This is a genomic window from Streptomyces sp. NPDC046727, from assembly GCF_040645635.1.
Taxonomy (GTDB): Bacteria; Actinomycetota; Actinomycetes; order Streptomycetales; family Streptomycetaceae; genus Streptomyces.
The window spans coordinates 56557-112153 of the sequence record NZ_JBEYYR010000008.1 but is presented as its reverse complement, the minus strand read 5'-3'; the positions used below and the strand labels follow the sequence as shown (position 1 = coordinate 112153).

The 55597-nt window shown below is 72.7% G+C and carries 53 protein-coding genes and 1 pseudogene (2 of these 54 running past the window's edge); 34 read left to right on the top strand and 20 right to left on the bottom strand.

Annotated features, from left to right (window positions below; all coding sequences use genetic code 11):
• Positions 1 to 79, bottom strand: the start of a protein-coding gene (locus ABZ937_RS12520) for an acyl-CoA synthetase (protein WP_361689747.1). It extends 1538 nt beyond the left edge of the window; only the first 79 of its 1617 coding nucleotides appear in the window; it begins with the start codon at positions 77 to 79; the stop codon falls past the left edge of the window.
• 176 nt (positions 80 to 255) lie between these two features.
• Between ABZ937_RS12520 and ABZ937_RS12515 the strand changes: the two genes are divergently transcribed.
• The 9 genes from ABZ937_RS12515 (at position 256) to ABZ937_RS12475 (ending at position 9332) form a co-directional block, all read left to right on the top strand.
• Positions 256 to 1056, top strand: coding sequence for a crotonase/enoyl-CoA hydratase family protein (locus ABZ937_RS12515; protein WP_361689744.1), 801 nt, complete (start codon positions 256 to 258; stop codon positions 1054 to 1056).
• A gap of 140 nt (positions 1057 to 1196) precedes the next feature.
• Positions 1197 to 2138, top strand: coding sequence for an OB-fold domain-containing protein (locus tag ABZ937_RS12510; RefSeq protein ID WP_361689741.1), 942 nt, complete (start codon positions 1197 to 1199; stop codon positions 2136 to 2138).
• A complete protein-coding gene (locus ABZ937_RS12505; RefSeq protein WP_361689738.1) occupies positions 2135 to 3205 on the top strand; it encodes a thiolase domain-containing protein in 1071 nt (356 codons plus the stop codon). The genes ABZ937_RS12510 and ABZ937_RS12505 overlap by 4 nt, the downstream gene beginning before the upstream one ends.
• Positions 3202 to 4368 carry a thiolase domain-containing protein gene (locus ABZ937_RS12500; RefSeq protein ID WP_361689735.1) on the top strand — a complete coding sequence of 389 codons (1167 nt, stop codon included), beginning with the start codon at positions 3202 to 3204 and terminating at the stop codon, positions 4366 to 4368. The genes ABZ937_RS12505 and ABZ937_RS12500 overlap by 4 nt, the downstream gene beginning before the upstream one ends.
• 117 nt (positions 4369 to 4485) lie before the next feature.
• The gene (locus tag ABZ937_RS12495) at positions 4486 to 4728 is read left to right on the top strand and encodes a DUF397 domain-containing protein (RefSeq protein ID WP_361689732.1); all 243 of its coding nucleotides are present in this window, start codon (positions 4486 to 4488) and stop codon (positions 4726 to 4728) included.
• A gap of 117 nt (positions 4729 to 4845) precedes the next feature.
• A complete protein-coding gene (locus ABZ937_RS12490) occupies positions 4846 to 5748 on the top strand; it encodes a universal stress protein (RefSeq protein WP_361689729.1) in 903 nt (300 codons plus the stop codon).
• 203 nt (positions 5749 to 5951) lie between these two features.
• Positions 5952 to 7202: a PHB depolymerase family esterase gene (locus tag ABZ937_RS12485; RefSeq protein ID WP_361689726.1), complete on the top strand. Its 1251-nt coding sequence runs from the start codon at positions 5952 to 5954 to the stop codon at positions 7200 to 7202.
• A 143-nt stretch (positions 7203 to 7345) separates the two neighbouring features.
• The gene (locus ABZ937_RS12480) at positions 7346 to 8776 is read left to right on the top strand and encodes a tannase/feruloyl esterase family alpha/beta hydrolase (RefSeq protein WP_361689723.1); all 1431 of its coding nucleotides are present in this window, start codon (positions 7346 to 7348) and stop codon (positions 8774 to 8776) included.
• Positions 8777 to 8834: 58 nt separating this feature from the next.
• Entirely contained in the window at positions 8835 to 9332 is a 498-nt protein-coding gene (locus ABZ937_RS12475) for a hypothetical protein (protein ID WP_070026621.1), read from the top strand.
• A gap of 17 nt (positions 9333 to 9349) precedes the next feature.
• Here ABZ937_RS12475 and ABZ937_RS12470 read toward each other — a convergent pair whose 3' ends face one another.
• The gene (locus ABZ937_RS12470) at positions 9350 to 11320 is read right to left on the bottom strand and encodes a peptidoglycan recognition family protein (RefSeq protein WP_361689720.1); all 1971 of its coding nucleotides are present in this window, start codon (positions 11318 to 11320) and stop codon (positions 9350 to 9352) included.
• A gap of 289 nt (positions 11321 to 11609) precedes the next feature.
• Positions 11610 to 12755: an aminoglycoside phosphotransferase family protein gene (locus ABZ937_RS12465; RefSeq protein WP_361689717.1), complete on the bottom strand. Its 1146-nt coding sequence runs from the start codon at positions 12753 to 12755 to the stop codon at positions 11610 to 11612.
• A gap of 332 nt (positions 12756 to 13087) precedes the next feature.
• On the opposite strand from ABZ937_RS12465, the gene ABZ937_RS12460 reads away from it, so the two are divergent.
• Positions 13088 to 14584, top strand: a complete 1497-nt coding sequence (locus tag ABZ937_RS12460; RefSeq protein ID WP_361689714.1) for a hypothetical protein — start codon at positions 13088 to 13090, stop codon at positions 14582 to 14584.
• Between the two features lie 53 nt (positions 14585 to 14637).
• Here ABZ937_RS12460 and ABZ937_RS12455 read toward each other — a convergent pair whose 3' ends face one another.
• The gene (locus ABZ937_RS12455) at positions 14638 to 16068 is read right to left on the bottom strand and encodes a SpoIIE family protein phosphatase (RefSeq protein ID WP_361689711.1); all 1431 of its coding nucleotides are present in this window, start codon (positions 16066 to 16068) and stop codon (positions 14638 to 14640) included.
• 349 nt (positions 16069 to 16417) lie between these two features.
• On the opposite strand from ABZ937_RS12455, the gene ABZ937_RS12450 reads away from it, so the two are divergent.
• On the top strand, positions 16418 to 16831 hold the full coding sequence (locus tag ABZ937_RS12450) for an SsgA family sporulation/cell division regulator (protein ID WP_361689708.1): 414 nt from the start codon (positions 16418 to 16420) through the stop codon (positions 16829 to 16831).
• A 186-nt stretch (positions 16832 to 17017) separates the two neighbouring features.
• Here the strand turns inward: ABZ937_RS12450 and ABZ937_RS12445 are convergent, their stop codons facing one another.
• Together ABZ937_RS12445 and ABZ937_RS12440 are read right to left on the bottom strand one after the other, a co-directional pair.
• Positions 17018 to 18043, bottom strand: coding sequence for a Gfo/Idh/MocA family oxidoreductase (locus ABZ937_RS12445; RefSeq protein ID WP_361689705.1), 1026 nt, complete (start codon positions 18041 to 18043; stop codon positions 17018 to 17020).
• Between the two features lie 71 nt (positions 18044 to 18114).
• Complete coding sequence (locus ABZ937_RS12440; RefSeq protein WP_361689702.1) at positions 18115 to 19209, bottom strand: chemotaxis protein; 1095 nt, start codon at positions 19207 to 19209, stop codon at positions 18115 to 18117.
• Positions 19210 to 19378: 169 nt separating this feature from the next.
• On the opposite strand from ABZ937_RS12440, the gene ABZ937_RS12435 reads away from it, so the two are divergent.
• Together ABZ937_RS12435 and asnB are read left to right on the top strand one after the other, a co-directional pair.
• A complete protein-coding gene (locus ABZ937_RS12435) occupies positions 19379 to 20158 on the top strand; it encodes an alpha/beta fold hydrolase (RefSeq protein WP_361689699.1) in 780 nt (259 codons plus the stop codon).
• A gap of 276 nt (positions 20159 to 20434) precedes the next feature.
• Positions 20435 to 22276: an asparagine synthase (glutamine-hydrolyzing) gene (asnB, locus tag ABZ937_RS12430; RefSeq protein WP_361689697.1), complete on the top strand. Its 1842-nt coding sequence runs from the start codon at positions 20435 to 20437 to the stop codon at positions 22274 to 22276.
• Between the two features lie 39 nt (positions 22277 to 22315).
• Here asnB and ABZ937_RS12425 read toward each other — a convergent pair whose 3' ends face one another.
• Both ABZ937_RS12425 and ABZ937_RS12420 read right to left on the bottom strand, forming a co-directional pair.
• Positions 22316 to 22840, bottom strand: coding sequence for a DUF4232 domain-containing protein (locus ABZ937_RS12425; RefSeq protein ID WP_361689694.1), 525 nt, complete (start codon positions 22838 to 22840; stop codon positions 22316 to 22318).
• Positions 22841 to 22991: 151 nt separating this feature from the next.
• Positions 22992 to 24593 carry an alpha/beta hydrolase gene (locus tag ABZ937_RS12420; RefSeq protein ID WP_361689691.1) on the bottom strand — a complete coding sequence of 534 codons (1602 nt, stop codon included), beginning with the start codon at positions 24591 to 24593 and terminating at the stop codon, positions 22992 to 22994.
• 306 nt (positions 24594 to 24899) lie between these two features.
• Here ABZ937_RS12420 and ABZ937_RS12415 point away from each other — a divergent pair, with 306 nt between their 5' ends.
• Both ABZ937_RS12415 and ABZ937_RS12410 read left to right on the top strand, forming a co-directional pair.
• Complete coding sequence (locus tag ABZ937_RS12415) at positions 24900 to 25544, top strand: chaplin (RefSeq protein ID WP_361689688.1); 645 nt, start codon at positions 24900 to 24902, stop codon at positions 25542 to 25544.
• A 253-nt stretch (positions 25545 to 25797) separates the two neighbouring features.
• Positions 25798 to 26652: a GNAT family N-acetyltransferase gene (locus ABZ937_RS12410; protein WP_361689685.1), complete on the top strand. Its 855-nt coding sequence runs from the start codon at positions 25798 to 25800 to the stop codon at positions 26650 to 26652.
• 3 nt (positions 26653 to 26655) lie between these two features.
• Here ABZ937_RS12410 and ABZ937_RS12405 read toward each other — a convergent pair whose 3' ends face one another.
• Both ABZ937_RS12405 and ABZ937_RS12400 read right to left on the bottom strand, forming a co-directional pair.
• A complete protein-coding gene (locus ABZ937_RS12405) occupies positions 26656 to 27147 on the bottom strand; it encodes a nucleoside deaminase (protein WP_361689682.1) in 492 nt (163 codons plus the stop codon).
• Positions 27131 to 28417: an MFS transporter gene (locus ABZ937_RS12400; RefSeq protein WP_361689679.1), complete on the bottom strand. Its 1287-nt coding sequence runs from the start codon at positions 28415 to 28417 to the stop codon at positions 27131 to 27133. The genes ABZ937_RS12405 and ABZ937_RS12400 overlap by 17 nt, the downstream gene beginning before the upstream one ends.
• Positions 28418 to 28476: 59 nt before the next feature.
• On the opposite strand from ABZ937_RS12400, the gene ABZ937_RS12395 reads away from it, so the two are divergent.
• Entirely contained in the window at positions 28477 to 28848 is a 372-nt protein-coding gene (locus tag ABZ937_RS12395; protein WP_361689676.1) for a MerR family transcriptional regulator, read from the top strand.
• A gap of 41 nt (positions 28849 to 28889) precedes the next feature.
• Positions 28890 to 29666, top strand: a complete 777-nt coding sequence (locus ABZ937_RS12390) for a GNAT family N-acetyltransferase (protein WP_361689673.1) — start codon at positions 28890 to 28892, stop codon at positions 29664 to 29666.
• A gap of 1 nt (position 29667) precedes the next feature.
• On the opposite strand, the gene ABZ937_RS12385 is transcribed toward ABZ937_RS12390, so the two are convergent.
• Positions 29668 to 29931 carry a GlsB/YeaQ/YmgE family stress response membrane protein gene (locus tag ABZ937_RS12385; protein WP_361689670.1) on the bottom strand — a complete coding sequence of 88 codons (264 nt, stop codon included), beginning with the start codon at positions 29929 to 29931 and terminating at the stop codon, positions 29668 to 29670.
• A gap of 227 nt (positions 29932 to 30158) precedes the next feature.
• On the opposite strand from ABZ937_RS12385, the gene ABZ937_RS12380 reads away from it, so the two are divergent.
• The gene (locus ABZ937_RS12380; protein WP_361689667.1) at positions 30159 to 31601 is read left to right on the top strand and encodes a hydrolase; all 1443 of its coding nucleotides are present in this window, start codon (positions 30159 to 30161) and stop codon (positions 31599 to 31601) included.
• Between the two features lie 49 nt (positions 31602 to 31650).
• Here the strand turns inward: ABZ937_RS12380 and ABZ937_RS12375 are convergent, their stop codons facing one another.
• Complete coding sequence (locus ABZ937_RS12375; protein WP_361689664.1) at positions 31651 to 34365, bottom strand: sugar-binding domain-containing protein; 2715 nt, start codon at positions 34363 to 34365, stop codon at positions 31651 to 31653.
• Positions 34366 to 34471: 106 nt separating this feature from the next.
• On the bottom strand, positions 34472 to 35656 hold the full coding sequence (locus ABZ937_RS12370) for an ROK family protein (protein ID WP_361689661.1): 1185 nt from the start codon (positions 35654 to 35656) through the stop codon (positions 34472 to 34474).
• 119 nt (positions 35657 to 35775) lie between these two features.
• Between ABZ937_RS12370 and ABZ937_RS12365 the strand changes: the two genes are divergently transcribed.
• The 3 genes from ABZ937_RS12365 to ABZ937_RS12355 all read left to right on the top strand — a co-directional run bounded on the left by ABZ937_RS12365 (position 35776) and on the right by ABZ937_RS12355 (position 38648).
• Entirely contained in the window at positions 35776 to 37221 is a 1446-nt protein-coding gene (locus ABZ937_RS12365; RefSeq protein ID WP_361689658.1) for an APC family permease, read from the top strand.
• Between the two features lie 63 nt (positions 37222 to 37284).
• Entirely contained in the window at positions 37285 to 37797 is a 513-nt protein-coding gene (locus tag ABZ937_RS12360; RefSeq protein WP_361689655.1) for a GNAT family N-acetyltransferase, read from the top strand.
• Between the two features lie 83 nt (positions 37798 to 37880).
• Entirely contained in the window at positions 37881 to 38648 is a 768-nt protein-coding gene (locus ABZ937_RS12355) for a metalloregulator ArsR/SmtB family transcription factor (protein ID WP_361690176.1), read from the top strand.
• An 81-nt stretch (positions 38649 to 38729) separates the two neighbouring features.
• Here the strand turns inward: ABZ937_RS12355 and ABZ937_RS12350 are convergent, their stop codons facing one another.
• Positions 38730 to 39164 (bottom strand): SPW repeat protein, encoded by a 435-nt coding sequence (locus ABZ937_RS12350; RefSeq protein WP_361689652.1) that lies wholly within the window; start codon positions 39162 to 39164, stop codon positions 38730 to 38732.
• 194 nt (positions 39165 to 39358) lie between these two features.
• Between ABZ937_RS12350 and ABZ937_RS12345 the strand changes: the two genes are divergently transcribed.
• The 3 genes from ABZ937_RS12345 (at position 39359) to ABZ937_RS12335 (ending at position 41351) form a co-directional block, all read left to right on the top strand.
• A complete protein-coding gene (locus ABZ937_RS12345) occupies positions 39359 to 39442 on the top strand; it encodes a putative leader peptide (RefSeq protein ID WP_361690173.1) in 84 nt (27 codons plus the stop codon).
• A gap of 201 nt (positions 39443 to 39643) precedes the next feature.
• Positions 39644 to 40786, top strand: coding sequence for an LLM class flavin-dependent oxidoreductase (locus tag ABZ937_RS12340; protein ID WP_361689649.1), 1143 nt, complete (start codon positions 39644 to 39646; stop codon positions 40784 to 40786).
• 28 nt (positions 40787 to 40814) lie between these two features.
• The gene (locus ABZ937_RS12335) at positions 40815 to 41351 is read left to right on the top strand and encodes an HXXEE domain-containing protein (RefSeq protein WP_361689646.1); all 537 of its coding nucleotides are present in this window, start codon (positions 40815 to 40817) and stop codon (positions 41349 to 41351) included.
• Positions 41352 to 41382: 31 nt separating this feature from the next.
• Here the strand turns inward: ABZ937_RS12335 and ABZ937_RS12330 are convergent, their stop codons facing one another.
• A complete protein-coding gene (locus ABZ937_RS12330; protein WP_361689643.1) occupies positions 41383 to 42444 on the bottom strand; it encodes an acyl-CoA dehydrogenase family protein in 1062 nt (353 codons plus the stop codon).
• A gap of 131 nt (positions 42445 to 42575) precedes the next feature.
• Between ABZ937_RS12330 and ABZ937_RS12325 the strand changes: the two genes are divergently transcribed.
• The 5 genes and pseudogenes from ABZ937_RS12325 (at position 42576) to ABZ937_RS12305 (ending at position 46863) form a co-directional block, all read left to right on the top strand.
• Positions 42576 to 42797 carry a hypothetical protein gene (locus ABZ937_RS12325; RefSeq protein WP_361689640.1) on the top strand — a complete coding sequence of 74 codons (222 nt, stop codon included), beginning with the start codon at positions 42576 to 42578 and terminating at the stop codon, positions 42795 to 42797.
• A 20-nt stretch (positions 42798 to 42817) separates the two neighbouring features.
• Positions 42818 to 43560 (top strand): annotated as a pseudogene (locus tag ABZ937_RS12320) (DUF6596 domain-containing protein); the annotation flags it as partial.
• A gap of 123 nt (positions 43561 to 43683) precedes the next feature.
• Positions 43684 to 45006, top strand: a complete 1323-nt coding sequence (locus ABZ937_RS12315) for an aldehyde dehydrogenase family protein (protein ID WP_361689637.1) — start codon at positions 43684 to 43686, stop codon at positions 45004 to 45006.
• A 248-nt stretch (positions 45007 to 45254) separates the two neighbouring features.
• Entirely contained in the window at positions 45255 to 45923 is a 669-nt protein-coding gene (locus tag ABZ937_RS12310) for a chitinase (protein WP_361690170.1), read from the top strand.
• A 34-nt stretch (positions 45924 to 45957) separates the two neighbouring features.
• Positions 45958 to 46863 (top strand): aldo/keto reductase, encoded by a 906-nt coding sequence (locus ABZ937_RS12305; RefSeq protein WP_361689634.1) that lies wholly within the window; start codon positions 45958 to 45960, stop codon positions 46861 to 46863.
• A 3-nt stretch (positions 46864 to 46866) separates the two neighbouring features.
• On the opposite strand, the gene ABZ937_RS12300 is transcribed toward ABZ937_RS12305, so the two are convergent.
• Positions 46867 to 47325, bottom strand: a complete 459-nt coding sequence (locus ABZ937_RS12300; protein WP_361689631.1) for a pyridoxamine 5'-phosphate oxidase family protein — start codon at positions 47323 to 47325, stop codon at positions 46867 to 46869.
• 178 nt (positions 47326 to 47503) lie between these two features.
• Between ABZ937_RS12300 and ABZ937_RS12295 the strand changes: the two genes are divergently transcribed.
• From ABZ937_RS12295 to ABZ937_RS12280, 4 genes are all read left to right on the top strand, one after another.
• Positions 47504 to 47884 carry a BlaI/MecI/CopY family transcriptional regulator gene (locus ABZ937_RS12295; protein ID WP_361689628.1) on the top strand — a complete coding sequence of 127 codons (381 nt, stop codon included), beginning with the start codon at positions 47504 to 47506 and terminating at the stop codon, positions 47882 to 47884.
• Entirely contained in the window at positions 47881 to 48810 is a 930-nt protein-coding gene (locus ABZ937_RS12290) for a M48 family metalloprotease (RefSeq protein WP_361689625.1), read from the top strand. Before ABZ937_RS12295 ends, ABZ937_RS12290 begins: the two co-directional genes overlap by 4 nt.
• A 164-nt stretch (positions 48811 to 48974) precedes the next feature.
• Positions 48975 to 49367, top strand: a complete 393-nt coding sequence (locus ABZ937_RS12285) for a VOC family protein (protein ID WP_361689623.1) — start codon at positions 48975 to 48977, stop codon at positions 49365 to 49367.
• A gap of 95 nt (positions 49368 to 49462) precedes the next feature.
• Entirely contained in the window at positions 49463 to 50533 is a 1071-nt protein-coding gene (locus tag ABZ937_RS12280) for an adenosine deaminase (protein ID WP_361689620.1), read from the top strand.
• Here the strand turns inward: ABZ937_RS12280 and ABZ937_RS12275 are convergent.
• From ABZ937_RS12275 to ABZ937_RS12265, 3 genes are all read right to left on the bottom strand, one after another.
• Entirely contained in the window at positions 50515 to 51030 is a 516-nt protein-coding gene (locus ABZ937_RS12275; RefSeq protein WP_361689617.1) for a DUF664 domain-containing protein, read from the bottom strand. The two genes, ABZ937_RS12280 and ABZ937_RS12275, sit on opposite strands and share 19 nt — an antisense overlap.
• Before the next feature lie 81 nt (positions 51031 to 51111).
• Entirely contained in the window at positions 51112 to 52764 is a 1653-nt protein-coding gene (locus ABZ937_RS12270; RefSeq protein WP_361689614.1) for an alpha/beta hydrolase, read from the bottom strand.
• A 254-nt stretch (positions 52765 to 53018) separates the two neighbouring features.
• Complete coding sequence (locus ABZ937_RS12265) at positions 53019 to 53933, bottom strand: LysR substrate-binding domain-containing protein (RefSeq protein WP_361689612.1); 915 nt, start codon at positions 53931 to 53933, stop codon at positions 53019 to 53021.
• 111 nt (positions 53934 to 54044) lie between these two features.
• Here ABZ937_RS12265 and mgrA point away from each other — a divergent pair, with 111 nt between their 5' ends.
• Positions 54045 to 55049, top strand: a complete 1005-nt coding sequence (gene mgrA, locus ABZ937_RS12260) for an L-glyceraldehyde 3-phosphate reductase (protein ID WP_361689609.1) — start codon at positions 54045 to 54047, stop codon at positions 55047 to 55049.
• Positions 55050 to 55266: 217 nt separating this feature from the next.
• Here mgrA and ABZ937_RS12255 read toward each other — a convergent pair whose 3' ends face one another.
• Positions 55267 to 55597, bottom strand: the 3' portion of a protein-coding gene (locus tag ABZ937_RS12255) for a nuclear transport factor 2 family protein (protein ID WP_361689607.1). 53 nt of this gene lie beyond the right edge of the window; only the last 331 of its 384 coding nucleotides appear in the window; its start codon lies off the right edge, out of view — the gene reads right to left on this strand; it ends in the stop codon at positions 55267 to 55269.

Sequence of the window (55597 nt, the reverse complement as noted above, 5' to 3'; positions counted from 1 at the left end):
GGTCGACGTACACGAGCGCCTCGCGGTCCGGAACCACGTCGACGACCGACTCGAACAGGTCGGCAAGGTTGTACTCCACCGCTCCTCCTGACCTCTCACGGCCTGGCGATCCACCGGTTCGCCGGTCATCAGAGCAAAGGGCGCATCAACTGGGAAGGGTCCGCGCAAGGAAATCTGACTGACTGTCAGAAAACCCTTGAAGTGCCTCACCGCCTCCTGCAACCTGTTCTCGTTCTTACCGAGGGGAGATGGGCGATGGGCGGGACGGAACACCTCACCGTGCAGCGTGAAGGCGCCACTTTGGTGCTCACGCTCAACAGGCCCCAAGCGAAGAACGCGCTCTCGCTTCCGATGCTCGTCGGCCTGTACGACGGCTGGACCGAGGCCGACGAGGACGACGCGATCCGCTCGATCGTGCTCACCGGGGCCGGGGGTGCCTTCTGCGCGGGCATGGACCTCAAGGCGCTGGCCGGTGACGGCATGGCGGGGCAGCACTACCGCGACCGGCTCAAGGCCGACCCCGATCTGCACTGGAAGGCCATGCTGCGCCACCACCGCCCCCGCAAACCGGTGATCGCCGCCGTCGAGGGGTACTGCGTGGCCGGCGGAACCGAGATCCTCCAGGGCACCGACATCCGGGTCGCGGGCGCGTCCGCGACCTTCGGCCTGTTCGAGGTCAGGCGCGGCCTGTTCCCGATCGGCGGCTCCACCGTCCGCCTCCAGCGCCAGATCCCGCGCACCCACGCCCTGGAGATGCTGCTCACCGGACGGCCGTACAGTGCCGAGGAGGCCGGCGCCATCGGGCTGATCGGACACGTCGTCCCCGACGGCGCCGCGCTCGCCAAGGCGCTGGAGATCGCCGAGCAGATCAACGCCTGCGGGCCGCTCGCCGTGGAGGCCGTCAAGGCGTCGGTCTACGAGACCGCCGAGATGACCGAGACCGACGGGCTCGCCGCCGAACTCGCCCGCGGCTGGCCCGTCTTCGACACCGCCGACGCGAAGGAGGGCGCCCGCGCCTTCGCGGAGAAGCGGCGCCCCGTCTACAGACGCGCGTAGCGCAGCGCCGGCTCAGGCCGGTGCGGACACCGCGGGCCGTGTGTGGCTGGTCGCACCCCGCGGCGGAGCCGCACATCGGCACAGCCCCGCGCCCCTTCGGGGCGCGACCTCGCCGACCTTCCCCAAGGAGGCAAGCCCCGATGCCCGAAGTCCTCAAAGCCCCTCTCGTGGTCGAGTTCCCCTTCACCCGGTCCCTCGGCCCCGTCCAGAGCGCCTTCCTCACCGGACTGCGCGAACGTGTCGTGCTCGGAGTGAAGACCACCGACGGGCGCACCCTCGTCCCGCCCGTGGAGTACGACCCCGTCACCTCCGAGGAGATCCGCGACCTCGTCGAGGTCGCCCCGACGGGCACGGTCACCACGTGGGCCTGGAATCACGAGCCCCGCCGCGGCCAGCCCCTCGCCACAGCCTTCGCCTGGGTCCTCGTCCGGCTCGACGGCGCCGACACCGCCCTGCTGCACGCCCTCGACGCACCCGGCCCCGACGCCGTGCACACCGGCATGCGGGTACGGATCCGCTGGGCCGGGGAACGCACCGGCGCCATCACCGACATCGCGTGCTTCGAGCCGTACGACGGAGAACCCGAACAACCGGGCGGCCACAACGGCGAGTTCGAGGACCCACTCACCGGAATCGTCGCCCCCGCCCGGCTCGACTACAGCTACTCGCCCGGCCGTGCCCAGTCCGACTACATCAACGCCCTCTCCGAACAGCGAACCGTCGGCGAGCGCTGCCCCTCCTGCCGCAAGGTGTACATCCCGCCGAGGGGTGCGTGTCCCACATGTGGCGTGGCCACAGCCGAACAGGTCGAGGTGGGTCCCCGGGGCACAGTGACCACCTTCTGCATCGTCAACATCAAGGCGAAGAACCTCGACATCGACGTCCCCTACGTCTACGCGCACATCGCCCTCGACGGTGCCGACCTCGCCCTGCACGCCCGGATCGGCGGCATCCCCTACGACCAGGTGCGCATGGGCCTGCGCGTCGAGCCGGTGTGGACCGAGGGCGCCCGCTACCCCGACCACTACCGGCCCACCGGCGAACCCGACGCGGACTACGAGACGTACAAGGAGCTGCTGTGACCAGCGAGGAAGCCCCCGGCCCCCGGGACATCGCCGTCGTCGCCTTCGCACAGACCGACCACCGGCGCTCCACCGAGGAGTCCTCCGAGGTCGAGATGCTCATGCCGGTCCTGCACGACGTCCTGGCGCAGACCGGCCTGAAAGCCGCCGACATCGGCTTCACCTGCTCCGGCTCCAGCGACTACCTCGCCGGCCGCGCCTTCTCCTTCACCCTCGCCCTCGACGGCGTCGGCGCCTGGCCGCCGATCTCCGAGTCGCACGTCGAGATGGACGGCGCCTGGGCACTGTACGAGGCGTGGACCAAGCTGCTGACCGGAGACGCCGACACCGCGCTGGTCTACTCCTACGGCAAGTGCTCACCGGGCTCGGTACGGGACGTGCTCACCCGCCAGCTCGACCCCTACTACGTCGCCCCGCTGTGGCCCGACGCGGTCGCCCTCGCCGCCCTCCAGGCGCAGGCCCTCATCGACGCCGGGCACACCGACGAACCGGCCCTCGCCGCCGTCGGCGCCCGCAGCCGCGCCGACGCCGGCGCCAACCCCCACGCCCAGCTCAAGGGCCGGGTACCGCAGGGCGACTACGTCGTACGGCCGCTGCGCACCGGCGACTGCCCGCCCGTCGGCGACGGCGCCGCCGCCGTCGTCCTCGCGGCGGGGGAGCGGGCCCGGCAGCTGTGTGAGCGGCCCGCCTGGATCCGCGGCATCGACCACCGCGTCGAGGCCCACTCCCTGGGCGTGCGCGACCTCACCGACTCGCCCTCCACCCGGCTCGCCGCCGAGCGGGCGGGCGCCTTCGAACGACCCGTCGACACCGCCGAGCTGCACGCGCCGTTCAGCGCACAGGAGGTGCTCCTGCGCCGGGCCCTCCGCCTGGACGACAGCGTCCGCGTCAACCCCTCCGGCGGCGCCCTCGCCGCCAACCCGGTCATGGCCGCCGGGCTCATCCGCATCGGTGAGGCCGCCGCCCGCATCCACCGCGGCGAGTCCCACCGCGCCCTCGCCCACGCCACCTCAGGACCCTGCCTCCAGCAGAACCTGGTCGCCGTACTCGAAGGGGATCCCCGATGAGCAAGGAGCCCGTGGCCGTCACCGGGATCGGCCAGACCAAGCACGTGGCCGCCCGCCGGGACGTGTCGATCGCCGGACTCGTCCGCGAGGCCGCGGGGCGAGCCCTCGCCGACGCCGAGCTGACCTGGGCGGACATCGACGCCGTCGTCATCGGCAAGGCGCCCGACTTCTTCGAGGGCGTGATGATGCCCGAGCTGTACCTCGCCGACGCCCTCGGCGCGGTCGGCAAACCCCTGCTGCGGGTGCACACCGCGGGCTCGGTCGGCGGGTCCACCGCGCTCGTCGCCGCGGGCCTGGTCGCCGCACGCGTCCACGGCACGGTCCTCACCCTCGCCTTCGAAAAGCAGTCCGAGTCCAACGCCATGTGGGGCCTGTCCCTGCCGGTTCCCTTCCAGCAGCCCCTGCTCGCCGGAGCCGGCGGCTTCTTCGCCCCCCATGTCCGCGCCTACATGCGGCGCAGCGGCGCCCCCGACACCATCGGCGCCCTCGTCGCCCACAAGGACCGGCGCAACGCCCTGAAGAACCCCTACGCCCATCTGCACGAGCACGACATCACCCTGGAGAAGGTTTTGGCGTCACCCATGTTGTGGGACCCCATTCGCTACTCCGAGACCTGCCCGTCGTCCGACGGCGCCTGCGCCATGGTCCTCACCGACCGTGCCGGGGCCGCCCGCGCGCCCCGGCCGCCCGCCTGGCTGCTCGGCGGCGCCATGCGCAGCGAACCCACCCTGTTCGCGGGCAAGGACTTCGTCTCCCCGCAGGCCGGCAAGGACTGCGCCGCCGACGTCTACCGGCAGGCCGGCATCGCCGACCCGCGCCGGGACATCGACGCCGTCGAGATGTATGTGCCGTTCTCCTGGTACGAGCCCATGTGGCTGGAGAACCTGGGCTTCGCCGCGGAGGGCGAGGGCTGGAAACTCACCGAGTCCGGGGTGACCGAACTCGACGGCGACCTGCCGGTCAACATGTCGGGCGGGGTGCTGTCCACCAACCCCATCGGCGCCTCCGGCATGATCCGGTTCGCCGAGGCCGCCCTCCAGGTGCGCGGCCAGGCCGGGGAACACCAGGTGGAGCGGGCCCGCAGGGTGCTCGGCCACGCCTACGGCGGCGGCTCGCAGTTCTTCTCCATGTGGCTCGTGGGCTCCGAGCCCCCCGACGCCTGACGGTCACGCCCGGAACTCCGGGCGTACCGCCGGAAACGTCGTCCCCATGTGCCCTGTCCGCCATGGCGACCGGTCGCTAGGCTGGCCCGCGGACGACGAACCGGGAGGAGCACGGACGTGGCCGAGACCACCACCCAGCAGCAGCCGCTCGTGGGCTGGGACAAGCCGGAGCTGGACCTCAGCGAGGCCGAGTGGCAGTCAAGCAGCCGAGGTCTGGGCGATGTCCAGATCGCCTTCGTCGAAGGCTTCATCGCGATGCGCAACAGCGGCCGGCCGGAGAGCCCCTCCCTGATCTTCACCCCCGCCGAATGGGGTGCCTTCGTCTCCGGCGCGCGGGAGGGCGAGTTCGACCTCACCTGAACCGGGGGTGTTCCGGCCGGATTTCCGGACACGCGACCAGCAGCGCCCCGCGGGGACCGGTCCTGAGCGAGGCTGGCCCCAGCAAAGGGGAAGGTCGTGTTCCGGAGGTGAGGAAGGATGAGCGCTGCGCCGGTCATCGCCGCGGTCGACGGTTCCGCGGACAGCCTGCGCGCCCTGGACTGGGCCCTGGACGCCGCCCGCCGCCGCGCGGCACCGCTGCGCGTGGTGCACGTACGGCAGTACGCGGCCTGGGGCCAGGCCGACGTGCTGGTCGCCGGGCCGCCCGACGCGGAGGGCGACCCGGTGCTCGACGAGGTCCGCACCCGGATCGCGGACCGCGCCGGGGAACCGGCCGTGGAGTACGTCGCCCTGGAGGGCGTACCGGGTGCCGTCCTGCCCGAACTGGGCGGTGACGCCCAGCTGTTGGTGCTCGGCTCCCGGGGCCGCGGCGGCTTCGCGAGCCTGCTGCTCGGCTCCAACGGCCTCGCCGCCGCCCGGGACGCCGAGTGCCCGGTGGTCGTCGTACCCCGGCCCGGCCGTGAGGTGCACGGGGAGGGTCCCGCCGAGCCCGGGCCCCGGGTGGTCGTCGGCCTGCACGCCGACAGCCCGGACGAGAGCGTCCTCGCCTTCGCCTTCGCCGAGGCCGCCCTGCGTGACGCCCGGCTCCAGGTGATCGCCGCCTACCCGTGGCCGGTGCAGGCGTGGTCCGCCCCCGGCCAGCTGGTGCCGCAACTGGTCGACCAGAAGGCCGTGGAGACCGAGACCCGCACCCTCGCCGACGGCTTCCTCGCCCCGCACCGCGAACGGCACCCCGAGGTCCGCGCCGACACCGAGGCGCTGCCCGGCGACGCGGCCGGCCACCTCGTCGCCGCCTCCCGGGACGCAGACCTGGTCGTCGTCGGCCGGCACCGGCGACGGCTGCTCGCCCCGGCACGCATGATGGGCTCCGTCACCCAGGCCGTGCTGCTGCACGCGGCGAGCCCGATCGCGGTGATCCCGCCGGTCCCGCCGGAGGAGTGAGACACGGGGGAGCCGGACCGAGGGCCGAGTCGGCGTAGCAGACCTCCCCCCGCTCCGCAATGCGTCCGACGGCGACCGACCCCCCGACGGCTGTGGTGCGCGACGCCATGGCGGCCGAACACACCCGAACCTATGGTTCCGGCACCCCCGGCACCCCCCTCGCGCGGGAGCGGCCGGGACGTGTGTCCACCGAAGGAGCCGCCATGCCACAGCCCTGGTCCAGCAAGGCACCCGGAGCGCCACCGCGGGCCCGTCGCCTGCCCCGTCTGCTGCCCCGCCTTCTCGCCGTCGTCGCCGTCCTCCTCGGCACCGTGCTCACCGGGCCCGCGCCCGCCGCCCGCGCCGCCGTCACGCTCACCAGGGTGAGCGACTTCGGGTCCAATCCGGGCGCCCTCACCATGTACGTGTACCGGCCCGCCGCCCTGCCGGCCCACCCGCCGGTGGTCGTCGCCCTGCACGGCTGCACACAGAGCGCCCAGGTCTACGCCGACAACTCCGGCCTGCCGCAACTCGCCGACCGCGACGGCTTCCTGCTGGTGCTCGCGGAGACCGGCACCGCCAACAACCCGAGCAAGTGCTTCAACTGGTTCCAGGCCGCCGACAACCGGCGCGGACAGGGCGAGGCCCTGTCCGTCCGGCAGATGGTGAGCCACGCCGTCACCGCCTACGACGCCGACCCGCGGCGCGTCCACGTCACCGGACTGTCCGCCGGCGGCGCCATGACCGCGGTCATGCTCGCCGCCTACCCCGACGTCTTCTCCGCGGGCGCGGTCGTCGCCGGCCTGCCCTACGACTGCACCCGGGACAACAGCCCCTACGCCTGCATGAACCCCGGCGTCGACCTGAGCCCGGCCGACTGGGCCCAGCGGGTGCGCGACGCCTACCCGGCGTACACCGGGCCGTGGCCGCGGACAGCCATCTGGTACGGCGACCAGGACACCACCGTCGCACCGCGCAACGCGACCGAACTGCGCGACCAGTGGACGGCACTGCACGGCCTGCCCCAGACGCCCACCCGGACCACGACCATCGGGCCGGACGCCACCCGGCAGGACCAGTACCTGGCCGCCGACGGCACGGTCGCCGTCGAGGTCGACCGCGTCCCCGGCATCGGCCACGGCACCCCGGTCGACCCCGGCACCGGCGGCGAGCAGTGCGGCGCCACCGGCGCCCCGTACTTCCTCGACTCGATCTGCTCCAGCCGCTGGATCGCCCGCTTCTTCGGCCTGGACACCTCCGACCCGGGCGACCCGGACCCGGGCGGCGGCACCGCCGCCTGCTGGACGGCCAGCAACTACGCCCACGTACAGGCAGGACGGGCCACCACCAGCGGCGGCTCCACCTACGCCACCGGCTCCCACCAGAACATGGGCCTGTACAACACGTTCGTCACCCACACCCTGAAGGAGTCGCCCACGGGCTACTTCACCCTCGCCGACACCGGCTGCCCCTGACAGCGGCTCAGCGGCCGGGAATCCGGGCCGCCATGGTGGCCGAGCCCCCCGAACGGGCCGTCATCATGGCGGCCCCACACATGTTCGCAGCCCCCACACCGCCCCTAGCCTCCAGCGCGTCCCCAACCCGTCGGAGGAACCGCATGCGTCCCCACCCCACATCACCGCCCGGCCGGCCGACCCGGCGTACCGTACTGGGCGCGCTGTCGCTCGCCGCCGTCTGCTCGCTCCTGGTCACCCCGGCCACCGCGGCACCCACCGGCCCGGGGACCCCCGACGCCCACTGCGCCGGCCGTGCCCGGCTGCACGTGCCCGGCGCGGCACACCAGCAGGCCGACTGCCTGGACGAGCTGACCACGGCCGGGACCGTGGCCACCGGCCACACCGACCCGGCCGACTACGCCGGACTCACGCCCCGGGACCTCCCCACACCCAGCGGGGTCCCCGGCATCCAGATCGACGGCTACTTCCCGGACACCTCCGCCACCAACACCAACCACGGCTGGCACCACGACGCCCAGTTCGTCATCCGGCTGCCCGACCACTGGAACGGCGGCCTGGTGGTCGCCGGCACCCCGGGCAACCGCGAGCAGTACGCGAACGACCGGGCCATCGCCGACTGGGTGCTCGCCCGCGGCTACGCCTACGCCGCCACCGACAAGGGCAACACCGGCACGGCCTTCCACCGCGACGGCCGCCGTCCCGGCGACGCCATCGCCGAATGGAACACCCGCCTCACCCAGCTCACCCGCGCCGCCCGCACCGTCGTCACCCAGCGCTACCACCGGCCCCCGGCCCGCACCCTCGCCACCGGCATGTCCAACGGCGGCTACCTGGTGCGCTGGCAGCTGGAGCACCACCCCGAGCTGTACGACGGCGGAGTCGACTGGGAGGGCACCCTCTGGCGCGCCGACGGCCCCAACCCGCTCACCTCCCTGCCGGCCGCCCTGCGCCACTACCCCGCCTACGCCGCCGGCGGCCCCGGAGCCACCGAGGCCGAGGCCGCGCTGCACCGCGCCGGCTTCCCGGCCGGCTCCGAGTTCCTGTGGCCGTACCACCACCAGGTGTACTGGGACCTCACCCAGCGGATCTACCGCGAGGAACTCGATCCCGGCTACGACGGGGACACCGAGGCCGGCACCCCGTTCTGTGTCTCCGGCACCCCCGCCTGCGACGCCGACTACGCCTACCCGGCCCGGCCCGCCGCAGTCCACCGGGCGGTGGAGCGCATCGCCCTGACCGGACGCATCGGCAAGCCCCTGATCACCCTCCAGGGCACCCTCGACGTGCTGCTGCCGATCAGCGAGGACGCCGACGTCTACGCGCGCATGGTCCACCAGGCCGGCCGCGGCTCCCTGCTGCGCTACTACCGCATCGAGGACGGCACCCACACCGACTCACTGGCCGACGCCTTCCCCGACCGGCTCCGCCCGATGGTGCCCTGCCACCGCTCCGCGTTCACCGCCCTGGAACGGTGGATCACCGAAGAGGTCCGCCCACCCGCCGACCACACGGTCGCCCGCCCGGCCGGCGCGGACCCGGCGACCCTGCTCACCAGCTGCCCCCTGCGGTAGACGATCTTTCGGGTGCCCGCAGGTCACCCCTCGGAGCACGGGCACGTACCATGGCCGCATGTCGTTCCTCCGCCGCCGCAGCGCGACCCCTGCCGGACCCGACTTCGACGTGCTGGCCATGGACCCGGGCGACTGGCCGGGCAACCTCGGCGCGGGCCTGCTGCCCGCCCCCGACGGCACCTGCCAGGGTGTCTTCCTGCGCTACGACCTGTTCGGCGGACGCGGCCCCGCCATGATCATCGGCAATCTCCCGGAGGGCTCCCCGGCCCGCGAGGTCGCCGAGGGCGAGATCCCCTTCGAGGTCGGCCAGCTGCTGCTGGCGCTGGAGAACGACGAGGAGGTCACCGTCGTCGGCACCGAGGACACGCCGGTGCTCCAGGGCGACAACCTCCTCATCGTGCGGCGGCTGAAGCTCTCCGAGAGCCGGATCTCCTGCGTCCAGTTCGACCGCAGCGACGGCGTCCTCGTGACCATCGCCGCCTGGGACCGCCCCATCACGGACGACCTGTACGCCCTGCTGAAGCCGCTCCCGGCGGAGCTTTTCCAGCAGGGCTGAGGAGACACCGCCCGCGGCTAGCGGGCCGAGCCTTCGAGCGTCACGTCGGCGGACCGGACGAACGCGACCCGGTGGCCGTACTGGATCTCGTAGTACAGCTCCTTGCCCACCACGACCCGGTGCGAGTCGGGGGTGAAGGTGACCGCGTAGTAGTACTCGCCCGGTACCTCGTCACCGACCACGTACTTCTGCCCGGCCGGGATCGTGTAGGGCAGCGCCACCACCGACTGGGCGGGGACGCCCGCCGGGTAGGCCTCCTTCTCCGGGTACGCGCGGCCGTACACCGGGACGCTCGCCAGTCCGTCCCTCGGGGTCACCACCAGGCCCCTCGCCGGTACCGCCGCAGGCTCCTTCGGCGGGTTGCGGAACCAGGCCTTCTGTCCGAGGTACCAGATGGCCGTCCAGTCGCCCCAGCGGTCGGCGACCGCGTACTGCTGACCGGTGGAGACCCGCGAGGACAGATCGTTCACCCCGTCGGTCGGGTCCGTCTTCAGACCGATGTCCTTGATCAGCGGGGCGGTCTCGTCGTGGTCCGTGCGCAGCCGCACCTCGCTGGAGCCGTGCGCCGTGCAGGGCTCGCCCCGGGTGGTGCAGCCCGTGTACACCGGCTGGTTCGAGGCGTAGTCCGGCAGGATCGTCACCACTGCGGAGTGCGGGCCGGCCGTGCGGTGGAACGGGTGGCCCAGCAGCCGGAAGTAGTGCCGCCAGTCCCAGTACGGGCCGGGGTCGGTGTGCATGCCCGGGATGGTGGAGGCGGTCGGCCCGGGCACATTGTCGTGGCCCAGGATGTGCTGCCGGTCCAGCGGGATGTCGTACGTCCGGGCCAGATACCGCACCAGCCGTGCCGAGGACCGGTACATCGCCTCCGTGTACCAGGCGTCCGGTTGGGCGAGGAAGCCCTCGTGCTCGATGCCGACCGACTTCGCGTTGACGTACCAGTTGCCCGCGTGCCAGGCGACGTCCTTCGCCTTGACGTGCTGGGCGATCAGACCGTCCGTCGACCGGATCGTGTAGTTCCACGACACATAGGTGGGGTCCTGGATGAGCTTCATGACCCCGTCCCAGGAGCCCTCCGTGTCATGGATGACGATGTACTTGATGCTCTGTGAGGCCGGGCGGTCGCCGAGGTCGTGGTTGCCGTAGTCGTTGTCCCCGAATTCGGAGTACGGCGCCGGGACCGACTCGCAGGACACTGACTTCGGGCATTCGGTGCCCTCCGTGGGCAGCGTGCGCAACCCGGCCCGCTCCAGCTGGGCGGTGTCGGCGGTCAGCCCCGGCTCGGCGGCCAGGGTCACCAGCTGGCCGTCGTCCGTGGTGCGTTCCTCGCCGGTGCGCAGCACGTCGTACACGTCGTCGGCGTACGTGGCGGCGGTCGCCGTGTCGTCGGCGCCGGAGAACCGGGCCACCGCGCCGTACCAGTCGGCCGGGTCGGCGCTCGGCGGCTCGCCCAGCTCCTTCTGCGCGGCGGCGAGCAGAGCGGCGCCGCCGGCCACGTTCGCCGCCGGGTCGGTGCGCAGCTCGGCGGCCGGGATGCCGGTCAGCTCCGCGGCCCTCGGCAGCGTCCTCAGGCGGGCCGGAACCGCGGAATCCGCCGGCGCCTCGACGGTCGGGTGCAGCGCGGCACGGGCGGTGTCGCCGCGGGCGTCCTCCGTCCCTTCGGTGAAGTGCTCGGCCGTGGCGATCGCGGTCCGGGCGTCGGTGAGGTGCATCGGGCCGTAGCCGCCGGTCACACTGGGCGCGCCCCCGTGCCGGTCCCAGCGTGACTGCAGATAGGAGACGGCCAGCAGAACGCTCTGCGGCACGTGGTAGTCGGCCGCCGCCGTGGCGAACGCCTGCTGGAGCCGGTTCGCCGAGAAGTCCGTGGCGGTGTGGGCCGGGGCCGCGCCGAGCAGGGGCAGCAGCAGAGCCGCGGAGGCGAGCGGGACGGCGGTCCGCCGCAGACGTCTGTGGCCGGGTGTGGACGTGGGGTCGGTGGCGGATCCTCGCAATGCGGCCTCCTGTGACGGGCGGAGCGTGGCGGGGCGTGCGGCGCCGAGCTGGGTCAGTGGTACCGGCTTGCCGACGATCCGTCAATGATGCCTACACAGAGGCGATTTCCCACGTCACGGAGGGGTTCCGGCGAGTTTCGCGGCGGCGGTGCGCGGGCCTGCGGGGCGTCACAGGCGTACACCAGTGCCCACGCTGGATGTTCCGTCGAACGGGCCTGTGTAACGGTCCCGGACACGAGGATCCGCGGTGCGCCGCCGCTCAGGGCGCACCGCGGAGCCGTCGTCCCCGTCAGCGAGTGCCGACCGCCGCACGGACGGCCCTTCGGGCCATCTGGCAGTCGTCGTGCAGCCGCCTGAGCAGCAGCCGCTGTTCCTCGCCGGACGGCGCAGCACCCGGGTGGGCCAGGCCCGGTGCCGCCGGGGCCGCATCGTGCATCGAACGCTGCACGGCCGTCTCGTAGGTGCGGATCTCCCGGGTCAGCAGGAGCATCAGGTTCACCAGGAAGGCGTCCCGGGAGGCCGGGCCCGCCGACTGGGCGATCTGGCTGATCTGCCGCCGGGCCACCGGCGCGTCCCCGAGGACCAGCCACAGCGTCGCCAGGTCGTACCCCGGCAGATACCAGCCCGCGTGCTCCCAGTCCACCAGCACTGGACCGGCCGGTGAGAGCAGGATGTTCGAGAGCAGGGCATCGCCGTGGCAGAACTGGAGCATGCCGTGCCGGCCCACCTCATGGGCGATGCCGTGCAGCAGCTTCTGCAGGTCACCGAGGTCCCGGTCGGTGAGCAGGCCCAGCTCGTGGTACCGGGAGATCCGGGCCGCGTAGTCCAGCGGCATGTCGAACGTGCCCGCCGGGGGCCGCCAGGCGTTCACCCGGCAGATCGCGCCGAGCGCGGTCCGGATGTCCGCGCGGGGCGGCGCCTCCGTGGGATGCCGCTGGAACGCCGCCGTCCGGCCCGGCATCCGCTCGATCACCAGCGTGCAGTTGTCCGGGTCCGCCGCGATCAGCCTCGGCACCCGGACCGGCGGCCGGTGCCGGACGAACGAGCGGTATGCGGCTATTTCGTGGCGGCTCCGCTCCGCCCAGGCGGGCGAGTGGTCCAGGAGGCACTTGGCGACGGCCGTGCTGCGCCCCGTCGTCCCGACGAGGAGGACGGACCGTCCGCTGCGCCGCAGGACCTGCACCGGGGCGAACTCCGGGCAGATCCGGTGCACCGCGGCGAGCGCGGTGCGCAGCTGCGCGCCCTGAGGGCCGGACAGGTCGAGTCTCCCGCTGAGCGGTTGGCTCCCCGGCTGGCCCGGGACCCGCCGGGGCCGGCCCGCGCCCAGCACGGGACCGCCCGGACGCGCCACCGGGTCGAGATACGGCCCGCCGCCCGCCGGGCGGGAGCGCAGCGGCCGGGGCGGGGCGGACACGGAGGACGATGCTGCGTACATGGGAGAACAGATCCCTTCGTGTGCCTGCTGTGCCTGCCTGTACGTCCGCGCTTCGAACCGGTGCTCCGGGGTGCCTGCCCCGTGAGCGTGGTTTCGAGAGCGTGCGCCCACCCGGCCCGGTCGCCCGGGTACACCCTGGGGAATGTGCCCGGCGTACGCGGCCATACGGCCGTCATATGCAGGTGGCGACCGGGTCGGGGTGGCTCGTTCCTACCTGACACCCGATGACCGGTGGCACACCATCTGGCGGACCCTGGCGAACCGTGGCGAATAGTCGCCCGGCAACCTCCACCGGGCTACTGTCAACTCAGCCGAGAACCTGGGGGCTTGACGTGAGCGGACAACCCAACACCCGCCTGGCGGACCTGTTCGGCCTGGCCGGCTGGTCCAAGGGCGAACTCGCGAGACTGGTCAACCGGCAGGCGGCGGCCATGGGCCACCCCCAGCTGTCGACCGACACCTCCCGGGTGCGGCGGTGGATCGACATGGGAGAGATCCCGCGCGATCCCGTGCCGCGGGTGCTGGCGGCTCTGTTCACCGAGCGTCTCGGCCGTGTCGTGACCATCGAGGACCTAGGTCTGGTGCGGCACGGGCGTGCGGGGAAACGGCAGGCCGACGGGATCGAGGAACATCCCGACGGAGTGCCGTGGGCGCCCGAACGGACCGCCGCGGTCCTCACCGAATTCACGGGAATGGACCTCATGCTCAACCGACGCGGCTTGGTGGGCGCGGGTGCCGCGCTCGCCGCGGGATCCACACTCAGCAGCGCCATGTACGACTGGCTGCACACCGACCCGGCCCTGCGGGCCGACGCCCCTGTTCTCGACGACCCTCTGCACGCCGACCCCGCCGGGTTCGACCGGTACGAGGCCGCCCCCATCGGATCGCAGGAGATCGAGGAGCTGGAGCGCTCGGTCGAGGTGTTCCGCGCCTGGGACGCGGCCCGTGGCGGCGGGCTGCAGCGCAAGGCGGTCGTGGGCCAGCTCAACGAGGTGGGCGGCATGCTCGCCTACCACCATCCCCCCCATCTCCAGCGGCGCCTGTGGGGCGTCGCCGCCAACCTCGCCGTCCTCGCGGGCTGGATGTCGCACGACGTCGGCCTGGAGCCCACGGCGCAGAAGTACTTCGTCATCGCCGCCCACGCCGCACGTGAGGGCGGAGACCGGCCGCGGGCCGGTGAGGCGCTGTCCCGGGCGGCCCGTCAGATGGTGCACCTCGGCCGGCCGGACGACGCCCTGGACCTGATGAAGCTCGCCCAGTCCGGCGCCGGCGACCGTCTGCAGCCGCGTACGAAGGCGATGTTCCACACCATCGAGGCCTGGGCGCAGGCGTCGATGGGCAAGGGCCAGGCGATGCGCCGGACGCTCGGCCGGGCGGAGGACCTCTTCGTGTCCGACCGGCAGGACGTCGAGCAGCCCGACTGGATGCAGACCTTCAAGGACGAGGACCTGTACGGCATGCAGGCGCTCGCCTACCGCACCCTGGCGGAGTTCGACCCGGGCGCGGCCGCGCACGCCCAGCACTACGCGGAGAAGGCGCTCTCCCTGCGCGTCGACGGACGGGAGCGGTCGAAGATCTTCGACCATCTGTCCATGGCGTCGGCCTGCTTCATCGCCGACGACCCCGAACAGGCCGACCGTTACGCACGGCTGGCCCTGATGTCCATGGGCTCGAACTCCTCGCGCCGCACCTGGGACCGGCTGCGCCAGATGTACCGGCTGACCGCGGAGTACGCCGGCTACCCGAAGATCCACCAGCTGCGGGAGGAGATCAGGCTCGCCCTGCCCAAGCCGAGGGCCAAGGCGGACGGCAACAGCGCACAGGCATAGGGGGCCTGTGCGCTGTCCGACCTCGACGGGTCCCTCGACCCGGACGGGTCAGTTCATGCCGTGACCTTGGCGACGAGGACACACGCGTCGTCCTCGCGCCCCGCTCCGCCGAACTCCTCGACGACCGTTCGCACACAGTCCTGCGCGGTGCGCGCCGCGCCGAACCGTGGGGCGAGGCCGAGAAGCCGGTCCACAGCCGCTGTCCTGCTGTGGCCCGACATCAGCCCGTCGGTGTGGAGGAGGAGCAGGTCGCCCGGTCGCAGAGCGACGACGGACTGCCCGTAGACGGCGCCCGAGGAGGCGCCGAGGAGGACGCCGTCCGGTGTGTCCAGCATGCGCCCCGTCCCGTCGCGGAACAGCAGCGGGGCGGGGTGTCCTGCCTGGGCCCAGACCAGGGTGCGGGTCTCGGGCCGGTAGCGGCAGCAGACGGCGCTGCCGAGGGCGGGCTGCACGGTGGTGTCGAGTAACTGGTTGAGCATGGCGAGCAGCCGGCCGGGGTCCGAGCCGGCCATCGCCATGCCGCGTACGGCGCCGAGCAGCATCGCCATGCCGGAGGCGACGGCCACGCCCTGCCCGGTGAGATCGCCGACGCTGAGCAGGGTCTGGCCGTCGGACAGCTCCAGCGCGTCGTACCAGTCCCCGCCGATCGGCGCGGGGGTGTCCGCGGGGAGCCGGTGGGCGGCCAGGTCCAGGGTCTGCGGTCCCCGGTGCGGGAGCCGCAGGGAGCCGCGCCATGGCGGTAGCACGGCTTCCTGCAGCTCTACCGCGATCCGGTGCTCGGTCTGCTCCTGCCGGCGGTGGTGGTGCAGCGAGTCACGGGTCTCGCGCACCGTCCGCTGGCTGCGGCGCAGTTCGCTGACGTCGCGGAGCACGGCCCACATGGAGGTCGTGCCGCCGTCGGCGCCGAGCACGGGTTCGCCCATCATGTGCACCGTCCGCACGGAGCCTCCGGGCCGTACGACACGGAACTCGCCGTCGATCGGCTTGGCGTCGACCAGGCAGTCCGTGACCATCGCGGTGAGCTTCGGCCGGTCCTCCTCCAGGACCATGCCGGGCAGCTCGTCCAGGGTGAGGGCGGGGCCGGCCGGGTCGAGGCCGAGGATCTGGTACAGCTCGCCCGACCAGCTGGCCTCGTCCGTCAGCAGGTTCCACTCGGCACTGCCGACCCGGCTGAGCAGCGAACCGCGCGGCTCGGCGGCCGGCGCGGGCCGGGCCGCGGGCGGCTCGGCGGGCTCGTCCGGGGCGGGGAGCGGGCCGTCCCGCAGCTGGGCGAAGTGGGAGTCCAGGTCGTCCAGCTGGTGCAGCGCCAGGTCGTAGAGGGCGCGCTGCCAGCGCTCCTGGGGGTCCGAACCGTCGCTCCGGGTGTCCCGCCGTACGGCGTCCACGTCGCCCTTGAGTCGCCGCGCCTGCGTTATCAGCGCCTCGACCGAGCCGCGTCCGGGCGGCTGGGCGGGTGGGTGGTCCGCGGAGACTGGGGACGGCATGACGCACTCCGAAAAGGGGGACGGTACGGCGGGGACGACGGGGGGACCATTACGACTGTTGCACAGCCCGCGACGCCCTGTAAGGGATTTGGCAACACACGATACGGTGGTGCTTCTGGCATATGCCAGAGTCTTCTCGGAGTGATCCGAGGGGACGAATGACGTACGCGTTGCCGCCGTCAAGTCGTAGCAGGCCTACGCGAGTTGAGTCGGATGGGCCGCCCGTCCGCATCCTTCAAGCGGATGTTCGACGATTCTCTGTTCAAGGATGCCGCACAGCGGCCGGTACCTGCCGAACTCTGACCGGAATTGGCGGCATGTGACAGGCCTTCGCGGACTCCTTAAGAGCATGGACATCACCGTCGAACAGATCGCCGAGGCCCGGCTCGTCACCGCCGATGACCGGGAGGTCCCGGTGCGGGCCGCGCTGCGCTACACCGCGGACGACCCGCTCGCCGTGTTCCTGGATTTCCCGGCCGAGGTGTCCCTGCACGGCGAGGAGGTCACCTGGACCTTCGCACGCTCCCTGCTCGACCAGGGGCTGCGGACCCCGGCCGGTCACGGGGACGTCCAGATATGGCCGTACGGCCGCACCCGGACGGTGCTGGAGCTGCACTCCCCGCACGGCATGGCGCTGCTGCTGTTCCCGGCCTCGACGCTGAGGCGCTTCCTGGTGCACACCTACGAGGTGGTGCCGTGCGGCCAGGAGGACGTGGCCCGAGTGGTGGAGCGGGGCCTGAGCGCCCTGTTCGGCGGGGTGTGAGGCAACGGACGCCTCCGGGCCGGCTTTGACGCTTGTTCACCTTGCCTCAAGAGCGCCCACTGCAACGGCGACCCGCCGCACTCCTGGTCCTCGCAGTTCGCTCGGCTGTCCGGACCTCGTCCACCAGGCCCTGGCAGTACACCGCCGACGCGGGCGGCACCGCCTCCGCCTCCTTCGACGCGAGCGTCAGCCGCTGACCTCGGCGTACAGGTCCGGGCGCGGGACCAGTCCGACGGTCACCCGGCCGCCGTTCTCCAGCGCCCGGACGCCCGCCTCGGCGACGACCGAGGCCGCGTAGCCGTCCCACACGCTCGCGCCGGTGACGGCACCGCGCCGGGTGGCGTCGACCCACGCCTGCACCTCGCGGTCGTAGGCGTCGGCGAAACGGACCAGATAGTCCTGCGCCACCTCCTCGGCGGCGCTGCCCCGCGAGGTGACCACCATGCCGTGCTCGTCGCCGATCCGGGCGCTGCCCGCCTCGCACACGGCCTCGCAGCGCACCTGGTAGCCGAAGCCGCAGTTGACGAAGACCTCCACGTCCACCAGGGCGCCCCGCTCGGTCTCGAACAGCACGAACTGCGGGTCGAGCAGGCCCTCGGGCGCGCCGGCGGACGGGGTGGGCCGCAGCACGGTCACCGCCGTCAGCTCCTGCCCGAGCAGCCAGCGGGCCGCGTCGATCTCGTGCGAGACCGAGCTGTCGATCAGCATGGCGCTGGTGAAGCCGTCGGGGGAGGAGACGTTGCGGTGGGTGCAGTGCAGCATCAGCGGGCGGCCCAGGCCGCCCCCGTCCAGCAGGGATTTCAGCCGCCGGTACTCGGCGTCGTAGCGGCGCATGAAGCCGATCTGCGCCAGTCGGCGGCCGAGCCGCACCTCGGCCTCCATGACCCGCAGGGCACCGGCGGAGTCCGGCACCATGGGCTTCTCGCACAGCACCGGCAGCCGACGGGCGAAGGCGGCGAGCAGTGCCTCCTCGTGGGCGGGGCCGGGGGAGGCGATGAGGACCGCGGCCACGCCCGGCGCGTCGAGCGCGGCCACCGGGTCCGTGTGCACGGTGACACCGGCCAGGCCGGCCACCGCCTCCTGCGCACGCTCCCCATCGGGGTCGGCCACGGCGGCCACCCTGGCGCCGCTCACCACCTGGTCGAGGCGGCGTACATGGTCGGCCCCCATGTGTCCGGCACCCAGTACGGCCACACCCAGCAGGTCACCCACGCGCGCGCTCCCTTACGCCGACGATCACGCCGTAGCGTACGCCGGGAAGGGAGCGCTGCCCGGGGGCTGCCTCAGTACCGCAGCACCCCGGCCATGCCGTTCGCGTCGCCCAGCGTGCCGTCCGGGACGAAGCGGACGTCGGCGCCGGTCTCCAGGCACATCTCCACGATCTCGTCCACGATGTCGTCGCGGGCGTCCAGGTCGCCCGGTTCGGCCGGGACGAGGTGGTCGCCGTCGTCGCGGACGGTCGTGCGGTAGTTCTCCTCGACCGCGAGGAGCCGGACGCGGGCGTCGCGGGCGTTCTGCCACAGCTCGTCCACCCCCGCGGCGAAGGACTTGCGCCCGCGTGCCGCGATCAGTTCCCTGATGACGGACGTGGTGTCCTTGCGGGCCTCCGCCTCCAGGACCGGCCTGAGGGCCTGCCACACGGCCTCCGGGCTCGCGTGCGCGAGGCCTCCGTGCGGGACGTGCACGGCGGCCTTGGCGACGCTGCCGACCTCGTCCAGCAGCGACAGGGCCGCCGGATCGCCGGTGACGTACAGCGGGCGGGGCTGGTCGCGCAGGACCGTGCTCATGGCGGTGTCCGCCTCGCGCAGGTACTGGCGCGTCCCCTCGTCGCTGAAGGTGCTGGGCTGGTCGCCGATCTGCATCTGCCGCTCGGCGTCGAAGTTCTCCCGGACGTGCAGCAGCGGGAAGCCACCGGAGTGGTCCTCGACGACCCGCTCGGGGCCGCCGCTCCACAGCGTGATGCGGTCGGCGGAGAGCGACAGCACCCAGAAGGGCCGCTCGGCCGCCTGCGCGGAGACCAGGTTGCGGGTGAGGAAGGTGTCCGAGAACACCACCCGCTCGGGGACGGGGCGGGCCAGCGACCAGACCTGGTGCTCGCCCGGCGCCGCGAAGATCACCAGGCCGTCCTCGGCGTGCGCGAGGTCCACTTCCGCGAGGGCCCGGTCGAGCTGGGCCACGACATCGACGCGGCGCTGCCGGCTGACGGCGGGATCGGACTCCAGCCGCTTCCTGGCCTCGGCCACCACATTGCGCAGCCGGACCGGATCCTGGCTGACCCCGCGTTCCCCCCGGTGCGTCGGGGTCAGCACGGAGACCGCCGGGTAGGGGCGCGGGCGCCGCAGTTCAGCAAGGGTCGCGGGACTCAGTGCGTGCTCCATGACAGCACGATAGGGCCGATTCACCGTGGCGGCATTCGGGGTGAACCGGACCTGGGCGACTGAGCTGCCGGCCGCCGGAATTTCCCGGCGGAGGCCGATGACGCGGGGCTGTGCGGCCGGTTACCGTACCCGTCAGTAACCGGATCGTGCCGCACCCCAGGAGGCCTTCATGCCGCAGTTCGACGTCGACGGAGCGACGCTGACGTACGACGACGAGGGTCCCCGTGACGCGGCGGACGTGCCCGTGGTGTTCGTGCACGGCTGGACCGCCGACCGGCACCGCTGGGACCACCAGATGGCGTACTTCTCCGCCGGGCGCCGGGTGATCCGCCTCGACCTGCGCGGGCACGGGGAGAGCACGGGGGCCGGGGTGCGGACCATCGCCGAGCTGGCGCAGGACGTCCTCGCGCTCCTCGACCACCTGGAGGTCGAGCGGTGTGTGCTGGTCGGCCACTCGATGGGCGGGATGATCGCGCAGACCATCGCCCTGGCCCACCCCGCGCGGGTGGAGCGGATGGTGCTGGTGGGCTCGATCGGGCGGATGACCTACAGCCGTGGCCGTGGCCTGCTGATGGCGGCCTCCACCCTGGTGCCGTTCAAGCTGTTCGTGGCCGCCAACATCCAGCGGGCGTTCGCGCCCGGCTATCCGCGTGAGGAGATCCGGGCGCACATCCGCGCCTCCGCCGCCACCCCGCGCGAGGTCGTGATGACGCTCTACGGCGCGATGCGGGCCTTCGACGTCCTGGACCGGGCCGGCGAGATCACCGTGCCGACCCTGATGGTGCACGGCTACCACGACGTCCAGCTGCCGGTGCGGCAGATGCTCCGGATGGCCAAGGCCTACCCCGACGCCGTCGTGCGCATCCTGGACGCGGGGCACGAGCTGCCGGTGGAGAGGCCCGCCGAACTGACCGGGGTGCTCGACTCGTTTCTGACCGCGAAGCCATGACGCGTGCCCTGCTTGATGAAGTTTTTGCCCGTGGCGCGTTCCTGCTGCCCACGGCGTGGTGAGACGCCTGCCCGCGCTTTTCGCTGAGGCAAAAAGCGGCCGAAACCGTGGGGCGGGGGTCTCGACCGTGTTACGTCCGCGTTGACGCGCGCGAGCACCTGACGGACGCTCGACATATAGGTGCTCGATACAACTGGTTTGTCGGGCCGGTCTCCCCGCCACCGGAAAGCCCAGGTGAGCGAGGACCTGCCGGCAGCCGGGGGCAGGAGGCAGCGCATGTGCGGCATCACCGGATGGGTCTCCTTCGACCGCGATCTGGCGACCGAGGCCACCACCTTGCATACGATGACCGAGACGATGGCCTGCCGCGGCCCGGACGACCGCGGCACCTGGTGCGAGGGCCCCGCCGCCCTGGGGCACCGCCGGCTCGCCATCATCGACCTCCCCGGCGGCCGTCAGCCGATGTCGGTGCCGACCCCCGAGGGACCCGTCGTCCTGGTCTACTCCGGGGAGACGTACAACTTCACCGAACTGCGCCGCCGACTCCAGGACAGCGGCCACCGGTTCACCACCGACTCCGACACCGAGGTCGTGCTGCACGCCTATCTGGAGTGGGGCGACGCGCTCGCCGAACGGCTCAACGGCATGTACGCGTTCGCCATCTGGGACGGCCGCCACGACAAGCTGGTGATGATCCGCGACCGCATGGGCATCAAGCCCTTCTACTACTACCCGACGTCCGACGGCGTCCTGTTCGGCTCCGAACCCAAGGCGATCCTCGCCAACCCGCTGGCCCGGCGCCGGGTCGCTCTGGACGGCCTGCGCGAACTGTTCGTCCTGGTCAAGACGCCGGGACACGCGGTCTGGGACGGCATGCGCGAGGTGGAGCCCGGCACCGTCGTCACCGTCGACCGCTCCGGCCTGTCCACCCGCGTGTACTGGCGCCTGGAGACCCGCCCGCACACCGACGACCGCGACACCACGATCGCCACCGTGCGCTCGCTCCTCGACGACATCGTGCGCCGCCAGCTGGTCGCCGACGTACCGCGCTGCACCCTGCTCTCCGGCGGGCTCGACTCCTCCGCCATGACCGCGATCGCGGCCCGGCAACTCGCCGCGCGCGGCGAGAAGGTACGCAGCTTCGCCGTCGACTTCGCGGGCCAGACCGAGCACTTCGTCGCCGACGAACTGCGCGGCACCCCCGACACGCCCTTCGTGCACGACGTCGCCCGGCTCGCCGGCACCCAGCACCAGGACATCGTGCTGGACTCCGACGCCCTCGCCGACCCCGCCCTGCGCAGGCAGGTGATCCGGGCCCGCGACCTGCCGTCCGGCCTCGGCGACATGGACACCTCGCTGCTGCTCCTCTTCCGCGCCGTCCGGGAGAACTCCACGGTGGCCCTGTCCGGCGAGTCCGCCGACGAGGTCTTCGGCGGCTACCTGCAGTTCTTCGACGAGGAGGCGCGCCGCGCCGACACCTTCCCGTGGCTGACGACCATGGGGCGCCACTTCGGCGAGGACGCCGACATGGTGCGCGCCGACGTCGCCAAGTCCCTGGACCTGCAAGGCTATGTCGCCGAGGGCTACCGCACCGCCGTCGCCGCCATCGACCGGCTGGACGGCGAGAGCGACTTCGAGTACCGGATGCGGCAGATCAGCCATCTGCACCTGACCCGCTTCGTCCGCATGCTGCTCGACCGCAAGGACCGGATGAGCATGGCCGTCGGTCTGGAGGTCCGGGTCCCGTTCTGCGACCACCGGCTGGTCGAGTACGTCTACAACGTGCCCTGGGCCCTGAAGTCCTTCGACGGCCGGGAGAAGAGCCTGCTCCGGGAGGCGGCGGCGGACGTCCTGCCGCGCTCGGTGTACGAGCGGGTGAAGAGCCCGTACCCGTCCACGCAGGACCCGGGGTACGCCCGTGCGCTCCAGGAGCAGGTCAAGGAGGTGCTCGCGCGGCCCTCCCACCCCGTTTTCGACGTGGTCGACCGGGAGCTGGTCCGCCGGGCGGCCGAGCGCACCACGCCGGTCAGCACCCAGGCGGCCCGGCGCGGTCTGGAACGCACCCTGGACCTCGCGGGATGGCTGGACCTCTACGAACCGGAGCTGGTCCTCGAGTGAACCGCTCGCCCCGGCCGGCCCACCTGCTCCCTGCGGTGCTCAGCCGAGCCCGATGGCCCGGTCCGCGGCCGCCGCCGACTTCTGCCACCAGGTGGTCACCGGCTCCCAGACGAGGACCTTCCGCCCGGTGCCGAGCTGCGCGGCGGTGAAGGAGCGGCCCCAGTGCGCGGCCGACGCCGCCACCGTGACCGTGTCCACCCGGCGGGCCTCGGGGTCCGCCGGGTCGGCGATGGTCCGGACGTCGGCGTAGGCCGTACCGCCCGCCGCGAGCCGGTAGGTGCCGGTGCCGCCCTCCGGGACCGGCAGCGCGGCCCCGTCCAGGTCCCCGAAGGTCACCGTGGGCACGCGGTCGACGACACACGCGCGGGCGCCGCGGTTGGTGACGCCGACCCGCAGCACCGTGGAGTCGGAGGCCGCGGCCTTGGCCCGTACCGTCAGCGACTTCTCGGCGCAGCGGGCGGTGCGGTGGTGACCGGTGGCGGCCTGGCTCTGCGGCGCGGTCAGCAGCAGAGCCGCCACGGCGGCCGAGGCGGCGGGTACGACGATGGCGGCGCGCATGCGCATGAGGGTGTCCCCCTGTCGTGGTCACGTACGGGATACGGCGGCCGATGGACGCCTGCCCAGTGTGACGACCGGGGTGGCCGGGAGGTTGCCCCGGTTCGCGGCTGTTACCCGGTTGCTCCACTCCTGTCACCGGCGGGAGGGGCTCCGGCCGTCAGCCGGTGCTGTCCGAGGTGACGCCCTCGGGGGGCTCGTCCGCCGGGCAGGAGCTGCCGCTCGGGGGCAGCGAGCCGTAGAGCAGGAAGTCGTTGACCTTGCGGTGCACGCACTTGGAGGAGGAGTACCCGGTGTGGCCCTCGCCCTTGTTGTCGAGCACCACCGCGGACGGGCCGAGCCGGCGGGCGGTCTCCACGGTCCACCGGTACGGCGTGGCCGGGTCGCCGCGCGTGCCGACGAGCAGCAGCTTCGCCGAGTGGACGTTCTTCACCCGGTCCCGGATGAAGTCGGTGCCCTTGGGCCGGCCGTAGCACATCAGCAGCTGGGTGAGCCGGTAGCGGCCGAAGACCGGCGAGGCCTGGTCGTACGCGGCCCGCAGGTCCTTCAGTTCACCGGTGAGCCGCGCCGCGGCGGGCCGGTCGGGGTCGTCCGCGCAGTTGATCGCCATCAGCGCGGCCGACAGGTTGTCCGTCGGGACGTCCTCGGCGTCGACCAGTCCGCCGTCCGTCCGGTACCGGCCGGGCAGGCCGATGCCGCCGGTGGAGAAGGCCAGGACGCGCCGGGTGTCGCCGTCCTCGATCAGCGAGGCGAGCGCCCGCTCCAGCGAGGGCCACAGCTGCTTGCTGTAGAGGGCCTGCCCGATGGCGCCCACCAGGTCCTGCCCGGAGAACGAGCCGCCGAAGTCCGTGGGCACCGGGTTCCGGTCGAGCGAGCGGACCAGCCGGACCACCTCGTCCCCGGCCGTGCGCCGGTCCTGCCCGAACGGACAGCCGATGTCCCTCGTGCACCAGTCCAGGAAGCCGTCCAGTGCCGTCTGCTGCCCCTCGGCGCCCGCGACCCCCTGCTCGGCCAGCGACTCGGTCAGCGTGTCCACGCCGTCCAGGGCCAGCCGGCCGACCTTGCCGGGGAACTGCGCCGCGTACACCGCGCCGAGCCGGGTGCCGTAGGAGAAGCCGAGGTAGTTGAGCTTGTCGTCGCCGAGTGCCTGGCGGATGACGTCCAGGTCGCGGGAGGCGTTCACGGTGCCGATGTGGCGCAGCACCGGGCCGGAGTTCCGGGCGCACTGCTCGGCGGCCCGCCGCAGGTGCTGGAACAGGGCCTGCGGGTGACTGATGTCGGCGTCGTCGTCCGCCACGGCCGAGGCTTCGTCACCGCCCTCGCCGCAGCTGACGGGGGAGGAGCGGCCGACGCCGCGCGGGTCGAAGGTGACCACGTCGTAGCCGTTGGTCAGGTCCATGAACTGCCTGCCCTCGGCGGCCAGCTCGGGGATGCCGGCGCCGCCCGGGCCGCCGAAGTTCAGCAGCACCGAGCCCCGTGACGTTCCGGTGGCGCGGTAGCGGGCGAGCGCCACGTCGAGGGTGCCGGCGCGCGGCCGCGCGTAGTCGAGCGGGACGGTGACCTTCGCGCACTGGAGGTCCTTCGGCATGTCCGGGCCCCGGCAGGCGCCCCAGGCCGGCTGCTGCCGGTAGAACCGGGACAGGTCGGGCTGCGGCTGGTCGTCGGCGGCCGCGGACAGCCCGGCTCCGAGCAGCGCCAGGGCGAGCGCCGAGGCGCCCGCGCAGCGCCGCACGGCGGGCCGTCTGGACAGCATGGCCAGCATCGATCGCCTCCCGGGGCGCACGCCACGGACCGGGGCCGGCGCCCTCGGATCACCATAAGCGGGCCCCGGACGGCCCGCCTCCCGGCGAGCGGGACGGTGCGCGCGGGAGTAGCCTGCGCTCCCGCCATGCCCAGTTGATGATCATTGAGTGGCTTTGCATCCAGTTCGATAACAGTGACGCTCGATGGGGTGAAAGCCCGATAAGCCATAACTCTGATGGTTCGCCTGCGTTTTACGAGGTGCGGGTGAGTGCCCGCGACGACGTCTGGAAGGCAGGAACCTATGAGACGGGCTACCCGAAACGGTGTGATCGCCGTCGCCTCCGCGGCCGGCGCGATGGCCGTGGCGCTGCCGGTGTCCGCCGCCTTCGCGGCCGACGGGGCCGACGCCGACGGCTCGGCGGCCGGCTCTCCCGGGCTGGTCTCCGGCAACGGCATCCAGCTCCCGGTGCATGTGCCGGTGAACGTCTGCGGCAACACGGTGAACGTCGTGGGGCTGCTGAACCCGGCCGTGGGCAACGCCTGCGCGAACCGTGGCACGGCGAAGGCCGACGGATCGGCCGGATCCGGCGAGGCCGCCGCTTCCCGGGGAGCGGAGGCCCACGGCCGTGCCACGGACTCGCCCGGCGTGCTCTCGGGCAACGACATCCAGCTCCCGGTCGACGTCCCGGTCAACGTCACCGGGAACAGCGTCGACGTGGTCGGCGTGGGCAACGCGGCCGTCGGCAACGAGTCGGTCAACGATTCCGGCGACGACACCCGCCCGCACACCGCGACCCCCAAGCCGCGCGCCCCGAAGCCCCCGGCCCCCGTCCGCTCCCACCCGCGCCCGGCGGCCGCGCTGGCCCACACCGGAGCGGACCTCACGGTCCCCGCACTGGCCGGCAGTGCCGCGCTCCTCGGCACGGGCGCGGTCCTGTACCGCCGCTTCCGCCCGGGCCGCGCCGGCTGACCCGCGCTCCGGTACGGCCCCCGCCGGCCGCTCCCGCGGGGGCCGTACCGACGTCATCCGGGCCGGCCGCGCGCACGAGGGCGGCCGGCCCGACTCCCGTACCGCGCCGGTCGCTTCCGGCCCCCGGGAGCGGTGCGCATCGGCTGATCTTCCCGTGGCGCGGCCCCCGGTCGATCCGGAAGGATGCTGCGGGCGGCCCGGCCGAGAACCGGGCCGTACGCCAGCCCGCCCCCGACGGAAACGGAGCGCACCCATGACCTCTGCGGCCCCCCACGACCTCGTCGTCACGCAGGCCACCCTCGACGACTGGCCGGTGATCAGCGGGTGGGCGGCGGCGGAGGGCTGGAATCCCGGGCTGTCCGACGGGCCCGCGTTCTTCGCCCAGGACCCCGACGGGTTCTTCCTCGGCAGGATCGGCGGGGAGCCGGTCTCCGCCATCTCCGTGGTCACCTACGGCTCCGACTACGCCTTCCTCGGCTGCTACCTCGTCCGCCCCGACCTGCGCGGCCACGGGCACGGCCTCACCACCTGGAAGACCGCCCTCGCGCACGCCGGGAGCCGGACCGTCGGCCTGGACGGAGTCGTCGCCCAGCAGGCCAACTACCGGCAGTCCGGCTTCCGGTTCGCCTACCGCACCGTCCGGTTCACCGGCACCGCCCCCGAGAGCGGCACGCCCGCCGGAGTCCGCCAGGCCGGGCCGGCCGACCTGGCCGCGCTCACCGCCTACGACAGCGCCTGCCAGCCCGCCGACCGCCCCCGGTTCCTCGCCGAGTGGCTCACCGGCCCCGGCCACCGGGCCGTCGTCCGCGAGGACGGTGGGCGCCTCACCGGCTACGGCGTGATCCGCCCCGGCCACGACACCCTGCGCATCGGCCCCCTCTTCGCGGACACCGCCGACGACGCCCGGGCTCTGTTCGCCGCCCTCACCGCCGACGTGGCGGGCCGCGAGGTCGCGATCGACGTGCCCGAGCCGAACGCGGCCGGCGTCGCCCTCGCCGAACAGGCGGGACTGCGGCCCTCGTTCGAGACGGCCCGCATGTACACCGGCCCGGTGCGCGAGCACGCCCGGGAGCGGGTGTTCGGTGTCACCACGCTCGAACTCGGCTGACCCTCAGGCGAGGTGAGCGTCCCCGGCGAGGGAACGGCGGAGCAGTTCCCGCACCTCGTCCACCAGCTCCGGCACCGGGCCCTCCACGGCCACACCGGGCGCGATCTCCCGCACGGGCAGCGTGCGCACGGGCGGCGCGGGCGCGCCGAACTCGGCCAGCCAGCCGACGATCTGCTCCGAGGAGGCGACGTACACGATCCGGCCGAGCCCCACCCAGGCGTGCGCCGCCGCGCACATCGGACAGTGCTCGCCGGAGGTGTAGACGGTCGCCGCCGCCCGCTCATCGGGCGTGAGCCGCGTGGCCGACCACCGGGCCAGTTCGAACTCGGGGTGCCGGGTGCCGTCCCCGCCCGCCACCCGGTTGCGGTCCTCCGCGAGGACGGTGCCGTCCCCGCCCACGAGCACCGACCCGAAGGGCGCGTCACCGGCGTCCAGTGCTTCCGCCGCCAGCTCCACACAGCGGCGCAGATACCGCAGCTCACTGTCCCGCACCATCGGCCCTCCTCCTCACGGCATCATCTCCGGCGGGGGACGCTATGGCCACCGCAGCCGGTTCCGCCAGCGGTTTTGCCCCGAAGGCAACGGCGTGCCGACGGGCCGGGAAGGCGTACCGGCGCCCGGCCGCCACCGTCGTGAGCGCCAGCAGCACCGGCGGCAGCGCGGTCCACGGCAGCGCCCCGGCGCCCAGCGCGTCCAGGGCCAGGCCGCCGGTGAGCGAACCGGCGGCGATGCCCGCGTTGTACACCGTGGTCTGCAACGCGGTCGCCACATCGGCGTCGGCGGGTCCCGACGCGTCGACCAGCGCGGTCTGGATCAGCGTGGGCGCCCCGCCGAAGGCGACGCCCCACAGCGCCACCGCGCCGACCAGCAGCCCGTGCACCCGGGCACTCAGGCCCAGGACCAGCAGCACGGCCGCGACCAGGGCGAGCGCCCCGAGCAGCGCGGTCCGCGGATGCCGGTCGACCAGCACACCGGTGAGCCAGATCCCGGCCACCGTGGCCGCTCCGAACACCGCGAGCAGCACACCCGTACGGCCGTACCCGGCCTGCGCCGCGAACGGGGCGACGTACGTGTACATCACCTGGTGCCCCAGCAGCAGGAACAGAGTCACGGACAGCACCGGGCGGATCCCGGGGCGGACGGCGACCCGGACGAGCGGCACGCGCGCGTGCGGCGGCTCGCCGGGGAAGCCGGGCACCCGCAGCCGCACCCAGCCCACGAGCAGCACGGCGAGCAGGGCGAGCGTCCCGAACGCGGCCCGCCAGCCCACCGCACCGGCCAGCGCGGTACCGGCCGGCACCCCGACCGCCAGGGCCAGCGTGATCCCCGCCAGCACCACCGCGATGGCCCGGCCGCGCCGCTCGGCGGGCACCATCCGGGCCGCGTAACCGGCGAGCATCGCCCACAGCGTGCCGCCCGTCGCCCCGGCCAGCAGCCGGGCCGCGACGGTGAGCGGGTACGACGACGACAGCGCGACCAGCGCGTTGCTGACGGCGAACCCCAGCAGCGCACCGCACAGCACCGGCCGCCGGGGCAGCCCGCGCAGCGCCGCGGTGACCGGGATCGCGGCCATGAAGGAGGCGGCGGCGTACGCGGTGACGAGGAAGCCGATCCGGGACTCGGCGACGCCGAGCGGGCGGGCCATCACGGGCAGCAGGCCCGCCGGGAGGAGTTCGGTCAGTACGGCGGTGAACGCGGCGCAGGACAGGGCCAGCAGCCCGGACCACGGCAGGCGACCGCCCTTGACCTGGGAGGACGGGGTCATGCGACCATGGTCGAAGTTTCACATCAGTGTGAAGGTCAAGCGCGGACCGGGGAGGCGGCATGCGGATCGGTGAACTGTCCCGGCGCACGGGCGTCCCCACCCGGCTGCTGCGCTACTACGAGGAGCAGCACCTGCTCCACCCCGCACGCACCGGGAACGGCTACCGCAGCTACCCCGAGTCGGCGGTCGCCGAGGTGCAGCAGATCCGCGGCCTGCTGGACTCCGGCCTCACCACCGAGATGATCCGCGCGCTCCTGCCGTACCTCTGCGGTCCCGGGCACCTCGTGCCCGACCCCGGGAGTGTGCCGCCGGAGACGGCCGCCCTGTTGCAGGGGCACATCGACCGCATCCAGGCCCGCATCGACTGCCTTGCCCGCAACCGCGACCGGCTCACCGCCTACCTGGCGGCGGTACGGCCGGGGGGCCGTTAAATCCGTTGGCCGGGCCCGGTCCTCCGTGCTGAGGTGAGGCCATGGATCACACCGCCGTGCTCGCCCGGTACGACCAGGACATGCGCGAAGGCGCCCGGCCCGACGGTCCGGGCGCCCGCATCGAGCGGGCCGGCGGGGTGGTGCGGCAGGTCGCGGACGCGCTGGGCTGGAACGGCGTGCTCTGGTCCGGGCTGGACGCGGCGGACGCGGACCGGGCGATCCAGGACCAGATCGCGTACTTCACCGGGCAGGGCCGGGACTTCGAGTGGAAGCACTACGGCCACGACGAGCCGGCGGACCTCGGCGACCGGCTGCTCGCCGCCGGATTCCGGGCCGAGCCGGCGGAGACACTGATGATCGGCGAGGTGGCCGAGCTCGCGCTCGACACCGCGCCCCCGGCCGGCATCCGCATCGTCCAGGCCACCGATCCGGCCGGCGTCGATCGCGTCGTGGACGTGCACGAGCGGGCCTTCGGCACCGACGGCACCCGGCTGCGGCACCGGCTGCTCGCCCGCCTGACCGCCGACCCCGGCACGGTCGTCGCCGTGGTCGCGCTCGCCGGCACGGAACCCGTCAGCGCCGCCCGCATGGAGCTGGTGCCCGGCACCGCGTTCGCCGGACTGTGGGGCGGCGGGACCGTCGCGGACTGGCGGGGCCGGGGCATCTACCGTGCCCTGGTCGCCCACCGCGCCCGCGTTGCCGCCGCCCAGGGCTGTCGCTACCTTTATGTGGACGCCTCGGACCTGAGCCGCCCGATCCTGGAGCGCCTCGGCTTCCACCCGCTGAGCACCACGACGCCCTACCTGTACGAGAACTGATTCAGCGGCGGGCCAGGCCCCGGTCCAGCGCGGCCACCCCCACGGCCGCCAGGGCGATCTGGATGAACCACTCGATCCAGTCGGGCCCCTCAGTGGCGGCGACCCCGAACCCGGCGGCGATCGCCGAACCGAGCAGCGCCGCCACAATGCCGACGACGATCGTCCACAGGACGCCGATACGCTGCCGCCCGGGGACGACCAGCCGGCCCAGCACACCGATGACGAGGCCGATGACGATGGCGCTGATGATGCCTGAGATCTCCATGGCCGCACCTCCTTGACGCTTCTGACCGCGAACCCCGCTGATGAGGCATGTGCCCGCTCCCACCGGAGCCACTCCGCTCCGGTTGCCGCCGGAGGTCTCTGTTCACCGGCCCTTCATGCCATGTACCTTTCAACCAATCGACGCGTGTAGAACCCTCAAGCGGGTTCTACGCGCGCAGACTTGGGCGCCCGCACCGCCTCTCCCCACCCCTCATGGAGGTTCGACGGATGCTTGGATCCAGGAGATCCGGCCGCAGATTCACCACCGCCCTGGCCGGTTTCGGGCTGCTGCTCACCGGAGCCGCCGTCCAGCTCGGCACCGGCACCCCCGCCCACGCGGCGACCACCCACCGCATCCTGTTCGACAACGCCCACGCCGAGACGGCCGGCAACGCCGACTGGATCATCTCCACCAGCCAGCCCGACCCGCTCGGCCAGGACTCCTCCCCGTCGGCCGAGACGGACTGGACCGGCGCCCTGTCGTCCTGGGGCGTGGCGCTGCAGAAGACCGGCGGCTACAGCCAGAAGACCCTGCCGTCGGGCGCCGGCCTCAGCTACGGCGGCACGTCCACGACCGACCTGTCGAACTTCGACACGCTGGTCCTGCCGGAGCCCAACACGCCGTTCACCAGCGCCGAGAAGACGGCGATCATGAACTTCGTGAAGAACGGCGGCGGCCTGTTCATGATCTCCGACCACACCGGCGCCGACCGCAACAACGACGGCTACGACGCGGTCGAGATCTTCAACGACCTGATGACCAACAACAGCGTCGACTCCACCGACCCGTTCGGCTTCTCCATCGACTCGCTGAGCATCAGCTCCGACCACCCCTCGGCGATCAGCGACAGCACCGACCCGGTGCTCCACGGCTCCTTCGGCACCGTCAGCAAGAGCCTGATCGCCAGCGGTACGACCGCCACCCTCAAGCCCGCCGACAACCCCAGCGTCAAGGGCCTGCTCTACCGCACCGGCTACTCCGGCAACACCGGCGCCTTCTTCGCCACCAGCACCTTCGGCAGCGGCCGGGTGGCCTTCTGGGGCGACAGCTCCCCGGTCGACGACGGCACCGGCCAGTCCGGCAACACCCTTTACGACGGCTGGAACGACTCCGGCGCCACCAACGCGGCCCTCGCCCTCAACGCCACCGAATGGCTGGCCGGCGCGAGCGGCAGCAGCGGGGGCGGCGGCTCGACGTCCTGCACCGCCGCCCAGCTGCTCGGCAACAACGGCTTCGAGTCCGGCAGCACCGCCTGGAGCGCCACGAGCGGAGTCATCACCAACTCCACCAGCGAGTCGGCCCGTTCGGGCGCGTACTACGCCTGGCTCGACGGCACCGGCACCGCCGCCACCGACACGCTCTCCCAGTCGGTGACCATCCCGTCCGGCTGCTCGGCCACGCTCAGTTTCTATCTGCACGTGGACACCGCCGAGACCACGACCAGCACGGCCTACGACACCCTCAAGGTCCAGGTCCTGAGCAGCTCCGGCACCGTGCTCGGCACCCTGGCGACGTACTCCAACCTCAACGCCGCCTCCGGCTACACCCAGCGCAGCTTCGACCTGAGCGGCTACGCCGGGCAGACCGTGACGCTGAAGTTCACCGGCACCGAGGGCTCCAAGTACCAGACGTCGTTCGTCGTGGACGACACCGCGCTCAATGTGAGCTGAGCCCGGAAGGAGGAGGGAGGCGGGTCGTCCGGGGCCGCCCCCTCTCCCCTCACGCGGCCGGCACCGTCCCTTCCGGCGTGTTCCAGCCGGAGATCCGCAGGTGCGGTGCCGAGCCGTGCAGGTCGGCCGTCCGGTAGGTGGCGGTCAGCGTCGTCGACTCGCCCGGCCACAGGCTCACCTGGTTGTCCGACCAGCGCACCGGCAGGACGGGCTTCCCCTGTGCGTCCACCAGATGGACGTCCGTCAGCAGCGCCGGCGTCTTCCCGCTCCCGGTGTGGCGCAGGGTCACCGTCGTGGTCGACGTACCGTCCGACGAACCAGTGGTCGCCGTCGCCGACACCGGCGCCTGCGCCATCGAGGTGAGCCCCGTCAGGTCGGCGTAGCTCGTCGTCGGCGTGTAGTACCAGGTGGTGCCGCTCCAGTCGAGGGTGTCGGGCCGGGTGGAGAGCCAGTACACGTTTCGGCTCACCTCCTTGCCGTCCGCGTCCGTCAGCACCAGCCGGAGCAGATGCGTCCGCGACAGACCGCTCACCGAGGACGGCAGGGTGAGCGGTGTGCCCTGTGCCCCGTCCCCGTTCACCGCCACATCGGTGACGGTCCTGTCGTACCGCTGCGTGCCGTCGGTGTCGAACAGCGTGGCCTGTGCGGTGAGGCCCTGCGCGGCGGCGCGCCGGTTGTTCACCACCACGACCGAGCGGTTGTCGTAGGAGTACTGGATGTGCAGCGGCTCGTTCGCCTTCTTGGCGCCGAAGTAGGCGCCGTTCTGGTCGAGGTAGCGGTCCGTCAGCTGCCAGTGCAGGGACGTCCAGCCGCTGTTGAACATCCAGTGGATCACCCCGGTGGCGGGCCGGTCGGTGTCCGTCGCGTTGCGCCCGTACGCCTCGAACTGGGCGCGGACGTTCTCGTACTGGGCCAGCTGGGCCTTGCGGACGTAGTCGGTGAGGCTCGTCGGGGCGCCGTAGCGGCCGGTGAGAGCGTTGTCGTAGATCTTGAGGGTGCCGAAGACGGTGGACGGCGAGCGGTGGTACTGCCGGGCGCCGGGGTTCTTCCACAGGGTGTCCAGTTCGGCGGGCGTCATCATCCGTCGCAGCGTGTCCAGGGTGGGGATGCTGGGGCCCGCGCTGGTCTCGGAGTTGAAGCCGGTGGCCCCGCCCTCGCGCTTGGCGTACCAGTAGGCGGGCGGCACCCAGTCGTAGGGGCCGGTCATCTTCATGCCGGAGGCGCCCAGCTGGGGTGAGGAGGCCTCGGACGCGGCGGGGACCACGGGGACCGGCCAGTCCGCCGCCTTCAGGGCGTCCAGGTAGCCCTTCTCGACGGTGGCGCCGGGGGCGGCGTCGCTGCCGATCAGGAAGGAGAGGACGCTCGGATGGGCGCGCAGGCGGGCGGCCTCGGCGGCCATGGACGCCCTCGCGACGGAGTGGTCGGAGTCGCTCCACTTCTCGCCGTGGCCGTCGGGGTTGGACTCGCCCTCCCACTTGTCGCAGCACTCCCAGCCCGGCAGGGTGAGCACCCCGTGGCGGTCGGCCAGGTCGAAGAACTCGTCCGGTTCCAGGTGGCCTTCCAGGCGGAGGGTGTTCAGGCCCAGGTCGACGGCGTACTTCAGGCGGTCCTCCACGTAGCCGCGGTCCCAGCGCAGGAACTCGTCCGGGGACCAGCCGCCGCCCCTGACCAGCAGCTTGCGGCCGTTGATCCAGTACTGGCGGGCGCCGTCGGAGTTCAGCGGGGCCTGGACGTCGCGGATGCCGAAGGTCTGGTGCGCGGTGTCCGACACCTCACCGTCCACGGTGGCGGTGAGGTCGAGGTCGTACAGCGGCTGTCCGCCCATTCCGGCCGGCCACCACACCCTGGGCTCGGTGAGGTGCAGGCCGGGGACGTCGGCGGGGGAGAAGGTGACGGTCTTCGTCTCGTGCGCGGCGAGCGACACCGTCCTGGCGAACTCCGTTCCGCCGATGCTGCCGCCGACCTTCGCCGTGACCGCCGTACCCGTGTCGTTGCGGGCCTGGGCCTTGACCGTCAGCTCGGCGGTGACGAGCGACGGCACGGAAAGCTCCGTCACCACGTGCGCGTCGCGCAGCGCGACGGCGCCGCCCCTGCGGACCAGGACGTCCCGGACGAGCCCCATGTTCCGGTCGGCCGGCGGCTGGAGCCAGTCGAGCCAGCCCATGGTCAGGTGCTTGTCCGGGTCGTTGGGCTGGACCCGGAAGGCGACCGTGTTCGTGCCGGACCTGACCAGCGAGGTGATGTCCAGTTCGTGGTGGGTGTAGGCGCCGGCGACATCCGAGGCCGGTGCCACCTGGCGGCCGTTGACGTAGACGTCGGCCGCCGAGACGACTCCGCTGAAGTCGAGAAACGTGCGCTGCCCGGTGTCCTCGACGGTGAAGTCGGAGCGGTACCACCACGGCACCTGGAAGTCGGCCCGCGGGATCTTCTGCTGGTTCGTGGAGTGGAACGGGTCGGCGTACACGCCGTTCGCCAGCAGCGCGGCCAGCACCGTGGAGCGGGGGCCCGCCGGGTACCAGCCCTTCGCCGGGTAGCCGGGGGAGGACACGGCCGTCGCGGAGTCGCTCACCTTCGCCGTGGACTGGACGGCGAAGCCGGACAGCGGGGTGCTGGTGCCGGCGGCGGAGGGGACGTGGGTGATCCGGGCGGACCGGTGGTGTTCCGCCGTGTCCCCGGGGCCGGCCCAGGCGCCGGTCGTCAGGGAGCCGGCCAGGGCGAGGAGTACGACGGCCGCGGGGAGCCGGCGGGCGGGGCGAGGGAACACGACGGTCTCCAGCCTCGTAAAGTTAAGAAACTTTACTAACCTGGTTCACGCTAAGGCGCTCTCCGGGGCGTGTCAACGACCCGCGCCGCGATGGCCGTTGCACGGCTCAGGTTCCGGCCGTCCGGCGGTCGAACACCAGGTCCCGGGCGGTGTCCAGCGCGGTGGCCACCGCGCCCAGCAGTACGGCGTCCTCGCCGAGCCGGCTCGGCGCGATCCGGGGCCGCAGCGGGGTGAGCGCGCGCATGTGCTCCCGCACCGGCTCCAGCAGCAGGTCGACGCTGTGGCCGACCCCGCCGCCGAGCACCACCAGGTCCGGGTCGAGCACGGCGGCCGCGGCCGCCACGGTGTGCGCGATCCGCTCGCCCTCCAGCTCCACGGCCCGCACGGCGGCCGGATCACCCCGCCGGGCCGCGTCGAAGACGGCCTTCGCCGTGAGCTGCCCGCGCATCCCGAACTGCCGCGCGGTCTCCACCACGGCCACCCCCGACACCGCGTCCTCCAGCCGCTCCGGCTTCCGCCGGCCGTGCCACGGCAGGAAGCCGATCTCCCCGGCCAGCCCGTGCGCCCCCGTGAACAGCCGCCCCTCGCCGACGATCCCCATCCCGAGACCGGTGCCGATCAGGATGTACGCGAACAGCCGGCTGCCCGCCCCGACGCCGTACGTGTACTCGCCGAGCGCCGCCAGGTTGGCGTCGTTGTGCACCTCCAGCGGTACGTCCAGCTCCGCGCGTATGTGGTCCACGAGCCCGGCCCGCCCCCAGCCCGGCAGATGCATCGCGTACCGCACCCGCCGCTGCTTCTCGTCGTACACCCCCGGGGTGCCGATCACGCCGTGCACCACCTCCGCCGGGTCCACGCCCGAGTTCGCGATCACCTGGCGGGCGGTGGTCACGACCAGGGCGGTCAGGGCGGCGGAGGCGCGGGCCCGGTTGCGTATGTCCGCCCGGGCGACCACCGTGCCGTCCAGGTCGACCACCGCCACCCGCAGCCAGCCCCGGCCTATGTCCACGCCGAGCGCGTACCCGGCGGCCGGGTCGGGGGCGTAGAGCACGGCGGTCCGGCCGCGCTCCGGGGCGTGCGTGCCGACCTCGTGCACCAGGCCGGCCGCCGCCAGCGAGGCCAGCGCGCTGGAGACCGTCGGCTTCGACAGGCCCGTCTCCCGGGCCAGTTGGGCGCGTGAGGCGGCGCCGAGGCCGCGCAGCCGGTCCAGGAGCAGCCGCTCGTTGGTGCTGCGCAGGCGACGGCGGCTCCAGGGCTGTTCCTGCTGCTCTACGGCATCGCTGGCGGGCATCACACCATTCTCGTGCATGCGCCGACGCCTACTTGACGGCCCTAGTAAGGCTCCTTAACTTTATCGGCCAGTCGCCCCCGCCGGGTGCCGCGGAGCGCCCGTCGCGTCAGGAGTCCCCCATGTCCGGTAGCCCGCCACCCCAGGGTGGTTTCGTCCGTCGCGTCGGCCTGTTCCAGGCCACGGCGATCAACATGAGCCAGATGTGCGGCATCGGCCCGTTCGTCACCATCCCGCTGATGGTCGCCGCGTTCGGCGGCCCGCAGGCGGTCATCGGGTTCCTCGCCGGCGCGGTCCTGGCGCTGTGCGACGGGCTGGTCTGGGCCGAGCTGGGCGCCTCCCTGCCCGGCTCCGGCGGCAGCTACGTCTATCTGCGCCAGGCCTTCCAGTACCGCACCGGCCGCCTGATGCCGTTCCTGTTCGTGTGGACGGCGATGCTCTTCATCCCGCTGATCATGTCCACGGGCGTGGTCGGCTTCGTCCAGTACCTGGGCTATCTCGCCCCCGGCCTGGGGCGGACCGCCGGCGACCTGACCGGCCTCGGCGTCATCGCCCTGGTGGTGCTCCTGCTCTGGCGCGGCATCGAGCACATCGCCCGGATCACCGCCGTGATGTGGACCGTGATGATCGCCTCGGTACTGCTGGTGATCGCCGCCGCCGCCACCGACTTCAGCCCGCACCTGGCCTTCACCTACCCGGCGGGCGCCTTCGACCTGACGAGCGGCCACTTCTGGCCGGGCTTCGCCGCGGGCCTGACCATCGGCATCTACGACTACCTCGGCTACAACACGACCGCCTACATGGGCGCCGAGATCAAGGACCCCGGCCGTACGCTCCCGCGCTCCGTCCTGTTCTCGATCCTCGGCATCATGGCGATCTACCTGCTGCTCCAGATCGGCACCCTCGGTGTCGTCGACTGGCGCCGGATGACCGACCCGGGCGACATCGCCTCCACCTCGGTGGCCTCCGCCGTGCTGGAGGAGACCTGGGGCAAGGGCGCGGCCGACACGGTGACCGTGCTGATCCTGATCACCGCGTTCGCCTCCGTCTTCGCCGGACTGCTCGGCGGCTCCCGGGTGCCCTACGATGCCGCCCGCGACCGGGTCTTCTTCCGCCCGTACGCGAAGCTGCACCCCAAGCACCGCTTCCCGACGCTCGGCCTCGCCACCATGGGCGTGATCACCGCCGTCGGCTTCCTGATCGGCCGCCACACCGACCTCGCGACCCTGATCCAGCTGCTCACCACGGTGATGGTCATCGTCCAGGCGCTGGCCCAGATCGTCGCGCTGACCGTGCTGCGGGGGCGGCAGCCGACGCTGCCCCGGCCGTACCGGATGTGGCTCTACCCCCTGCCGAGCGTCGTGGCCTTCGCCGGCTGGTGCGTGATCTACGGGTACGCCGACCAGAACTCCCCGGGCCGCCGTCCCGTCGAGTGGTCCCTGGCCTGGCTGGCCCTCGGCTGCGTGGCCTTCCTGGTCTGGGCGCGGCTGGAGAAGGTGTGGCCGTTCGGCCCGAAGGAGACCAGCGAGGAGCTCGACGGGCGGACAACACCCCTTGAAGTGAGCTAGAGTTACCCGCGTCGACGCGCATTTCCCCGGCCGGACCTGGTCCGCCGGGGAGATTTTCGTTTCATGACCGACATCATGAACGCGGACGTCACCGTCCGCCCCGCGACCCCCGAGGACCAGCCCGCCGTGGAACGGCTGTGGCTGATGTTCCGTCACGACCTGTCCGAGTTCGGCGGGCCCCTGCCCGCCGCCGACGGCACCTTCCGCAGCGAACGCGTGACGTCCGCCTTCACCGGGCCCGGCTGGGCGCCGTACCTGCTGAGCTGCGGCGAGCGTCCCGCCGGGTTCGCCTTCGTCCGCGGACTCGACGGCCCGGTACGCGTCCTCAACAGCTTCTTCGTCGTGCGCGGGGCCCGGCGCCGGGGCGTCGGGCTGCGGGCCGTGCGCGAGGTGCTCACCCGGCACCCGGGGCCGTGGGAGATCGCCTTCCAGCAGGACAACCCGGCCGCGGTGCGCTTCTGGCAACGGGTCGCCGAGGATCTCGCCGGTGACGCGTGGACCCGGGAGCCCCGGTCGGTGCCGGGCCGGCCGGAGCTGCCCCCGGACGTGTGGATCTCCTTCACCGTGGCCGGCTGAGCCGACGGGCCCGGCCGGGCTTTCTTGACATGCAGGCAATTGCCTGCATAACGTCGAGTGTGCGATCGGAGGACGACACCCGGATGGACAAGGTCTTCAAGGCGCTGGCGGACGACACCCGCAGAGCCCTGCTCGACCGGCTCCACGAGAACAACGGCCAGACCCTGGGCGAGCTGTGCGAGCGCATCGCCATGACGCGCCAGTCGGTGACCCAGCATCTGGCCGTCCTGGAGGCCGCCCATCTGATCAGCACGGTGCGGCGGGGGCGGGAGAAGCTGCACTACCTCAACCCCGTGCCGCTCCACGAGATCCAGGAGCGGTGGATCGACAAGTTCGAGCGCCCGCGCCTGAGCGCGCTCGGCGCCGTGAAGCGACGAGCCGAGGAAGCCATGACCGACAAGCCGAGTTTTGTGTACGTCACCTACATCGCGAGCACGCCCGAGAAGGTCTGGGAGGCGCTCACCGACGCCGACCTGACGGCCGCCTACTGGGGGCACAGCAATGTCTCCGACTGGCGGCCGGGCTCTCGCTGGGAGCATGTGCGCACCGACGGCTCCGGCGTCGCCGACGTGGTCGGCCGGGTCGTGGAGAGCGAGCCGCCGACCCGGCTGGTGACCACCTGGGCCGCGCCCGACCAGGAGGGGCGGGAGGACCGGCACTCCCGGGTCACCTTCGAGATCCGGCCGCACGAGGACATCGTCCGACTGACCGTGATCCACGAGGACCTCAAGGACGAGGGCGAGCGCGCGGACGTCGCGTCCGGCTGGCCGGCCGTGCTGTCCAACCTCAAGTCGCTGCTGGAGACCGGCCGGACCCTGCCGCAGGAGCCGTGGCTGGTGCCGTCCCGCTGAGCGGAAGCGGGCAAGCGGAGGCCGGTCCACCCGGGTGAACCGGCCCCGCTTGTCCTTCCTTCCTTTCCTCGGTCTTCTCTTTTACGGCCTTGAGGTGCTCTTCGCTGCCGTACCGGCGCATATCAGTCCGAGGGCGAGGGCCAGGGCTCCGATGACGATGTTGTTGACGATGACACCCGCGTCCGGGCTGCTGCCCACGACCCATGGGGCGATGATCATCCAGATACCCATGGCGCACATGGCCCAGCTGAGGCCGTACATCCGCTCGGGGGCCCGGGTGAATCCCAGTGCCAGCAGGCCTATCGCTATGCCCAGGATCAGGTTGTGGGCCACGAGGGCGGGCTGGCTCGCCGTGTAGTGCACGATCCACGGCGACGCGGCACAGTACAGGCCGAGCAGGAACACCGGCCCGTCCACGAGCGCCACATCACGACCGCCGAGCATACGGGCGTAGCGTTCCCGCATTTCGGAGACATCGGGGTGGCTCGCTATGTCACCCCTGTGCAAGTTGGCCATGAGTCGTCTCCTTCGACTATGCAGCCAGACCGCGTCCGGTTCGGTGCGCGGTAAGCGACGCATAGTCCAGTTTGCTCTTATTTCTTCTTTATGTGTAGGCCCGGGAAGGCGGCGCCTCCGATCCGTCGGTCGGGCTGGCATGTGCACACCGATCAGGTTTGACGGTCGTCACGGCTGCTGCCACGATCAACGGCATGACGATGCGACTGGACCTCACGCGGCGACGCCACGTCGACCTCGCGCGCGTCTCCAGCGCCTCCTGTCGCACCGCGGTCTGACCAGCGGTTCCCCTTTCCCCGGGCCCATCCGTCACGGCGGGAATTCCCTGTCCCTTCCGTGTCCTTCCGTGCCGGAATTCCGCGTGCCCGAAATCCTCGGCGAGTAGTTCCCCCACAGGATTTCCGCCGCGCCCGCCGTCGCCACATGCGCCGCAGTACCGCCTGGTTGCTGCCACGGACACAAGTGATCGGAGACCCCACGTGTCCCTCACCTTCCACTGGTTCCTGCCCACCAACGGCGACAGCCGCGATGTCGTCGGCGGCGGCCACGGCACCCCGGCGACCGCGTCCGGCCGCGACCGGCCGCCGACCGTCGCCTACCTGAGCCAGATCGCCCGGGCGGCCGAGGACCTGGGCTTCGTCGGCGCTCTCACGCCGACCGGCGCGTGGTGCGAGGACGCGTGGCTGACCACCGCCATGGTCAGCCAGAACACCGAGCGGCTGAAGTTCCTGGTCGCCTTCCGGCCCGGCTTCGTCTCGCCGACCCTGACCGCCCAGATGGCGTCCACCTTCCAGCGCCAGACCGGCGGACGGCTGCTGCTCAACGTCGTCACCGGCGGCGAGAGCCACGAGCAGCGGGCCTACGGCGACTTCCTCGACAAGGCCGCCCGCTACCGTCGTACCGGTGAATTCCTGCACATCGTGCGGGAGTTGTGGGAGGGCAGGAGCGTCGACCTGCGCGGGGAGCATCTGCGGGTCGAGGAGGCGAGGCTCAGCCGGGTGCCCGATCCGGTCCCCGAGGTGTACTTCGGCGGCTCCTCGGCCGCCGCCGGAGAGGTCGCGGCCCGGTACGCCGACGTGTACCTCACCTGGGGCGAACCGCCCGCCCAGGTCGCCGGGAAGATCGCCTGGATCCGCAAGCTCGCCGCGGAGCACGGCCGTACCCTGCGCTTCGGGATCCGGCTGCACGTCATCACCCGGGACACCTCGGCGCAGGCGTGGGCGGAGGCGGACCGGCTGCTCGACGGCTTCGACCCGGAGTCCGTACGAGCCGTACAGGAGGGCCTCGGCCGCAGCGAGTCCGAGGGCCAGCGGCGCATGCTCGCCCTGCACGGCGGCAGCCGGGACGGCCTGGAGATCCACCCCAATCTGTGGGCCGGCATCGGCCTGGTGCGCGGCGGCGCCGGGACGGCCCTGGTCGGCAGCCACGACGAGGTCGCCGAGCGCGTCAAGGAGTACCACGCCCTCGGCATCGACGAGTTCGTCCTCTCCGGCTATCCGCACCTGGAGGAGGCGTACTGGTTCGGCGAGGGCGTCCTGCCCCGGCTGGCCGCGCAGGGACTGTGGACGCACCCCGGCGCGACGGCGCCGACCGCCTCCGCGCAGGTGCCGTTCACGGGCTGAGCAACCCGCCCTGGCAGACTGCGTGTTCATGAGAAGCGAGCCGAACGCCGTGCCTCCGGCCGTCACGTGGGGCCTGCTGGCCGCCTGGGCGGTGCACGACACCGAGGAAGTCGTCATGGTGCCGCGCTGGGTGCGGACCCAGGTGCCGGAGCTGCGCGAGCGGTTCCCCCGGGTGCCCGAGCCGGTGTGGCGCGGACTGGCGGCCGTGGACCGGCGCCGGTTCGGTACGGCGGTCGCGGCGATGGCCGTCGTCGTCGCCGCGGCGGCGGCCGACGGCCGGCGCACGGGCGGGCGGTCCGCCGTCTACCAGACCGCGCTGAACGGCTTCGGCGCGCACGGACTGGTCCACCTCGCCCAGGCGGCGACCGTCCGCGGATACACCCCCGGCTCGGTGACCACGCCCCTGGTCGTCCTCCCCTTCACCCTGTGGGCCCGCGCCCGGCTGCGCCGCGCCGGGCTGCTGCGTCCCACCCGCCCGCGGGACGTCGTCCAGGGCCTGGCCTTCGCGGCGGCGGCCACGGCGGGCACCCACGCCGTGGCCCACCGCCTGCTGCGCCGACGCTGAGCGGCGCCGGACACACGGGCCGGGCCGCCCCCTACCGGTCCTGTTCGGCCGCGGTGGCCGGGGCCCCGGTCAGCGCCCGCAGATGGGCCTCGCGCGACTCGGCCGTCTGGCCCTGCACCAGCAGGAACAGCCCCTCCCGGGCGAGGCGCTGGGCGCGGCTCGTCAGCGCCATCGCCCGGCCACCGCCGGCCACGACGGCCGCCGTGGTGGCCGTACGCAGCACCTCGTACGCCTCCGCGCGCACCGCCAGCAGTTCCCCGGCCCGCTCCTTTGGCGCCGGGAGGTCGGCCAGGGCGTAGGCCCGGCGGCGGACGTCGGCGAGGCGGGCGCGGAGCGGGCCGGCCGTCGCGTCGTCCAGCAGGGACAGGGCGGCCTCCGCCACGCCGAAGACCGCCGGGTTGGTGTGCAGGGTCTTGGCCCGGTCGCCGACGGCCCACCGCTCGTACGGCGTGCGCAGGGCCACCGCCTCCGCGGGCAGCCACAGGCCGTCCAGGTCCAGCGACACCGTGCGCGCGGCGGTGAGGGCCGCCAGCCGCATCGGCGCCGAGGCCCGCAGCCCCGGCTGCTCCCGGGCCTCGGCGAAGGCGAACAGCACCTCGCCGGAGTCGGTCACCCCGGCCAGCAGCATCACGTCGTTCAGTCCCCAGCCGGTGTACCAGGGGACGGTCCCGTCGAACCGCCAGCCGTCGCCCTCCCGGCGGACCCGCACCGGGCGCCGCGGGAACGACCGCACGTGCGCGTACGCCACCCCGGACAGCAGCTCCCCGCGGGACAGCGGGCCCAACAGCCGCTCCCGCACGGGAAGTTCGCTCCGTACCAGGGTCTGCACCGGCGTGTGGTGCTGGGTCTGCACGAACCAGGTCGCACAGCATGCCCCCGACAGGATCTCCGCGGTCTCGCGCAGCACGGCCGGCGGCGCCCCCGCGCCGCCGTGGTCCGCCGGCGCGGTCACCCCGAGCAGTCCCGACCGCTTCACCGCCTCGACATGGCTCGCGGGCACCCCCTCCTGGTCGACCCGCTCGGCCGCGGGGACGAGCAGGTCCGTGGCGAGCCGGCGGGCGCGGACGACGAGCGGATGCGGGGTGAGGGTCATGCGGAGGATTCTTCCGGCTCTCCCGGAGAATTCTCTCCACGATCGCGGCGCGCGGTGTCGATCCGGGGCCGGGCCGTTCGTGCAGGAGGTGACACAGAGCCCGACACGGGCCCGACGCCTTGGAGGACGCCATGAAGCACCACCTGCTCAGCGTGGTCCAGCGGGCCGGTGGAACCCCGCCCGGTCCCGAGGCCCTCGCCGAGATCATGCGCAGGGTCGAGGCCTTCGACGACGGGCTGCGCGCCGCCGGCGCCCGGGCCGCCGACCTGGATGAGGCCCTGGCATGGGGGCGCAGGGCGGCCCTGGCCACCACACTGCCCATCGAGGTACGGCCCTTCGTGGACCAGCACTGACGGCGGAGCGGCAGCGATGGCCGAGCCCAGCGGGCTGGATCATCACGACCGCGCGCAACTGGGCCATCGACCGGCTGCGCCCCGAGTCCTCCCGGGACGCCCGGCACGCCGGGGCGGCCCGGCTGTACGCCCCCGACGCACCGCCCGAGGAGGGACCCGTGCACGACGACCGGCTCCGGCTGATCTTCACCTGCTGCCACCCCGCACTCGCCCGGCAGTCCCGCGTCGCCCTCACCCTGCGGCTGCTCGGCGGCCCGAGCACCGCGCAGATCGCCCGCGCCTTCCTGGTGCCCGAGCCGACCCTGGCCCAGCGACTGGTGCGCGCCAAGGCCGAGATCCGGGACGCGGGCATCCCGTACCGCGTGCCCCTGCCGGACGAACCCGAGGTCACCGGCCTGCTCGCGCTGATGCTGCTGATCGAGGCACGGCGGCCGACCCGGCAGGGCGCGGACGGTGCCCTGGTCCCGCTGCCCGAGCAGGACCGCACCCGATGGGACCGGGCGCTGATCGCCGCGGGGCAGGAACTGGTCCGCCGCAGGCAGCGATCAACGCGGTGCACAGCGACGCGCCCACTGCCGCCGCCACCGACTGGCGGCAGGTCCTCGCCCTGTACGACCAGCTCATGGCCGTCGCTCCCACCCCCGTCGTCGCCCTGAACCGGGCCGTCGCCGTGGCCGAGAGCCAGGGGCCGGCGCCCGCGACCGAGGCCGAGCGGGCGCATCTGCGGCGACGGCAGCGGGAGACGGCCCGCTCGGTAACGTGACCCTCGTCACCCCGGAAGGGATCCGGAATGAACTTGAGGACATGAAAGGTTGGCATATACATCTGAACTGACGAGACCCAGAACCCGGGCCGGACCGGCCCGTGCACCACGAGCGAGGCATCCGTGAACCAGTCCCTGCCCGAGCAGCCCGCCGACGTCGTGGCCCGGCTGCGCGCCACCTTCGCCACCGGCCGCACCAAGCCCGTCGAATGGCGCACCGGCCAGCTGCGCCGGCTGCGCGCGATGCTCACGGAACGCGGCGCCGACCTCGCCGCCGCCCTCCACGCCGACCTCGGCAAGAGCAGCACCGAGGCGTACCGCACCGAGATCGACTTCACCGTCCGCGAGATCGACCACACCCTGGAGCACCTGGCGGACTGGCTGCGCCCCGAGCCCGCGCCCGTCCCGCCGCACCTCGGCGCCGACGCCTCCGCCTGGACGCAGTACGACCCGCTGGGCGTCGTCCTCGTTATCGCCCCCTGGAACTACCCGGCGCAGCTGCTGCTCGCCCCCATGGTCGGCGCGCTGGCCTCCGGCAACGCGGTCGTCGCCAAGCCGAGCGAGCTGGCCCCCGCCACCTCCGCCGCGCTGGCCGAGCTGATCCCGGCCTATCTGGACACGGACGCGGTCGCCGTCGTAGAGGGCGGCGTCCCGGAGACCACGGCCCTGCTGGCCGAGCGCTTCGACCACATCTTCTACACCGGCAACGGCGCCGTCGGCCGGATCGTGATGCGGGCCGCCGCCGAGCACCTCACCCCGGTCACCCTCGAACTGGGCGGCAAGTCCCCGGTGTTCGTGGACCGCGACGCCGATCCGGAGGTGGTCGCGGACCGGCTCGCCCGCGGCAAGTTCCTCAACGCCGGCCAGACCTGCGTCGCCCCCGACTACGTCCTGACCGACCCGGAGACCGCGGCGGCCCTGGAGGCCGCGCTGGTCCGCGCGGTCGAGGGCCTCTTCGGCACCGACCCGGCGCGCTCGCCGGAGTACGGCCGGATCGTCAACGAGCGGCACTTCGACCGGCTGTCCGGTCTGCTCGGCTCGGGCCGGGTCGCCGTCGGAGGCGTCGGCGACCGCGCGACCAAGTACCTCGCGCCCACCGTCCTCGCGGACGTCGACCCGAAGTCGCCCGTGATGCAGGAGGAGATCTTCGGCCCCATCCTGCCGATCGTCACCGTGGCGGGCCTGGACGAGGCCATCGCCTTCATCAACGACCGCGACAAGCCGCTCGCCCTGTACGTCTTCAGCGAGTCGGACGAGACCCGCGCGCGCATCGCCGCCGAGACCTCCTCGGGCGGCCTCGGCCACGGCCTGCCCCTCGCCCATCTCACCGTCTCCGACCTGCCGTTCGGCGGGGTGGGGGAGAGCGGCATGGGCAACTACCACGGCCGCTACTCCATCGAGACGTTCAGCCACCGCAAGGCGGTTCTCGCGAAGCCGCTGAGCTGACCTTCCGCAGCCCCACGGGCCCGGCCGCACCTGCGGCCGGGCCCGACTCGTCTGTGCCTCAAGGGCGTTCGCCGGCGCAACCGCGGGCTCTTTGACTGGTCTAAACCCTTGACTGGTACAGACCAAGGCGGTTGAGTGTGCCCAACCCCCACCACGGCCGCGTCCCCTCCGGCGGGTGCGGCCGTGCTCCGCAAAGGAGTTGATACGTGTTGAGGCACCGCATCGCCGCACTGCTGACCTCGCTCGCGATAGGAACCTCCGCCCTGGTGCTCCAGGCGGCGCCCTCGGCCTCCGCCGCCGGATTCGTGGTGAGCGAGACGCAGTTCAACCAGATGTTCCCGAACCGGAACTCCTTCTACACCTACAGCGGTCTGACCGCCGCCCTCGGCGCCTACCCCGCCTTCGCGAACTCCGGCAGCGACACCGTGAAGAAGCGGGAGGCCGCCGCCTTCCTCGCCAACGTCAGCCACGAGACCGGCGGGCTCGTCCACGTGGTCGAGCAGAACACCGCCAACTACCCGCACTACTGCGACTGGAGCCAGTCGTACGGCTGCCCGGCGGGCCAGGCCGCCTACTACGGGCGCGGACCCATCCAGCTCTCCTGGAACTTCAACTACAAGGCCGCCGGCGACGCGCTCGGCATTGACCTGCTCCACAACCCCGACCTGGTGCAGAACAACGCGTCCGTCGCCTGGAAGACCGGCCTGTGGTACTGGAACACCCAGTCCGGGCCCGGCACGATGACCCCGCACAACGCCATGGTCAACGGCGCCGGCTTCGGCCAGACCATCCGCTCCATCAACGGCTCCCTGGAGTGCGACGGCAAGAACCCCGCGCAGGTCCAGAGCCGCGTCGACGCCTACCAGCGCTTCACCCAGATCCTCGGGGTCTCACCGGGCGCCAACCTGTACTGCTGACGCCCGGCCGGGCGCCCTGTGCGAGACTCCGCCGATGACTGCTGAAACGATCTCCGCGGACGCCTCCGGCACCTGGAAACTCGGCGACCTGCCCGTCCACCGCATCGGCTTCGGCGCGATGCGGCTGACGGGCAGTGCCGCCTTCCACCACGGCACCCCGAGCGACCGGGAACGGTCGCTGGCCGTCCTGCGCAAGGCCGTCGAACTCGGGGTGAACCACATCGACACGGCGGCCTTCTACTTCTCGTCGCTGCGCTCCGCCAACGAACTCATCAACACCGCGCTCTCCCCGTACCCCCGTGACCTGGTCATCGCCACCAAGGTCGGCCCCCACCGCGACCTGCACGGGGAGTGGGGCACCTCCGCCCGGCCCGACCAGCTGCGCGGCCATGTCGAGGAGAACCTGCGCCAGCTCGGCCGGGACCACCTCGACGTCGTCCACCTCCGCCGGATGCGCCAGGACTCCATCGCCGAACACTTCGGCGCGCTCGCCGAGCTGCGCCAGGCGGGCCTGATCCGGCACCTCGGGATCTCCGGCGTCGAGCCCCGGCACCTCGCCGAGGCGCTGGAGATCGCGCCGGTGGTGAGCGTCCAGAACCGGTACGCCGTGGACCGCCCCGATCCCGTCGACGACGAGGTCCTGCGGATGTGCGGCGAGCACGGAATCGCCTTCGTCCCCTTCTACGCCGTGGCCGGAGCGGCCGGAGAGCACGGTGCGACGACCGCGCACGACGACGCGGTGCTCTCCGTCGCCCGGGCCCACGGCGCGAGCCCCGCACAGGTCCGCATCGCCTGGACGCTGCACCGGGGCCCGCACGTCCTCGCCATCCCCGGCACCGGCAACCCCGACCACCTGGTCGAGAACGTCGCCGCCGGTGCCCTGCGGCTCACCGGCGAGGAGCTGGCGCGGCTCGACGCGAGCCGCAGGCGAGCGCGCTGACCGTCACACCACCCACGCACCGTCCCGCATCAGATGCCGGCCGCGCAGCTCGTGCACCCCGTGCCATGCCTGCACCGCGCGGGGGCGCACCTGGAAATAGACGTACGCCGGGCTGTCCGTCCGCGGATCCCAGCCGGTCTTGGCCGTGAACGCGGCGGCGGCCGCCTCCGGCACGTCCCCGGCACCGAAGGCCCGCACCTCCCCGTCGACCAGCACGACGTCCCGGGTGTCCCCGAGCGCGAGCCGGGTCCGGCCGCCGCCCCGCAGATTGCGGCCGGTGGGGTTGGTGCCGCGGGTGCACAGCCAGAGCGACTCCCCGTCCCAGGCGAACCACAGCGGTACGAGACACGGCAGCCCCTGCGCGTCCGCGCTCGCCACCCAGATGTCGATCTCCCGCTCCAGACGGGCCAGTACGTCCTGTTTGCGCTGCGCCGCCGTGCGGGCCGGCTCGGTGATCTTCATGCCCGGCGACGCTACCGGGCCCCGCCGCACCGCACCTCCGGCCTGCGGCCTACGTCCGCGGCCCTGGTCCCCCCGCCGAGCGCCGTCGGGCACCTTCGCGGGGGACGGCACCCGGCTGACTACGATGGCGTGGACGGCCTTCCGGACCGCACACGAAGACGGGGTGAGGAACGTCCCCATGACCGACGCCAAGGACGAACGCCGGCCGGCCGGCGAACTCGAGGCGAGCGTCCTGGCCGCCCTCTGGGCCGCCGGCGCACCCCGGACCCCGGGCCAGGTCCAGCAGAGCCTCGGCACCGGCCTCGCGCGCACGACGGTGACCACGATCCTCACCCGGCTGCACGACAAGGGGGTCGTCGAGCGGCGGCGCCAGGGCCGGGGCTACGCCTACTTCCCCGTCCGGGACGTGCAGGACGCCCACGGACTCACCGCCCGCCGCATGCACAGCGAACTGGACCGGGACAGCGACCGCGAGACCGTCCTCGCCCGCTTCGTCGCCCAGCTCAGCCCGGACGACGAACGCATCCTGCGGGACCTGCTCGAATCCGACGGCCGATGACCGCCCTGCTCCTGCTGCTCCCGCTGCTGCTGCCGTTCGCCCTGCCGCCCCTGGCCCGCCGGGCCCTGGACCGGCTGAGCCCGGCCGCCGCGCTGTGGTCCGTCACCGGTTGCGCGGTGCTGCTGGCCGGCTGCTCGGCGCTGGCCCTCAGCCTGTTCGTCCTGCTCGGGCTGCTGAAGCTGCCGCTCTTCGCCGCGCTCGGTGAACTGGTCCATCCGCTGCGCACCGCCCCGGACGCCCTCCTCCTCCCGGCCGCCGCCGCCTCCGTCGGCGCGCTAGCCGTGGGCGGCTGGACCCTCGTCCGCTCGGTCCGCGGCCAGGCCCGCGCCTTCCGGGCGGCCCGCGCCGAGGCCGGGCGCGGACCCGCCGCCGGTGACCTGTGCGTGGTGGACTCGGCCCGCCCCGACGCCTACGCCCTGCCCGGCCGCCCGCACCGGGTCGTGGTCACCACCGCGATGCTGCGCAGCCTGGACGGGCCCGAGCGGGAGGCGCTGCTCGCCCATGAGCGGGCGCACAACGCGGGCGGCCACCACTACGCCCTCGCCGCCGCCGAACTCGCGGCGCACTGCCACCCCGCGCTGCGCCCGGTCCGCGACACGATCAGGCTCGCCGCCGAGCGCGCCGCCGACGAGGCCGCCGCCGCCTCGGTCGGCGACCGCAGGCTGACCGCCCGGGCCATCGCCCGCGCGGCCCTCGCCGCCCAGACCGCCCGCTCCACGCGCCCCGGATTCGTCCCCGGCGCGGCCGGCGGCGCCGTACCGCAGCGCGTCCAGGCCCTGCTGGCCGCCCCGCGGGCACCCCGGGCCGGCCGCACGGTCGCCACGCTCCTCGCGGCCTGCGCCGCCCTGTCCTGCGTGGCCTCGGTCAGCGGGACGGCCGACGTCCATCACCGCGTGGAGGTCGCGCAGGGCGACGAGACGACCTGACGGGCACGCGCCTTCCGGACGCCGGCGTCGGCTGCCCGGAGGCCCTCCGTGACGTGTGCCGACCCGTGGAGAAGAGCGCTGCACAACGCGCGTAGAGCAGGACTGGCGCCTGCGTAGTTTTACGTATAACCTCACCGGCTAACCACCGTCTCCGGAAGGTAGCCATGCGCCGCGTCGCCCTGGTCACCCTCGTCGTCCCCGACTACGACGAGGCCATCCGCTTCTACACCGAGGCCCTCGGGTTCCGGCTCGCCGAGGACGCCCCGCGCCCCGACGGCTCGCGCTGGGTCGTCGTCGAGCCCGGCGGCGAGGGCCACGGCACCGGCCTGCTCCTGGCCCGCGCCAAGGACGAGGACCAGCGGGCCCGGATCGGCGACCAGACCGGCGGGCGCGTCGGCTTCTTCCTGCACACCGACGACTTCGCCCGTGACCACGCCCGGATGACCGCCGCGGGCGTGACCTTCCTGGAGGAGCCGCGCCACGAGCCGTACGGCTCGGTCGCCGTCTTCCAGGACCTGTACGGCAACCGCTGGGACCTGCTCCAGCCCGCCGGCTGAGGCTCCCTCCGCCGCACACTCCTTCCGCCGCACACTCCTTCCGCCGCACGCTCCTCCTGCCGCTTCGAACCGCCCGCTCAAAGGAAAGACCCGCCATGACTGCTACGCGCGTAGACGCCGATGTGATCCGCCGCCTGCCCAAGGCCGTCCTGCACGACCACCTCGACGGCGGCCTGCGCCCCGCCACCGTCGTCGAACTCGCGGACGCGGTCGGCCACCAGCTGCCCACCACCGACCCCGACGAGCTGGCCGCCTGGTACTTCGAGGCCGCCAACTCCGGCGACCTGGTCCGCTACATCGCCACCTTCGAGCACACCCTCGCCGTCATGCAGCACCGCGAGGGCCTGCTGCGCGTCGCCGAGGAGTACGTCCTCGACCTCGCCGCCGACGGCGTCGTCTACGCCGAGGTGCGCTACGCGCCCGAGCTGAACACCCGGGGCGGCCTGACGCTGAACGAGGTCGTGGAGACCGTCCAGGAGGGCCTCGCCGCCGGTATGGCGAAGGCGGCGGCGGCCGGCACCCCGGTCCGGGTCGGCACCCTGCTGTGCGGCATGCGGATGTTCGACCGCGTCCGGGAGGCCGCCGACCTGGCCGTCGCCTACCGTGACGCCGGTGTCGTCGGCTTCGACATCGCCGGCGCCGAGGACGGCTTCCCGCCCGCCGACCACCTCGACGCCTTCGAGCACCTGCGCCGCGAGAGCGTGCCCTTCACCATCCACGCCGGCGAGGCGCACGGCCTGCCCAGCATCCACCAGGCGCTCCAGGTGTGCGGTGCCCAGCGCATCGGCCACGGTGTGCGCCTCACCGAGGACATCGTGGACGGCAAGCTCGGCCGCCTCGCCTCCTGGGTGCGCGACCGCCGGATCGCCCTGGAGATGTGCCCCACCTCCAACCTGCAGACCGGCTGCGCCACCTCGATCGCCGAGCACCCGATCACCGCCCTGAAGGACCTCGGTTTCCGGGTCACCCTCAACACCGACAACCGTCTGGTGTCCGGTACGACGATGACCCGCGAGATGTCCCTGCTGGTGGAGGAGGCCGGCTGGACGGTCGAGGACCTGCGCACGGTCACGGTGAACGCCGTCAAGAGCGCGTTCCTCCCGTTCGACGAGCGCAAGGCCCTCATCGAGGACGTGGTCCTGCCCGGCTACGCCGCCGCGCTCTGAACCAGCCCCCTGAGGTAGGCGGCCTGTCCGATGTGCTGAAGATCGTCGGACAGGACGCTCACCAGGCGGACCCCCAGGGAGACCGGGGGATCCCAGCGCTCGTCCACGACGCGCTCCAGATCCTTGGCGGCCACGGTCCGCAGGGCGCCGAGGGTCTGCTCGTGGACGGCGTCGTAGTACCCGGTGAGCAGGCCGGCCGACTCGACCCGCACCTTCGCGACCTTGGCCGGGCTGTGCCCGTAGCCGGTGTCGTGCCGGGGCAGGTCCAGGCCGAAACGCTTCTCCCAGCCTTGGGAGAGCCACACCTGGTCGAGGTCGAAGGCGTCGGCGACGTGGTCGTCCTGCACGCGGGTGAGGTGCCAGACCAGCCAGGCGACGGAGTTGGCGTCGGGCGCCGGGCGGTGGTGCAGCTCGTCCGGGCCGAGGCCGTCGAGGGCGGCATGGACTTCTTCCTGGATGCGGCCGTAGCCGTCGATGAGGATGTCCTTGGCATGCATACCGTCCACCATCGCAAACCGCCGCCGCTCCCGCGTCCGGAATCCGGCTTCCGTGTCTGCCGGTGCCGTTGAGCCGGGCCGTCAGTCGCAGACCGCGCGGTCCCGTGGCACCGTACCGTCGAGGAGGTAGGTGTTCACGGCGTCCGTCACACAGTCGTCGTCGCCGTACGACCCGTGCCCCTGGCCCGTGTAGGTGAGCTGGACGCCGACGCCCTCACCGAGTTCCTCGGCCATGTGCCTGGTCCCGGCGTAGGGAGTGGCGGGATCCCCGGTGTTGCCGACGAGGAGGATCGGCGAGGCTCCCTCGGCCGAGACATCGGGGTCCCGGCTCTCGCCCTTGACGGGCCAGCCCGTGCACGCCGTCAGACCGGCTGCCATGTCCTCTCCGAAGACGGGGGAGGCCGCACGGAACTTCGGCAGCATCGCCTCCACGTCCTTCTCGGTGTAGCGCTGGACGCGGTCCGCGCAGCTGATGGCCGTGAAGGCGTCGTCGAGGTTGCTGTAGTGCCCGCTGGGGGCGCGTTCGGAGTAGAAGTCGGCGAGCGCGACCAATACGTTCCCGGTCCTGTGCTGCTCGATCTCCTGCAGGGCCTGGGTCAGGTAGGGCCACAGGTCCTTGGAGTACAGCGCCGATATCAGTCCCGTCGTTGCCAGGGCCTTGGTGAGCTTGCGGCCGTCCTGGGTGGGCAGCGGATGTGCGTCGAGCCGGTCCAGAAGGTCGCTGATCCTCTTGCGTCCCTGCTCGACACTCCCGCCGGCGGGGCAGTCCGGCCGCTTGCCACAGTCCTTCAGGTAGTTGTCCAGTGCGAGTTGGAAGCCCTTGGCCTGGGCGAGGGCTCCTTGTGCCACGTCCTGGGTGGGGTCCATGACGGCGTCGAAGACGGTCCGCCCCACGTTCCGGGGAAACAGGTGGGCGTACACACCCCCGAGCTGCGTTCCGTACGACATGCCGAAGTAGTTGAGCTTGTCGTCGCCCAGCACATGGCGCAGCAGGTCCATGTCGCGGGCCGAGTCGGTCGTGCCGACGTGCGCGAGGACCTTGCCGGAGTTCTTCTCGCATGCCGACAGGTACTTCTCCGAGAGCGCCGTGAGGGCCTGGAGTTCCTTGGCGTCGTCCGGTGTGCCGTCGAACTGGGTGAGAGCATCGGTGTCCTTGTCGCCCAGACAGCGCACGGGAGCACTGGCTCCGACGCCGCGCGGATCGAAACTCACCAGGTCGTAGCGGGCGTGCAGCTGTTTGTCGCCTTCCGCGAACGAAGGGAGTCCGGCGACGCCGGACGCGCCGGGTCCGCCGAAGTTGAACACGAGGGAGCCGATGCGCTTCTGCCCGTCCTTCGGACGGGCCTTCGCGCGGATCAGCGCCAGGCCGATGGTCTCGCCGTCCGGATGAGCGTAGTCCAGCGGCACCTTGAGGGTGGCGCACTCCCAGGGCGTTCCGTCCGGCAGCGCCCCTGGAGCACGGGCATCCGGCGCCTGGAGGGGCGTGGGTGCCGGACAGGTTCGCCATGTCAGTCGCTGGTCGGTGAGGGAGGCGGGCAAGGGGGCGCGCGGGCCGGAGGGCGCGGCGGCGACGCCGGGGGCTGCCGTGGCGTGGCCCGGGGGCGCGGCCGCGGCGAACGCGGGGAGGGCGACACTGCCGCAGAGCAGCGCGGTCGAGAGGGCGACCAGGGCGATACGCGGGTCCTTCCGCCCGGGCCCGGCGTCGGCATGGTGGGTGTGGCCGTTGTGGATCATGGGTCTTCCCTGCTGTGATCGGGGGATTTCGGCCCCTGCCTCCGAACAGTCGGGGCGGGCCGGGGACCCCTCCAGTGAGCCGGAGGCCCCACAGGGGCGTCACGTTCCGGGAAGTCGGGACTTGACGGCTGCGGCGGCGCGACCACAGGGGTGCTGCGTCACGGACAAGCACCGGGTCGATGCGCTCGGTGACGGCGCTCCGGCGTACGGCCTTGGTGGGTCCTGACCCCGGCCGACCGGGCGCCCGGCCGGGGTCAGGAGGAACGGAACGCGTCCTGGGGCGAGGTCAGGCCCCCTGTTTCGAGCAGGGTGACGAGCGCGCGGGCGGCCGGACTCGTGGACCGCTCCGGCGGCAGCAGGGCGACCGTCTCGTACTCCGCCTCGCCCGCGCCCTTCAGTTCCCGCGCCGCCAGCGCCGGCCGCTTGTGCCGGAAGTGCCGGGGTACGACGGCGATCCCCAGGTTCTCGTCCACCAGGTCCAGCAGGCTGTGCACGTCGTTGACCTCCAGCGCGACCGTGCGCCGGACACCGGCCGCGGCGAACGCGGCGTCGGTGGTGCGGCGCGGCCCCCAGTCGGGATGGAAGTCGACGAAGACCTCACCGGCGAGGTCGTCCGCGCCGAGCACGCCCGGTGCCGAGGCCAGCCGGTGACTCGGATGGCACAGCACGGTCATCGGCTCGCTGGTCAGCGCCACGGAGCGCAGCTGATCGCTGTCGGCCTGGGTGCGGTAGGCGAAGGCCAGGTCGAGCCGCCCGGCCGCGACCTCCTCGGCCAGCGCGCCCGAACCGGCCTGCCGCAGCCGGATCTCCACGTCCGGGTGCCGGCCCCGGAAAGCCGCCAGCAGCCGGGCCACATGCACCCCCGCGATGCACTGCTCGGTGCCCAGCGCCAGCGTGCCGCGCAGCACGCCCTGCACCGCGGCCACCGCCTCGTGCGCCGTCCGCACCTGGGCGAGGATCCGCTCGGCCTCGCCCAGCAGCGCGCGCCCCGCCTCGGTGAGCGTCACCCGGCGGGTGGTCCGCACGAACAGCGGCGCCCGCAGCTCCCGCTCCAGTGCCCGGATCGACGCCGACAGACCCGACTGGGACACCATCAGGCGTTCGGCGGCCCGGGTGAAGTGCTGGTCCTCGGCGACCGCGACGAAGTGCTGGAGGTGACGCAGTTCCATGATTGAGAAGCCTAGCCGCTGAATCCCATCGGATTCTTCTGTTGGACCACTGTCCGCCGCCGGGGGAAGAGTGGCACCGGTAGATCGTGTGCCAACCCCTCTGGAGTCGCGTTGTACACCGCACACCCCGACCGCTACGCCGACATGCCCTACCGGCGCACCGGCCGCAGCGGCCTGAAGCTCCCCGCACTGTCGCTCGGCCTGTGGCACAACTTCGGGCCCGACCGGCCCGTCGAGACCCAGCGGGCCATCCTCCGCCGCGCCTTCGACCTCGGTGTCACCCACTTCGACCTCGCGAACAACTACGGCCCGCCGCCCGGCGCCGCCGAGTCCGCGCTCGGCGAGGCGCTGAAGGCGGACTTCACGCCGTACCGCGACGAGCTGGTGATCTCCACCAAGGCCGGCTACCTGATGTGGCCCGGCCCGTACGGCGAATGGGGCTCGCGCAAGTACCTGCTGTCCTCGCTCGACCAGAGCCTTGCGCGGATGGGCCTGGAGTACGTCGACATCTTCTACTCGCACCGCTTCGACCCGGAGACTCCGCTGGAGGAGACGATGGGCGCCCTGCACACCGCGGTCCAGCAGGGCAAGGCGCTCTACGTCGGCGTCTCCAACTACTCGGCGGAGCAGACCCGTGAGGCCGCCCGCATCCTCGCCGACCTCGGCACCCCGCTCCTCATCCACCAGCCGCGCTACTCGATGCTCGACCGGCGCCCCGAGGACGAGGGCCTGCTGGACACCCTGGACGACCTGCAGGTGGGCTCCATCGTCTACTCCCCGCTGGAGCAGGGCCTGCTCACCGGCCGCTACCTCGACGGCATCCCCGAGGACTCCCGGGCCGCGAGCGACAGCCCGTTCCTGAACTCGGACGCGGTCACCGAGGACCTGGTCGCCCGGCTCCGCGCGCTGGACGAGATCGCCGAGTCCCGCGGCCAGACCCTCGCCCAGCTGGCTCTGGCCTGGGTGCTCCGGGGCGGCAGGGTCACCTCCGCCCTGGTCGGCGCGAGCAGCCCGCGACAGATCGAGGACAGCGTCGGCGCGATCGGCAACCTGGACTTCGCGGACGAGGAACTGGCGCGGATCGACGCGATCGTCAGGGGGCAGGCCGCGCGCTAGGTGTGCTGTCCCGGGACTTTGGTGACACGCGTGCTGGGTGCTTGAACAGGTGAGGGCCTTCTGGGTTCGGTGTGGATGGCGACATCTGCGACCGGTACTCAGGAGGCCCTCGTGTCCCACCGCTGCGCTGAGTCGCCCCTCATGACGCACGGCCCCCGGGGGGCGCCCTTTCAAGGGACCCCGCGGGAGCCGTGGGACTCGTCGCGGACGCGGGTTCTCACGCGCCGCCGGGCACCCGGTCCAGGAAGCCGAGCACGGAGCGGATGCGGCCGTCCTCGTCCAGCGTGATCACGTCGGAGCCGGCGACCGGAGCGGACCCGTCGGCCTCGCTCACCAGCTCCCAGGAGAAGCGGGCCGTGTCGTGGTGGCCGTCGACCGAACCGGCGTGCCGGAACACGAACCCCGGGAACTGCTCATGGGCAGCCGCGATCACGGCGGCGATCCCGTCGTGCCCGCTGACGTCGGCGAGCGGGTCGGTGTATCCGCCCTCCTCGCACCAGGCGGCGGCCACCGCCTTCGCCAGCTCCTCGGGCCCGGCCGCGTTCCAG

What these genes read in the sequence shown, in the direction of transcription:
- ABZ937_RS12500 (WP_361689735.1), top strand. Translation starts at nt 3,202, where the DNA reads ATGAGCAAGGAGCCCGTGGCCGTCACCGGGATCGGCCAGACCAAGCAC.
- ABZ937_RS12325 (WP_361689640.1), top strand. Translation starts at nt 42,576, where the DNA reads ATGAAGCACCACCTGCTCAGCGTGGTCCAGCGGGCCGGTGGAACCCCG.
- ABZ937_RS12350 (WP_361689652.1), bottom strand. Translation starts at nt 39,164, where the DNA reads ATGGCCAACTTGCACAGGGGTGACATAGCGAGCCACCCCGATGTCTCC.
- ABZ937_RS12305 (WP_361689634.1), top strand. Translation starts at nt 45,958, where the DNA reads ATGACTGCTGAAACGATCTCCGCGGACGCCTCCGGCACCTGGAAACTC.
- ABZ937_RS12370 (WP_361689661.1), bottom strand. Translation starts at nt 35,656, where the DNA reads ATGCCCGCCAGCGATGCCGTAGAGCAGCAGGAACAGCCCTGGAGCCGC.
- ABZ937_RS12280 (WP_361689620.1), top strand. Translation starts at nt 49,463, where the DNA reads ATGACTGCTACGCGCGTAGACGCCGATGTGATCCGCCGCCTGCCCAAG.
- ABZ937_RS12490 (WP_361689729.1), top strand. Translation starts at nt 4,846, where the DNA reads ATGAGCGCTGCGCCGGTCATCGCCGCGGTCGACGGTTCCGCGGACAGC.
- ABZ937_RS12335 (WP_361689646.1), top strand. Translation starts at nt 40,815, where the DNA reads ATGAGAAGCGAGCCGAACGCCGTGCCTCCGGCCGTCACGTGGGGCCTG.
- ABZ937_RS12345 (WP_361690173.1), top strand. Translation starts at nt 39,359, where the DNA reads ATGACGATGCGACTGGACCTCACGCGGCGACGCCACGTCGACCTCGCG.
- ABZ937_RS12285 (WP_361689623.1), top strand. Translation starts at nt 48,975, where the DNA reads ATGCGCCGCGTCGCCCTGGTCACCCTCGTCGTCCCCGACTACGACGAG.
- ABZ937_RS12330 (WP_361689643.1), bottom strand. Translation starts at nt 42,444, where the DNA reads ATGACCCTCACCCCGCATCCGCTCGTCGTCCGCGCCCGCCGGCTCGCC.
- ABZ937_RS12385 (WP_361689670.1), bottom strand. Translation starts at nt 29,931, where the DNA reads ATGGAGATCTCAGGCATCATCAGCGCCATCGTCATCGGCCTCGTCATC.
- ABZ937_RS12440 (WP_361689702.1), bottom strand. Translation starts at nt 19,209, where the DNA reads ATGGAGCACGCACTGAGTCCCGCGACCCTTGCTGAACTGCGGCGCCCG.
- ABZ937_RS12355 (WP_361690176.1), top strand. Translation starts at nt 37,881, where the DNA reads ATGGACAAGGTCTTCAAGGCGCTGGCGGACGACACCCGCAGAGCCCTG.
- ABZ937_RS12400 (WP_361689679.1), bottom strand. Translation starts at nt 28,417, where the DNA reads ATGACCCCGTCCTCCCAGGTCAAGGGCGGTCGCCTGCCGTGGTCCGGG.
- ABZ937_RS12360 (WP_361689655.1), top strand. Translation starts at nt 37,285, where the DNA reads ATGACCGACATCATGAACGCGGACGTCACCGTCCGCCCCGCGACCCCC.
- ABZ937_RS12275 (WP_361689617.1), bottom strand. Translation starts at nt 51,030, where the DNA reads ATGCATGCCAAGGACATCCTCATCGACGGCTACGGCCGCATCCAGGAA.
- ABZ937_RS12290 (WP_361689625.1), top strand. Translation starts at nt 47,881, where the DNA reads ATGACCGCCCTGCTCCTGCTGCTCCCGCTGCTGCTGCCGTTCGCCCTG.
- ABZ937_RS12295 (WP_361689628.1), top strand. Translation starts at nt 47,504, where the DNA reads ATGACCGACGCCAAGGACGAACGCCGGCCGGCCGGCGAACTCGAGGCG.
- ABZ937_RS12405 (WP_361689682.1), bottom strand. Translation starts at nt 27,147, where the DNA reads ATGGTGCGGGACAGTGAGCTGCGGTATCTGCGCCGCTGTGTGGAGCTG.
- ABZ937_RS12300 (WP_361689631.1), bottom strand. Translation starts at nt 47,325, where the DNA reads ATGAAGATCACCGAGCCGGCCCGCACGGCGGCGCAGCGCAAACAGGAC.
- ABZ937_RS12510 (WP_361689741.1), top strand. Translation starts at nt 1,197, where the DNA reads ATGCCCGAAGTCCTCAAAGCCCCTCTCGTGGTCGAGTTCCCCTTCACC.
- ABZ937_RS12395 (WP_361689676.1), top strand. Translation starts at nt 28,477, where the DNA reads ATGCGGATCGGTGAACTGTCCCGGCGCACGGGCGTCCCCACCCGGCTG.
- ABZ937_RS12270 (WP_361689614.1), bottom strand. Translation starts at nt 52,764, where the DNA reads ATGATCCACAACGGCCACACCCACCATGCCGACGCCGGGCCCGGGCGG.
- asnB (WP_361689697.1), top strand. Translation starts at nt 20,435, where the DNA reads ATGTGCGGCATCACCGGATGGGTCTCCTTCGACCGCGATCTGGCGACC.
- ABZ937_RS12390 (WP_361689673.1), top strand. Translation starts at nt 28,890, where the DNA reads ATGGATCACACCGCCGTGCTCGCCCGGTACGACCAGGACATGCGCGAA.
- ABZ937_RS12475 (WP_070026621.1), top strand. Translation starts at nt 8,835, where the DNA reads ATGTCGTTCCTCCGCCGCCGCAGCGCGACCCCTGCCGGACCCGACTTC.
- ABZ937_RS12420 (WP_361689691.1), bottom strand. Translation starts at nt 24,593, where the DNA reads ATGCTGGCCATGCTGTCCAGACGGCCCGCCGTGCGGCGCTGCGCGGGC.
- ABZ937_RS12435 (WP_361689699.1), top strand. Translation starts at nt 19,379, where the DNA reads ATGCCGCAGTTCGACGTCGACGGAGCGACGCTGACGTACGACGACGAG.
- ABZ937_RS12485 (WP_361689726.1), top strand. Translation starts at nt 5,952, where the DNA reads ATGCCACAGCCCTGGTCCAGCAAGGCACCCGGAGCGCCACCGCGGGCC.
- ABZ937_RS12380 (WP_361689667.1), top strand. Translation starts at nt 30,159, where the DNA reads ATGCTTGGATCCAGGAGATCCGGCCGCAGATTCACCACCGCCCTGGCC.
- ABZ937_RS12455 (WP_361689711.1), bottom strand. Translation starts at nt 16,068, where the DNA reads ATGCCGTCCCCAGTCTCCGCGGACCACCCACCCGCCCAGCCGCCCGGA.
- ABZ937_RS12365 (WP_361689658.1), top strand. Translation starts at nt 35,776, where the DNA reads ATGTCCGGTAGCCCGCCACCCCAGGGTGGTTTCGTCCGTCGCGTCGGC.
- ABZ937_RS12480 (WP_361689723.1), top strand. Translation starts at nt 7,346, where the DNA reads ATGCGTCCCCACCCCACATCACCGCCCGGCCGGCCGACCCGGCGTACC.
- ABZ937_RS12425 (WP_361689694.1), bottom strand. Translation starts at nt 22,840, where the DNA reads ATGCGCATGCGCGCCGCCATCGTCGTACCCGCCGCCTCGGCCGCCGTG.
- ABZ937_RS12450 (WP_361689708.1), top strand. Translation starts at nt 16,418, where the DNA reads ATGGACATCACCGTCGAACAGATCGCCGAGGCCCGGCTCGTCACCGCC.
- ABZ937_RS12410 (WP_361689685.1), top strand. Translation starts at nt 25,798, where the DNA reads ATGACCTCTGCGGCCCCCCACGACCTCGTCGTCACGCAGGCCACCCTC.
- ABZ937_RS12265 (WP_361689612.1), bottom strand. Translation starts at nt 53,933, where the DNA reads ATGGAACTGCGTCACCTCCAGCACTTCGTCGCGGTCGCCGAGGACCAG.
- ABZ937_RS12465 (WP_361689717.1), bottom strand. Translation starts at nt 12,755, where the DNA reads ATGTACGCAGCATCGTCCTCCGTGTCCGCCCCGCCCCGGCCGCTGCGC.
- ABZ937_RS12515 (WP_361689744.1), top strand. Translation starts at nt 256, where the DNA reads ATGGGCGGGACGGAACACCTCACCGTGCAGCGTGAAGGCGCCACTTTG.